Origin of the sequence: Nesterenkonia aerolata (assembly GCF_031470965.1) — a bacterium.
Lineage (GTDB): Bacteria > Actinomycetota > Actinomycetes > Actinomycetales > Micrococcaceae > Nesterenkonia > Nesterenkonia aerolata.
In genome coordinates this window covers 1-57671 of record NZ_JAVKGR010000013.1, presented here as the reverse complement: position 1 = coordinate 57671, position 57671 = coordinate 1, and the positions used below count along the sequence as shown (strand labels likewise).

At 65.8% G+C, this 57671-nt stretch carries 53 protein-coding genes (1 of these 53 running past the window's edge); 25 read left to right on the top strand and 28 right to left on the bottom strand.

Going from position 1 to position 57671, the window contains the following annotated elements:
• The 3 genes from RIL96_RS10345 to RIL96_RS10335 all read right to left on the bottom strand — a co-directional run.
• On the bottom strand, positions 1-184 hold the beginning of the coding sequence (locus tag RIL96_RS10345) for an FAD-binding and (Fe-S)-binding domain-containing protein (protein WP_310548945.1). Its footprint begins 2675 nt before the window's first position; only the first 184 of its 2859 coding nucleotides appear in the window; its start codon is at positions 182-184; its stop codon lies beyond the left edge, outside the window.
• 105 nt (positions 185-289) lie between these two features.
• Positions 290-619, bottom strand: a complete 330-nt coding sequence (locus tag RIL96_RS10340) for a putative quinol monooxygenase (protein WP_310548944.1) — start codon at positions 617-619, stop codon at positions 290-292.
• A gap of 157 nt (positions 620-776) precedes the next feature.
• On the bottom strand, positions 777-1544 hold the full coding sequence (locus tag RIL96_RS10335) for an IclR family transcriptional regulator (RefSeq protein WP_310548943.1): 768 nt from the start codon (positions 1542-1544) through the stop codon (positions 777-779).
• A 177-nt stretch (positions 1545-1721) separates the two neighbouring features.
• Here RIL96_RS10335 and RIL96_RS10330 point away from each other — a divergent pair, with 177 nt between their 5' ends.
• From RIL96_RS10330 to RIL96_RS10280, 11 genes are all read left to right on the top strand, one after another.
• Complete coding sequence (locus tag RIL96_RS10330) at positions 1722-2294, top strand: hypothetical protein (protein WP_310548942.1); 573 nt, start codon at positions 1722-1724, stop codon at positions 2292-2294.
• On the top strand, positions 2294-3904 hold the full coding sequence (locus RIL96_RS10325; protein ID WP_310548941.1) for a GMC family oxidoreductase: 1611 nt from the start codon (positions 2294-2296) through the stop codon (positions 3902-3904). The genes RIL96_RS10330 and RIL96_RS10325 overlap by 1 nt, the downstream gene beginning before the upstream one ends.
• 99 nt (positions 3905-4003) lie before the next feature.
• Positions 4004-5593, top strand: coding sequence for an N-acyl-D-amino-acid deacylase family protein (locus tag RIL96_RS10320; RefSeq protein ID WP_310548940.1), 1590 nt, complete (start codon positions 4004-4006; stop codon positions 5591-5593).
• Positions 5594-5630: 37 nt separating this feature from the next.
• Positions 5631-5972 carry a DUF997 family protein gene (locus RIL96_RS10315; RefSeq protein ID WP_310548939.1) on the top strand — a complete coding sequence of 114 codons (342 nt, stop codon included), beginning with the start codon at positions 5631-5633 and terminating at the stop codon, positions 5970-5972.
• Positions 5972-7486 carry a sodium/pantothenate symporter gene (gene panF, locus RIL96_RS10310; RefSeq protein ID WP_310548938.1) on the top strand — a complete coding sequence of 505 codons (1515 nt, stop codon included), beginning with the start codon at positions 5972-5974 and terminating at the stop codon, positions 7484-7486. The genes RIL96_RS10315 and panF overlap by 1 nt, the downstream gene beginning before the upstream one ends.
• A gap of 281 nt (positions 7487-7767) precedes the next feature.
• On the top strand, positions 7768-8940 hold the full coding sequence (locus RIL96_RS10305; protein ID WP_310548937.1) for an NAD(P)-dependent malic enzyme: 1173 nt from the start codon (positions 7768-7770) through the stop codon (positions 8938-8940).
• A 286-nt stretch (positions 8941-9226) separates the two neighbouring features.
• On the top strand, positions 9227-10180 hold the full coding sequence (locus RIL96_RS10300; RefSeq protein WP_310548936.1) for a Bug family tripartite tricarboxylate transporter substrate binding protein: 954 nt from the start codon (positions 9227-9229) through the stop codon (positions 10178-10180).
• Positions 10177-10662 carry a tripartite tricarboxylate transporter TctB family protein gene (locus RIL96_RS10295; RefSeq protein ID WP_310548935.1) on the top strand — a complete coding sequence of 162 codons (486 nt, stop codon included), beginning with the start codon at positions 10177-10179 and terminating at the stop codon, positions 10660-10662. The genes RIL96_RS10300 and RIL96_RS10295 overlap by 4 nt, the downstream gene beginning before the upstream one ends.
• Positions 10659-12185, top strand: coding sequence for a tripartite tricarboxylate transporter permease (locus RIL96_RS10290; RefSeq protein WP_310548934.1), 1527 nt, complete (start codon positions 10659-10661; stop codon positions 12183-12185). The genes RIL96_RS10295 and RIL96_RS10290 overlap by 4 nt, the downstream gene beginning before the upstream one ends.
• Positions 12182-14050: a sugar phosphate isomerase/epimerase and 4-hydroxyphenylpyruvate domain-containing protein gene (locus tag RIL96_RS10285; protein WP_310548933.1), complete on the top strand. Its 1869-nt coding sequence runs from the start codon at positions 12182-12184 to the stop codon at positions 14048-14050. The genes RIL96_RS10290 and RIL96_RS10285 overlap by 4 nt, the downstream gene beginning before the upstream one ends.
• Before the next feature lie 80 nt (positions 14051-14130).
• Entirely contained in the window at positions 14131-15111 is a 981-nt protein-coding gene (locus RIL96_RS10280) for a zinc-dependent alcohol dehydrogenase (protein WP_310548932.1), read from the top strand.
• A gap of 41 nt (positions 15112-15152) precedes the next feature.
• Here RIL96_RS10280 and RIL96_RS10275 read toward each other — a convergent pair whose 3' ends face one another.
• The 6 genes from RIL96_RS10275 to RIL96_RS10250 all read right to left on the bottom strand — a co-directional run bounded on the left by RIL96_RS10275 (position 15153) and on the right by RIL96_RS10250 (position 19988).
• Positions 15153-15383, bottom strand: coding sequence for a hypothetical protein (locus RIL96_RS10275; protein ID WP_310548931.1), 231 nt, complete (start codon positions 15381-15383; stop codon positions 15153-15155).
• A gap of 155 nt (positions 15384-15538) precedes the next feature.
• Positions 15539-16288: a Fic family protein gene (locus RIL96_RS10270; protein WP_310548930.1), complete on the bottom strand. Its 750-nt coding sequence runs from the start codon at positions 16286-16288 to the stop codon at positions 15539-15541.
• 186 nt (positions 16289-16474) lie between these two features.
• Positions 16475-17299: an IclR family transcriptional regulator domain-containing protein gene (locus tag RIL96_RS10265; RefSeq protein WP_310548929.1), complete on the bottom strand. Its 825-nt coding sequence runs from the start codon at positions 17297-17299 to the stop codon at positions 16475-16477.
• Positions 17300-17349: 50 nt separating this feature from the next.
• Positions 17350-18039: a CoA-transferase gene (locus RIL96_RS10260; protein ID WP_310548928.1), complete on the bottom strand. Its 690-nt coding sequence runs from the start codon at positions 18037-18039 to the stop codon at positions 17350-17352.
• A gap of 11 nt (positions 18040-18050) precedes the next feature.
• Positions 18051-18734 (bottom strand): 3-oxoacid CoA-transferase subunit A, encoded by a 684-nt coding sequence (locus RIL96_RS10255; RefSeq protein WP_310548927.1) that lies wholly within the window; start codon positions 18732-18734, stop codon positions 18051-18053.
• A gap of 63 nt (positions 18735-18797) precedes the next feature.
• Positions 18798-19988 (bottom strand): thiolase family protein, encoded by a 1191-nt coding sequence (locus RIL96_RS10250; RefSeq protein WP_310548926.1) that lies wholly within the window; start codon positions 19986-19988, stop codon positions 18798-18800.
• A gap of 218 nt (positions 19989-20206) precedes the next feature.
• Here RIL96_RS10250 and RIL96_RS10245 point away from each other — a divergent pair, with 218 nt between their 5' ends.
• The 3 genes from RIL96_RS10245 (at position 20207) to RIL96_RS10235 (ending at position 24055) form a co-directional block, all read left to right on the top strand.
• A complete protein-coding gene (locus tag RIL96_RS10245; RefSeq protein WP_310548925.1) occupies positions 20207-21916 on the top strand; it encodes an FAD-dependent oxidoreductase in 1710 nt (569 codons plus the stop codon).
• Positions 21913-22752: a sugar phosphate isomerase/epimerase family protein gene (locus RIL96_RS10240; protein WP_310548924.1), complete on the top strand. Its 840-nt coding sequence runs from the start codon at positions 21913-21915 to the stop codon at positions 22750-22752. The genes RIL96_RS10245 and RIL96_RS10240 overlap by 4 nt, the downstream gene beginning before the upstream one ends.
• Before the next feature lie 199 nt (positions 22753-22951).
• Complete coding sequence (locus RIL96_RS10235) at positions 22952-24055, top strand: N-acetylglucosamine-6-phosphate deacetylase (protein WP_310548923.1); 1104 nt, start codon at positions 22952-22954, stop codon at positions 24053-24055.
• 84 nt (positions 24056-24139) lie between these two features.
• Here the strand turns inward: RIL96_RS10235 and RIL96_RS10230 are convergent, their stop codons facing one another.
• Complete coding sequence (locus RIL96_RS10230; RefSeq protein ID WP_310548922.1) at positions 24140-25285, bottom strand: ABC transporter ATP-binding protein; 1146 nt, start codon at positions 25283-25285, stop codon at positions 24140-24142.
• A 365-nt stretch (positions 25286-25650) separates the two neighbouring features.
• On the opposite strand from RIL96_RS10230, the gene RIL96_RS10225 reads away from it, so the two are divergent.
• From RIL96_RS10225 to RIL96_RS10190, 8 genes are all read left to right on the top strand, one after another.
• Positions 25651-26874 carry an ABC transporter substrate-binding protein gene (locus RIL96_RS10225; RefSeq protein ID WP_310548921.1) on the top strand — a complete coding sequence of 408 codons (1224 nt, stop codon included), beginning with the start codon at positions 25651-25653 and terminating at the stop codon, positions 26872-26874.
• Positions 26875-27095: 221 nt separating this feature from the next.
• The gene (locus RIL96_RS10220) at positions 27096-28010 is read left to right on the top strand and encodes a carbohydrate ABC transporter permease (RefSeq protein ID WP_310548920.1); all 915 of its coding nucleotides are present in this window, start codon (positions 27096-27098) and stop codon (positions 28008-28010) included.
• Positions 28010-28936 (top strand): carbohydrate ABC transporter permease, encoded by a 927-nt coding sequence (locus RIL96_RS10215; protein ID WP_310548919.1) that lies wholly within the window; start codon positions 28010-28012, stop codon positions 28934-28936. Before RIL96_RS10220 ends, RIL96_RS10215 begins: the two co-directional genes overlap by 1 nt.
• Positions 28937-28938: 2 nt before the next feature.
• The gene (locus RIL96_RS10210) at positions 28939-29937 is read left to right on the top strand and encodes an ROK family protein (protein ID WP_310548918.1); all 999 of its coding nucleotides are present in this window, start codon (positions 28939-28941) and stop codon (positions 29935-29937) included.
• Positions 29934-30719: a DeoR/GlpR family DNA-binding transcription regulator gene (locus tag RIL96_RS10205; protein WP_310548917.1), complete on the top strand. Its 786-nt coding sequence runs from the start codon at positions 29934-29936 to the stop codon at positions 30717-30719. The genes RIL96_RS10210 and RIL96_RS10205 overlap by 4 nt, the downstream gene beginning before the upstream one ends.
• A gap of 50 nt (positions 30720-30769) precedes the next feature.
• Positions 30770-31660, top strand: a complete 891-nt coding sequence (locus RIL96_RS10200; RefSeq protein WP_310548916.1) for an SIS domain-containing protein — start codon at positions 30770-30772, stop codon at positions 31658-31660.
• Positions 31660-32628 carry a 1-phosphofructokinase family hexose kinase gene (locus RIL96_RS10195; protein WP_310548915.1) on the top strand — a complete coding sequence of 323 codons (969 nt, stop codon included), beginning with the start codon at positions 31660-31662 and terminating at the stop codon, positions 32626-32628. Before RIL96_RS10200 ends, RIL96_RS10195 begins: the two co-directional genes overlap by 1 nt.
• Entirely contained in the window at positions 32628-33473 is an 846-nt protein-coding gene (locus RIL96_RS10190; RefSeq protein WP_310548914.1) for a class II fructose-bisphosphate aldolase, read from the top strand. Before RIL96_RS10195 ends, RIL96_RS10190 begins: the two co-directional genes overlap by 1 nt.
• Here the strand turns inward: RIL96_RS10190 and RIL96_RS10185 are convergent, their stop codons facing one another.
• From RIL96_RS10185 to RIL96_RS10145, 9 genes are all read right to left on the bottom strand, one after another.
• Positions 33474-34016 (bottom strand): PTS sugar transporter subunit IIA, encoded by a 543-nt coding sequence (locus tag RIL96_RS10185; protein WP_310548913.1) that lies wholly within the window; start codon positions 34014-34016, stop codon positions 33474-33476.
• Between the two features lie 269 nt (positions 34017-34285).
• Positions 34286-34699: a 4-carboxymuconolactone decarboxylase gene (pcaC, locus tag RIL96_RS10180; protein WP_310548912.1), complete on the bottom strand. Its 414-nt coding sequence runs from the start codon at positions 34697-34699 to the stop codon at positions 34286-34288.
• Entirely contained in the window at positions 34692-35528 is an 837-nt protein-coding gene (locus RIL96_RS10175; protein ID WP_310548911.1) for an alpha/beta fold hydrolase, read from the bottom strand. The genes pcaC and RIL96_RS10175 overlap by 8 nt, the downstream gene beginning before the upstream one ends.
• Positions 35525-36928 (bottom strand): lyase family protein, encoded by a 1404-nt coding sequence (locus RIL96_RS10170; protein ID WP_310548910.1) that lies wholly within the window; start codon positions 36926-36928, stop codon positions 35525-35527. The genes RIL96_RS10175 and RIL96_RS10170 overlap by 4 nt, the downstream gene beginning before the upstream one ends.
• 4 nt (positions 36929-36932) lie before the next feature.
• A complete protein-coding gene (pcaG, locus tag RIL96_RS10165; protein ID WP_310548909.1) occupies positions 36933-37562 on the bottom strand; it encodes a protocatechuate 3,4-dioxygenase subunit alpha in 630 nt (209 codons plus the stop codon).
• A 4-nt stretch (positions 37563-37566) separates the two neighbouring features.
• On the bottom strand, positions 37567-38376 hold the full coding sequence (pcaH, locus tag RIL96_RS10160) for a protocatechuate 3,4-dioxygenase subunit beta (protein ID WP_310548908.1): 810 nt from the start codon (positions 38374-38376) through the stop codon (positions 37567-37569).
• A gap of 105 nt (positions 38377-38481) precedes the next feature.
• Complete coding sequence (locus RIL96_RS10155; protein WP_310548907.1) at positions 38482-39222, bottom strand: IclR family transcriptional regulator; 741 nt, start codon at positions 39220-39222, stop codon at positions 38482-38484.
• 97 nt (positions 39223-39319) lie between these two features.
• On the bottom strand, positions 39320-41476 hold the full coding sequence (pabB, locus tag RIL96_RS10150) for an aminodeoxychorismate synthase component I (RefSeq protein ID WP_310548906.1): 2157 nt from the start codon (positions 41474-41476) through the stop codon (positions 39320-39322).
• Positions 41457-42311 (bottom strand): aminotransferase class IV, encoded by an 855-nt coding sequence (locus tag RIL96_RS10145; protein WP_310548905.1) that lies wholly within the window; start codon positions 42309-42311, stop codon positions 41457-41459. The genes pabB and RIL96_RS10145 overlap by 20 nt, the downstream gene beginning before the upstream one ends.
• A gap of 108 nt (positions 42312-42419) precedes the next feature.
• Here RIL96_RS10145 and dsdA point away from each other — a divergent pair, with 108 nt between their 5' ends.
• Entirely contained in the window at positions 42420-43778 is a 1359-nt protein-coding gene (dsdA, locus tag RIL96_RS10140) for a D-serine ammonia-lyase (protein ID WP_310548904.1), read from the top strand.
• 48 nt (positions 43779-43826) lie between these two features.
• Here the strand turns inward: dsdA and RIL96_RS10135 are convergent, their stop codons facing one another.
• The 9 genes from RIL96_RS10135 to RIL96_RS10095 all read right to left on the bottom strand — a co-directional run bounded on the left by RIL96_RS10135 (position 43827) and on the right by RIL96_RS10095 (position 55001).
• The gene (locus RIL96_RS10135; protein ID WP_310548903.1) at positions 43827-45809 is read right to left on the bottom strand and encodes an exo-alpha-sialidase; all 1983 of its coding nucleotides are present in this window, start codon (positions 45807-45809) and stop codon (positions 43827-43829) included.
• A 137-nt stretch (positions 45810-45946) separates the two neighbouring features.
• A complete protein-coding gene (locus RIL96_RS10130) occupies positions 45947-46696 on the bottom strand; it encodes a glucosamine-6-phosphate deaminase (RefSeq protein ID WP_310548902.1) in 750 nt (249 codons plus the stop codon).
• A 38-nt stretch (positions 46697-46734) separates the two neighbouring features.
• Complete coding sequence (locus RIL96_RS10125) at positions 46735-47433, bottom strand: N-acetylmannosamine-6-phosphate 2-epimerase (protein ID WP_310548901.1); 699 nt, start codon at positions 47431-47433, stop codon at positions 46735-46737.
• Entirely contained in the window at positions 47430-48503 is a 1074-nt protein-coding gene (locus tag RIL96_RS10120) for an ROK family protein (RefSeq protein WP_310548900.1), read from the bottom strand. Before RIL96_RS10120 ends, RIL96_RS10125 begins: the two co-directional genes overlap by 4 nt.
• Positions 48500-49426 (bottom strand): dihydrodipicolinate synthase family protein, encoded by a 927-nt coding sequence (locus RIL96_RS10115; protein WP_310548899.1) that lies wholly within the window; start codon positions 49424-49426, stop codon positions 48500-48502. The genes RIL96_RS10120 and RIL96_RS10115 overlap by 4 nt, the downstream gene beginning before the upstream one ends.
• Positions 49427-49452: 26 nt before the next feature.
• On the bottom strand, positions 49453-50262 hold the full coding sequence (locus RIL96_RS10110) for an ABC transporter ATP-binding protein (RefSeq protein WP_310548898.1): 810 nt from the start codon (positions 50260-50262) through the stop codon (positions 49453-49455).
• Positions 50259-52262 (bottom strand): dipeptide/oligopeptide/nickel ABC transporter permease/ATP-binding protein, encoded by a 2004-nt coding sequence (locus RIL96_RS10105; RefSeq protein ID WP_310548897.1) that lies wholly within the window; start codon positions 52260-52262, stop codon positions 50259-50261. The genes RIL96_RS10110 and RIL96_RS10105 overlap by 4 nt, the downstream gene beginning before the upstream one ends.
• Before the next feature lie 8 nt (positions 52263-52270).
• Positions 52271-53227, bottom strand: a complete 957-nt coding sequence (locus RIL96_RS10100) for an ABC transporter permease (RefSeq protein WP_310548896.1) — start codon at positions 53225-53227, stop codon at positions 52271-52273.
• A gap of 118 nt (positions 53228-53345) precedes the next feature.
• Positions 53346-55001 (bottom strand): ABC transporter substrate-binding protein, encoded by a 1656-nt coding sequence (locus RIL96_RS10095; protein ID WP_310548895.1) that lies wholly within the window; start codon positions 54999-55001, stop codon positions 53346-53348.
• Positions 55002-55078: 77 nt separating this feature from the next.
• Here RIL96_RS10095 and RIL96_RS10090 point away from each other — a divergent pair, with 77 nt between their 5' ends.
• Together RIL96_RS10090 and RIL96_RS10085 are read left to right on the top strand one after the other, a co-directional pair.
• The gene (locus RIL96_RS10090) at positions 55079-55843 is read left to right on the top strand and encodes a FadR/GntR family transcriptional regulator (RefSeq protein WP_310548894.1); all 765 of its coding nucleotides are present in this window, start codon (positions 55079-55081) and stop codon (positions 55841-55843) included.
• A 1429-nt stretch (positions 55844-57272) separates the two neighbouring features.
• Complete coding sequence (locus RIL96_RS10085) at positions 57273-57632, top strand: GNAT family N-acetyltransferase (RefSeq protein WP_310548893.1); 360 nt, start codon at positions 57273-57275, stop codon at positions 57630-57632.
• Positions 57633-57671: the final 39 nt, after the last annotated feature.

Genomic DNA, 57671 nt, shown 5'->3' with positions numbered 1-57671 from the left:
CCTCAGTGATACTGCGCGGCGTGGCGATGATCTCCGGGGTGAACAGATAGTGGGAGGCATCGGGTGCATAGCGGATGCGGTCTGCGGATCGACGGGTCGCCACCGGGCCGCCCGCCCGTTGCGGGTCCATCAGATCCTCCAGGCCGGAGGTGGTCAAAGCGGCGGGTGCGGCGAGCTGAGGCATGACGTCTCCCGTGACTGGGTGCAGGTCCGGTGGCCCAGGGTGCGACCTGAGTGTGTCGAGAGTAACAGTCGGCAGGTGGCGGTGAGTGAATACGTCGAACCTGACTCAGGACACCGTCATCTCTCCCATGGCATCCCATCCGTCACCGTCGATCTGCCGGGAGATGATCTTCGGCGTCGCGGCCAAGGCACGGTGCATGGGTCCATCATCGGCGGTGGCCGCGCGGAAATGCGCGGAGTTCACGTGTGGCTCGGCGCCTTCGTCATCGAAGGCCTCGACGAGTACGTATTCGTTCGGGTCCTCGAGGCTGCGGGACCATTCGAACCATTTATTGCCGGGTTCGGCGCGTGTGGCCTCGGTGAAGCTCCGGGTGATCTCCGGCCATTCTTCGGCGTACTCGGGCTTCACGGGAAACTTGACGACGATGAAGATCATGGCTGCTCCTTGAGGTCTGAGATGAGCTTTGAGGTGTGAGACCGGCTTGATACGTGAGGCAGGTGTGCCGGTGCTGCGGGAGGGATGAGCTGGTCTCGCACCAGCGTCGCCTACCAGGACGCGCAGATGAACCGCGCTTCTCGTGTCACGAGAATCGTCAGCTGAGCGGCATGCCTCCCGAGCGCAGGTATCGCGAGCATCGTCCGGCATAGTCCCGCAGCGTGGATTCGATGCTGCGACGACGGCCTGCGGCCTGCTCCGCCGGCATGCTGATCGCCACTGCGCCGACGCCGAGTCCGCGACTGTCGTAGACCGGTACCGCCGCGCAGGTCTGATGTGCCAGGAACTCCTCATGTTCCCAGGCGATTCCTCGCAGGGAGACCTCGCAGAGGTGTTCGTCGAGAACGGCGGGATCGGTGGTGGTGTGTGCGGTCAGCCGTGGCATGCCTCGTGCTGTGAGGTATGAGCTCCGGTGCTCTGGTTCCATCCCGGCCAGCAAGATCTTCCCGAAGGCTGTGGCGTGGGCGGCCTCGTGGAATCCGAAGCGCAGAGGCTGGAGCCGGGGGTGGCGTTCGCAGTCGGAGAGGTGGATCAGGATGATGTCGGAGCCCCGGTAGACGGCGAAATAGGCGGCTGCTTCGATGCGTTGGTGAAGTTCGTCGACGGCTCGTCGAATAGCTGTGGGGGCGGTGACCTGGTCGCGGAATGCCAGGCCCAGATCGAAGCACTTGGGCCCCAGTTCATAGACGCCGTTGCCGCGTAGATGGACGACGTAGTTGTTCGCCACCAGGTCTCCCAGCAGTCGGTAGACCGACGGCAGGGGGATCTCCAGTCGTTCTGCGATTTCGCGTGCTGTGGCCGTGCCCGAGGCGGCGACGACCTCCAGCACACCGAAGGTGCGCCTGACCACGGCAATGCTCGACATCGATGGGCCTCATTCCTCTCATAACGGGACCTCAGTGAGCTGGGTGTTCTCGTATCACGAGAATCAGCCTAGTTCAGAGTGTCAGAGATCACATAACGTCGTGGATGCGACCTCCGCGCCGGACCTGCGAGCCGGAGCTACGAGTCTGTGATGCAGCCTGATCTGAGGAGCCTGACGATGGTTTTTCCCGCGAAATATCCCTCATTGAATGCCGTCGAGATGACCGATGAGGCGCGTCAGACTCTGCTGCGGGTGCTGCGCGTCGCCTTCCCTCATGACTGCGTACCGGATGGACCTTACGAACGCACAGCGGACAGGATTCTGGAAGAGGCTGAGAGTGAGACCTGGTTCCGTGTGGCGCTGACCCAGGGGCTGCTGTCTCTGAACCAGCTCGCCGACGGAGACTTTCGCTCCCTTGATGACAAGGCCGCCCTGCGGGTGCTGCGGCGCGTGGAGGGGACCGAGTTCTTCGGTTTCGTCCGCCGGACCACCGTACTCAATCTCTATGACGACCACGAAGTGTGGGCAGCCCTGGGATATGAAGGGCCCTCCTTCGATCAGGGCGGTTACATCACCCGTGGATTCGATGACCTCGACTGGCTGCCCGACCCGCGTATTGAGTACCCGGATGAGCCGCTTCCCGAGATGGGACCCGGCGGCGGGGGCGCCCCGCCGGTGCCTGCAGCCTCGACCGACTCGACCAACCAGCCCGGGGCCACCAGCGCCGATATGGAAGAGGTGAAGAAGTGATGCCCAGGTCATCTGAGAATCACACTCCCGGTGGCAGCATCACCGGTTTCTCCGTGGATCAGGCCGAGGAGGCCGTGGTCATCATCGGCTCCGGTGCCGGGGGAGGAACGCTGGCCTATGAGCTCACAGCTGCCGGTATTCCCGTAGTCGTCTTAGAGGCCGGCCCGTATCTGACAGGCGATGACTACGTCAATGATGAATGGGAGGCCTTCAATCAGATGGCCTGGCTGGATCCGCGCACCACTTCCGGTTCCTGGCGGATCACTCGTGACTTCCCGAATCTCCCGGCCTGGATCGTCAAGGCGGTAGGAGGGACGACGACCCACTGGTCCGGGGCCACCCCGCGGTTCAAAGCGCACGAGTTCAAGGCGCGCAGCGCCTACGGACGGATCGAAGGCGCGAATCTCATCGACTGGCCGATCTCGTTGGAGGACATCGCCCCGTTCTACGATCGTGCCGAAAAAGCGATGGGGTCGACCCATGTCCACGGGCGCCCACCGCTGCCGGCGAACAACAACTATAAGGTCTTCGCTAACGGTGCCGAACGGGTGGGCTACCGCTTCTATGCCACCGGGCCCTACGCGACCAATGCTGAGGAGTATGACGGCCGGCCCGCCTCCATACAGGACGGGTTCAACTTCCAGGGAGACAAGAACGGCTCCAAGTGGTCCACGTTGGTCCGTGAGATCCCTCGGGCAGAGGAGACCGGGCTGCTGGACCTGCGTGTGGAGTCGCAGGCCGTGCAGATCACCCACGATGCCTCCGGGAAGGTCGATGCCGTCCTCTACCTGGACAAAGACGGGAATCTCCATCGACAGGCGGCGAAGATCGTCTGTGTGGCAGGAAACGCCATTGAGACGGCACGGCTGCTGCTGCTCTCCGGAACTCCGACATTCCCCGAGGGCCTGGCGAATTCCTCCGGCCACGTCGGACGAAACTATATGCGGCACCTGACCGGCACCGTCTGGGGCTATTTTGACCAGCCGGTGCGGATGTACCGCGGGGAGACGATGGCTGGAGTCATCGCTGATGAGTCAGTACATGACCCGGACCGCGGTTTCGCCGGTGGCTACTACATGGAGACCATTGCGTTGGGCCCCGCGTTCATGGCGGCATTCGGCGAGCCCGGTTCCTGGGGTCCGGAGTTCACCAAGATGATTGACCAGTATCTGCACACCGCCGGGATGTGGATCGTCGGTGAAGATATGCCGCAGGAGTCCAACCGTGTCGCATTGAACACCACAGTCAAGGATCAGAACGGGCTGCCGGTTCCCAACGTGCACTATGACGACCACCCCAATGACATCGCTATGCGCGAGCACGGCTACCAGGCGGGGGAGAAGGTCTACGAGGCGGTCGGTGCCACAGGCACCCACCGCACTCCGCCGTACCCGTCCACGCACAACCTGGGGACTGCTCGGATGAGTGAACGGGCGGAGGACGGTGTCGTCGATCGTTGGGGCCGTGCTCATGATGTGCCCAACCTGTTCATCTCTGACGGCTCTGTCTTCACCACCGGGGCGGCGGCCAATCCGACGCTGACCATCGTCGCACTGGCTATCCGCCAGGCCGAGTACATCATCGAGGAACTGCGGACACAGCGTCTCTGAGTGTGCAGACCGGGCTGCCGCGGCGTCATACGGCGTGTGTCGCGCAGACCCGTGCCCTGATCTTGCTACTGTGCTATCCAGCTGAGGGAGAGGGGCGCGATGGACAGCACAGTGCTGCGGGGTGCCGCGGTCGTCGACGGCACCGGCAGGCCTGCCGAACCCGCCGATGTGCTGATCTCCGGGGACCGGATCGCCGCGATCGCCGGGCCGGGGTCCATCCCCACAGACGGGGTCTCCCGGGTGCTCGATCTCAGCGGCCTGACGGTGATGCCGGGGTTCATCGACTCTCATGCCCACTCGGACAATGCCGCGCTGCTGGACTACACGGACGCCTCCAAGACCGCACAGGGCGTGACCACCGAGATCAACGGCAACTGCGGCTTCACCCTGGCCCCTCGCGCCGCCGAGAACATCGAGGGTTTCCAGTCGCTGGTCCGGCGGATTTTTCCGGAGCACGACTGGTGCTGGTCCACGTATCCGCAGTTCCTCGAGCACATCGCTGAGGCTGGGCTTCCCACGAATTTCGCCAGTCTGATCGGCCACAACACGCTGCGCATTGCCGCGATGGGCTTAGAAGAACGTCCGCCCTCATTACAGGAACGCCACATCATGCGACGAGAGCTCGACGAGGCGCTCGCCGCCGGCGCCGTCGGCCTGTCCACCGGGCTGGTCTACCCGCCCGGGGTGTACAGCCGGACGCAGGAGATCGTGGAATTGGCCTCTGCGCTGCCGGCCACTGCGGTCTACGCGAGTCATATGCGCAATGAAGGCCAGCACCTCAGGCGCAGCATCGACGAGACGCTCAGCGTCGCCGAGCAGGCAGGCGTTCGGTGCCACCTGTCCCATCTGAAGGTGGCGGACCGTCGTCAGTGGGGTGCGATGGCCGAGGTCGTCGAGGGCCTGCACCACCACCGTGCTGCCGGTGTGCACATCACCCAGGACGTCTACCCCTACACGGCGGCGAGCACGATGCTCACCGCGCTGCTGCCTCCGTGGATGCATGCCGGGGGTACCCGGCCTCTGCTGGAGCGTCTGCGCTCGGCCGGCTGCCGGGAGCAGATCCGGGCGCAGATCGCTGACCCCACCGCCGACTTCGAGAATTACGCGTTGGCCGCCGGCTGGGAGAACATCGTGGTCTCCAGTTCCGGCACTCAACGCTACGACGGCGCCTCGCTGGCGCAGATCGCGCACCTGCGTGGGCAGGATCCCGTCGATGCGCTGGCGGACCTGCTGATCGAGGAGGAACTGCGGGCCACGATGATCATGCACATCATGGCCGAAGAGGACCTGCAGCGGGCGCTGGCCGACCCGCAGACGATGATCGGCAGCGACGGCCTGCCACAGGGCACCGGCGGACGCCCCCATCCGCGGGCCTTCGGCTCCTTCACCAGGGTCCTCGATGTCTATGTGCGCCAGCGGGGGCTGCTCGAGCTGGAGGAGGCAGTGCGTCGGATGACCTCGCTGGTCGCGGACACCTTCTGCCTGCCGGGCCGGGGTCGCGTCAGAGAGGGCCACTTCGCCGATCTCGTCGCTGTGGACCTTGAGGGGCTGGAAGACCGTGCCACCTACGCGGAGCCCCAGGCACCGCCGCGGGGCATCGAACATGTATGGCTCAACGGAGAACCAGTGGTCGACTCCGGTCGACCGACTCGACGGCGAGCAGGACGTGTGCTCCGCGCTAGGCACTGACACCACGGAGAGGATCATGATGAGCAGACCAGAGACCATGAGCAGTAGGCGGTGGTCAGAGGAGTCGGAAGACTTCGAACATGACCCCCGGTACCGAGTCTCCCTGAGGGAGACATGGATATGCATCGGCTATTGGGCGGCGTTCACCGGGATCGCCATCGCCATCGCCTGGGGTCTCGGCTCCGGGGTCGACGGGGCTGAACAGGACTTCGTCATGGGATTCCCGGCGTGGTTCTTCTACAGCGGCATCGCCTTCGTCGGAGTGGCCAGCTTCATCGCCCCGTACCTGATGGTGCGTTTCCTCTTCCGCGATATCAGCCTCGAGCCTGAGGACGACGGACTCGCGGGTCACTCAGCCCAGCAGAGGGGTGAGCGTTGATGCGGTGGGACATCGCACTGCCGATCATCATCCTGCTGGCTCTGATGATCCCCATTGCGCTCTATTCGCTCCGACGGACGAAGCAGCAGGCCTCAGCCTCGGGCGGGTATTACATCGGCGGCCGCTCGCTGGGGCCGATCATCCTGATCTTCACCGTCATCGCCTCCGCGGCCAGTTCGGGGACGTTCCTCGGGGCGCCCGGCCTGGCCTTCGCGGAAGGATACGGCTGGATCTGGGGTGCGCTGATGCAGGTCCCGGCGGCGATCCTCGCCCTGGGGCTGGTGGGCAAGAAGTTCGCCATCGTCGGGCGGAAGCTGAACCTGATCACCTTCACCGACTTCTTCAAGGAACGCTATGAGTCTCGGGCGGTCACCCTGGTGACTGCGATCTGCATGGTGGTCTTCCTGGTCGCCTATATGGTGGCTCAGTTCGTCGGCGGTGCCCGGGTGCTGGAGGCGATCACCGGTATCCCGTTCTGGATTCTGGTGATCGTCTTCGCGCTCATCGTCGCGCTCTACACCTCGATCGGCGGGTTCCTCGCCGCAGCCTTCACCGACGCGGCACAGGGCATCATCATGCTGCTGGGCGGAGTGGCGCTGTGGATCCTCGTGCTGACCACTGTCGGCGGGTTCGCCGGGATGGAGCGGGAGAGCCGGACAGTGGACCCGGAGCTGCTCGTGCTGCCCGGCGCCAGCGGCTTCGACCTGCCGATGATGTTCTCCTACGCCGTCATGTTCGGCTTCCTGCTGGCCTGCCTACCGCATATCGTCGTCCGGGCGATGTCGTACCGGGATTCGAAGAGCCTGCACCGGGCGCTGTACATCGGTCCGGCGATCTTCATGCTCTTCACCATCGGCTTCGGCGCGATGGGCGTGGTCGGCAAGGCGCTGTACCCGGAGGCGCCGGTGGCGGATCTGGTGATTCCGCACATGATCATCGAGCATCTGCCCGGGCCGCTGGCCGGAGCGGTGCTGGCTGCACCCCTGGCGGCGGTGATGTCCACCGTGGACTCCATGATCCTCGTGGTCTCCGGAGCGATCGTCCGGGATCTGTGGAAGGAGTTCATCAAACCGGAGATGACGGACAGGCAGGAGTACCGGGCCGGGACCTTCGTCAGCCTCGGCATCGGCATCATCGTGCTGCTGCTGTCCCTGCAGCCGCCGGACTTCCTGCAGTTCATCATCAACTTCGCCATCGGTGGTCTGGAGGCCGGGCTCTTCGTCCCGCTCATCCTGGGGCTGTATTGGAAGCGCGGCAATGCGCTGGGTGCTCTGCTCTCCATCTCCGGCGGGATGGTCTACTACCTGCTGGCATCGGAGTTCTTCGATGTCCTGGCCTTCGGGATGATGCCGGTGCTGCCGGCGGCGATCTTCGCGCTGGGGATGTATCTGCTGGGCAGTTATTTCGGTCCGGCGCCGAGCCGTCAGGTGTTGGTGAAGTTCTGGGGGACGCAGCGCGCCATCGAACGTGAGATCGGCTACGGGCTGGGGGATCAGCGCACGCCGACGGCGTGAGCACAGCGGCGAGTGCCGCCGCGAGTGTCGCCGTGAAGCGGCCGGGATGATCTCATCACCTGAGTTCCTCGGACATCCGAGCTTCTCAGGTGATGAGACGTTTCCGCTGAACTGTGGACTCTCTCCGGCGGATCCCGCAGAGTAGGGTCTCATCGGTCCGAACACCCCCTGGGCCCCTGCGACGATGCGGCATCCGACGATCTCGGTCTGCGCGCAGCGTGCGGATCCGTCCGCGTGACACCGGCAATGACGCCGACGACACTTCACAGGAGCTGCAACAGATGAACATCGAAAACCCCCATGCCCCGATCACCGACGACGAGGTCTTCCGCGAACACGAGGGCGGCAAGCTCTCGGTGGAGAGTACGCGGCCGCTGAACTCTCAGCGGGACCTGTCCATCGCCTACACCCCCGGTGTGGCGAAGGTCTCCCGGGCCATCGCGGATGACCCCGGGCTTCACTCCAGCCACACCTGGGCGGACCGGCTGGTCGTCGTCCTCTCCGACGGTTCCGCCGTGCTCGGCCTCGGTGATATCGGCCCGGCGGCCTCTCTGCCCGTGATGGAGGGCAAGTCCGTGCTCTTCCGTGAGTTCGGCGGCCTGAACTCGATCCCGCTGGTGATCAACACCCGGGACATCGACGAGATCGTGGAGACCATGGTCCGACTGCGGCCCTCCTTCGGTGCGGTGAACCTCGAAGACGTCGGTGCGCCGCGCTGCTTCGAGCTGGAGGCCAAGCTCAAGGAAGCCCTCGACTGCCCGGTCATGCATGACGACCAGCACGGCACCGCCGTCGTGGTGTTGGCCGCGCTGATCAATGCTGCCCGGCTGACCGGCCGGGAGCTGGCAGGGCTGCGCGTGGTGATCGCCGGCGCCGGAGCTGCCGGCATCGCGGTGACCGAGATCCTGGAGCAGTCCGGGGTGAGTGACATCGTCATCACTGACTCCAAGGGCGTCATCCACACCGGCCGGGAGGACCTGACCGGCGTGAAGGCTGAGGTGGCCCCGCGGACCAATCCGCGCGGGGTGACCGGCGGCATCGAGGACGCTCTGGAAGGAGCTGACGTCTTCGTGGGGGTCTCCTCCTCGAAGGTGCCGGAGGAGGCGATCTCGCGCATGGCTGAGAACGCGATCATCTTCGCCCTGTCCAACCCGGACCCGGAGGTCATGCCCGACGTCGCCGGACGCCATGCCGCCGTGGTTGCCACCGGCCGCTCTGACTTTCCGAACCAGATCAACAACGTGCTGGCCTTCCCCGGCATCTTCCGCGGTGCGCTGGATGCCGGCGCCCGGGAGATCACCGCTCAGATGAAGGTGGCCGCGGCTGAGGCCATCGCCGAAGTGGTGGGCACTGCGGCGGAGGCTGACTACATCGTGCCCTCGGCGCTGGACCCGCGAGTCGCCGAGGCAGTGGCCGACGCGGTGCGGCGCACCGCCCAGGAGCAGGAGGTCTGAGGGGCGGGGCTGATGCCGGCCTGACTGGCACCGACCAAGCGCTGCTCATCCACTGATCAGCTGCCCGACGGGGGCGGCGGCTCGAGAGGCCGCCGCCCCTTTCAGTGCGTTGGTGTACCTAGAAGTGGGCGCCTTGTATTGCATGACCGGCGTCACATCTGTAGATTATGGTCGTCAAGCGAACATGCATTCGCTGAGCGAACGTTCTAGATGGAGAGATTCCGAGGCCGCGATGTCAGGACCACAGACCTATCCCCGGTGGTTACGCCGCAGGGTGGGCTACCGCGTGCCGCAGACCGTCGCTGCCTCCGCTGCAGCCGCCGTGCTCCTGACCGCATGTGTAGACGGCGGTGATCCCCAGAGCGAGGGTACGAATCAGATCAACCTCGTCGTCCCCTTCGCCCCCGGCGGTTCGGCCGACGGCACTGCACGGCAACTTGCCACCGAGGCCGAGCAGACCTGCGGCAAGGACGTCGTTGTGCGAAACGAGACCGGCGGTTCCGGCACCGTCGGTTTCCAGTCCGTCGCCTCAGCACCGGCAGACGGGACGACCATCGGCGTCGCCGCCATCGAGCTCTCCATCCTGCCCCACCTCGGTGTCTCACCCATCGAACCGGCAGATGTGCGGGGCATCATGCAGTACAGCGAACAGCCTGTGGCCTTCGGAGTGCCGGAAGACTCCGACATCGAAAACGTCGACGAATTGTTGACCACTGATGAGGACATCACCGTGGCCAGCTCGGGCACCGGTTCGATCTACCACATCGGGTTCGCCGGGGCCGCTCAGGCCGCCGAACAGCCGAACCTGCGCAACGTGCCCTACTCCGGTGCGGCGACGGCCGTGCAGGCAACCCTCGGTGAGGAGACCGATATGGTGACTGTAGGTGCCGCTGAGATGGCCCCCTACGTCGAGGACGGACAGCTGCGCCCGCTTGCCGTCGCAGGTGACGAGCAGGTCGACATCCTTCCCGAGACCCCTACGCTCGAGGAAGTCGGGCTGGACTGGACGAGCTACGCGATTCTGGGGCTCTTCGCTCCTCAAAACACCCCTGACGATGTCATCGGCGAGCTGAATGAATGTCTTGACGAGGCGCGTCGCTCCGACTCGTTCTCCAGCTACATGGACACGCTGGGCTTCACCCAGGAGTACAAGGACGCCGAGGAGTTCGATGCCTTCCTCCAGGAGGAGTATGAGCGCTACGGTGACGTCGTCGAGCAGGCAGGATTGGGAGAGCAGTGAAGAGCGGAGATACCGAACGGACCTCGGCGGCGTCGCTGCTGAGTGATCGGATCATCGCCGCCGTGATGGTGGTGCTGGGTGTAGTCCTGCTGATTCTCGCCTTCGGCTTTCCGGAGCCGGGTCAGCCTGAGGACCCAGGGACGGGGGCTCTGCCACAGCTGATCGGATTCGCTCTGGTCGTCCTCGGGGTGATGCTGCTCTTCAACGCCGAACGCCATGTGATCGCCCCTGAGCCCGGATCCCGCCTACGGACTGCACTCATGGTTCTGGCGGGTCTTGGTTACACCCTCCTGCTGGGACCGTTAGGTTTCGTCCTCGCCACAGTGCTTTTCATGGTCGTGGGAATGCTGATCATGGGAATCGGCAGAGTGGTCCGCCTCATCGCGGTGCCCATCGTCGTCGCTCTGGCTGTCTACTACCTGTTCACCGCTGCGCTGGGGGTCTACCTGCCCCCTGGCCTCATCGAGGGAGTCCTGCCATGACCGAATGGATGGACGGTCTGAACGCCGTCGCTGATGTGCAGGTGCTGCTCATGCTCGTGTTGGGCGTGCTCGTCGGCATCGTCGTCGGTGCCCTGCCCGGCATCTCTGCCACTGTTGGTGTGGCCCTGCTGCTGCCCTTCACCTTTGCCTTAGAACCGCTGGCAGGGATGGTTCTGCTGCTGGGTATCTACGGTGGTGCCGTCTATGCGGGCTCCATCCCGGCGATCCTGATCCGCGCACCCGGTACCCCTGCCTCGGCGGCGACGGTCGCCGACGGCCACGCGATGACCCAGCAGGGAAAGGGTGTCCAAGCGCTGAAGATCTCCGTACTGGCCTCCTGTATCGGTGGTCTGGTCGGCGTGGTGCTTCTGGCGTTCTTCTCCCCGTTCATCGCCGAATTCGCCCTCGGGTTCGGATCGGCCGCCAACTTCATGCTTGCGCTGTTCGCCCTGACGATCATCGCCTCAGTCTCTGAGGGCCGCATGGTGAAGGGGCTCATTTCCGGTTTTCTCGGGCTGGGGCTGGCAATGATCGGACTGGACACGATTCAAGGCTTCCCTCGGCTGACCTTTGACAGTGCAGACCTGCTCTCCGGAGTCTCGTTCATCCCGCTTATGATCGGTCTGTTCGCCGTCTCCGAGGCGTTCCTGCAGGTCGAACGGGTCGCGAAACTCGATCTGAAGATGCGTCCGGAGAAGTTCCGGGCGACACCGGCCTGGCTGCGGCGGATGACACCCTCGGGAACGCTCGGCTCTGGGATCGGCTTCGTGATCGGTGTGATCCCCGGCGTCGGCGGTGACATCAGCTCTTTCGTCGCCTACAACGAGTCAAAGCGGCTCACGAAAGACTCTTCGAAGTACGGGACGGGCGATCCGCGCGGCATCGCTGCGGCCGAATCGGCGAAGAACGCCGGCACGGCAGGTGCGATGGTGCCCACGCTGACCCTCGGCATTCCCGGTGACGTCACCTCTGCCGTGCTGATCGGAGCCTTGACTGTGCACGGACTCCAGCCGGGACCGAGTCTCTTCACCGGCAGCCCAGACCTCATCTACGGTGTGTTCATCGGCTTTGCCCTGGTCTACGTGGTGCTGTTCGTTCTGGGATGGTTCGGTACGACGTTCTGGGTCCGCCTAATCGAAGGGGTACCTGCTCGGATCCTCTGGCCAGCGGTGATCGTACTTGCTGTCGTCGGTTCCTACGCCGTGCGTTCCAGCGTCTTCGACGTGTTTGTGATGTTCGCCGCGGCCATCCTCGGCTACGTCATGACCAAAGGCGGCTACCCCCTGGCTCCGCTGATCATCGGAGTGATACTGGGCCCCATCGCCGAGAGCGGTTTCCGCCGTGCCATGATCATCCATGATGGGAGTCTGGTTTGGCTCCTTGAGCCGATCCCGCTGGTCCTGGGTGTGCTGACCCTGGCATCGATCGGTTTCGCGATCTGGCGTGCCCGCCGTCAGCCACCTCTGCTGGCGCAGACGGAGGAAGAGAAGATGCACGAACCTTCCAGGGAGGATGTTCGATGAATCCCTGCACCGGGATCGCTACCGTCTGCCTATCCGGCACTCTGCCGGATAAGCTGGCGGCGGCCGCCCATGCCGGATTCGACGGTGTCGAGCTTTTTGAGCCGGATCTTCTGGGCTCGCCTCTGAGTCCGATGCAGATCCGGGGACTTTGTGCCGAGCTCGGACTTACCATTGACCTGTACCAGCCGTTCCGGGACGTCGAAGGTGCCCCTGAGGGCCGGTTCGAGGCGACGCAGCGACGGGCCCGCCGGGTGTTCGCCACAATGGAGGAGCTGGGATGCGATCTGGTGCTCATCTGCTCCTCGGTGGCTGAGGACACCATCGACGACGACGAGCTCGCCGCGGCGCAGTTGCGCCAGCTGGCAGAGATCGCCGCTGACTACGGGGTGCGCATCGCCTATGAGGCACTGGCTTGGGGAGCCGCAGTCAACACATGGCAGCATTCCTGGGAGATCGTGCGCCGCGCCGACCATCCCAGCCTGGGGCTGTGCCTGGACAGTTTCCATGTGCTGTCCCGGTCCGATGATCTAGATGGCCTTGCGGAGGTGCCCGCGGAGAAGCTTTTCTTTCTGCAGCTCGCAGACGCCCCGCATCTTAACATGGACGTGCTGCAGTGGAGCCGCCATCATCGTCTGTTTCCCGGGCAGGGAGCGTTCGATCTGGTCACGTTCACCGGTGCGGTGTTGGCGGCAGGTTATAAGGGACCGCTGTCCCTGGAGGTGTTCAACGATGTCTTCCGGCAATCGCCTCCAGCGCTCACTGCCGTCGATGCCCATCGATCGCTGAGGGATCTCACTGCACGTATAGCACAGGATCCCTCTGGGGACGATACGGGAGAGAACCGACTCCCCGCAGCCCCGAGCCCTGCCGACTGCGCCTTCGTGGAGATCGAAGCCACTCCCAGCTCAGCACTGGGTCTGCGCACAGTGCTGCGGGCTTTAGGTTTCGTCCATCGTTCCGATCACCGCTCCAAACCGGTAGAGCTGTGGGACCAGGGAAGTGCCTGTCTGCTCATCAATGTCACCACCTGCAGCGACAGATCACACCCCTTCACGCGGGTGGCCGCCCTCGGGTTGCACACTGAGAATCCCCAGGCGGCCGACGCCCGTGCCCGGGCGCTCAGCCTGGATCCGCTGCCGCGTGTGATCGGAGACGATGAGGCGGCAATGCCGGCCTATGCGATCCCCGACGGCACCGGACTGTTCCTGTGTCCTAGCGCAGAGGGCATGAGGAGCTGGACTGAGGACTTCGCCGCGCGTGATGAGATCGAGAAACCGCAGACCAACGTGGGGCTTACCCGGATAGACCATGTCAGCCTCACCCAGCCTTTCGACCGTTTCGACGAGTCGATCCTGCTGATGCGTTCCTTCCTCGGTGTGGCCAACGCGCAAGCGGTTGAGCATGCTGGCCCCTTCGGCCTGGTGCGGTCCCAGGAGCTGACCGTCTCCGGCGAGACTCTCGGTGTGGTGCTCAACGCCTCGGTGCTGCGGCGTGGCACCTGGTCACCCGGTGTCGTCTCTCCCCAGCACATCGCACTGCACACTGATGACGCCTTCGCGGCGGCGGAGGCACTGGCCCGATCCGGAGCACCGGTATTGGACATCCCGGCTAACCACTACGCGGATCTGCAGGCGCGCCTGGGGCTTGACGATGACTTCGTCGCCGCGCTCTCGGCTCGGAGCCTGCTCTATGAACGTGATGTCCAGGGTGGAGAATGCTTCCACCTGTTCACCCAGGTCGTCGGCTCGCAGGTGTACTTCGAGATCATCGAACGTCGCGGCGGCTACAAAGGTTACCCCACCGCCGACACCACGATCCGTATGGCCGCCCACGCGGCACAGCGGGCGTCCCTGCTCAGGACCTGACGGGCCGGTTCTCCCAGTCCCCAGACCTCACCTCCGAGACCCCCAGTCCAGAGATCCCACCATCCCCTCCAGGAGCCACGATGCGAGCGGCAGTGCTCACCGCCCCCGAAACCGTCGAGCTGACTACCGTGCCTGACCCTGTCCCCGACGTCGGTGAGGTGCTGGTCAGAATGCGCGCGGTGGGGCTCTGCGGTTCCGACCTGGGAGTCTGGTCCGGTGCGCGGGCGGTCCCTGAGATGCCGTGGATTATGGGGCACGAAGGAGGAGGTGAGGTGGTCGCCGTCGGTGTCGGCGTTGATCCTGGCCGGGTGGGCGAGCAGGTGGTCATCGAGCCGAACTATCCCTGTCTGGAGTGTGAGGCCTGCGCCTCCGGGACCACCTCGGTGTGTCCCCGTCGGGGGATCCTCGGAATGAATATGCCGGGACTGCTCGCTGAACTCGTAGCCGTCCCGGAGCAGTTCGTGCATTCGGTGACCGGAGTCGCGGCCTCTACAGAGGCCCTCGCGGTGATCGAGCCGACAGCAGTGGCGCGGGCCGCAACTGCGGTGTCCGAGGTGCCGTCAGGGGCAGATGTGCTGGTGACCGGGGCTGGTTCTCAAGGCCTGCTGGTGATTCAGCTGCTCGTTGCCGCCGGTGCGAAGCCATGGGTGATGGAGCTCGATATCGGAAGGCGGGCCCTGGCTCGGGAGCTTGGTGCCGTCGGCGTCGAGGACGCCTCGGCCCCTGCCAAGTTCAGCCATGTGATCGATGCCGTCGGCACCTCGGGATTGTGGCAGGTGATGCTGCCGAAGGTGGCCGCACCGGTGACCGTCACCGTGATCGGGATGAGTGAGGATCCTCTGCCGCTGACGACGAAGCAGATCACTCGTGGGCGGATGACCCTTCGTGGCACGATCATCTACGATCATCCGCACGACTTCGAGCAGGCAGTGGCCGCCGTAGGATCCGGCGAGATCGACCCCCAGGCGATCCTCACCGAGGCGACGCCCTTCTCGGAAGCCGGTGAGGCCTTTGCCTCGGCGTCCTCTGCGCGGGGAAAGACCTGGATCCGATTCGACTGATGCCTGCGTCGTTCCCTGACCTGCAAGAAGCCGGCTGCGTCTCAGATGGCCTCGCGCATGATCGCTGGGATGAAGCCCAGCTCCTCCAGCTGGGCGATCACAGCCAGCGCCATGGGCCCGGTGTCTAGCCTCAGTCGGTATGACCGGGGAGATTCGGGCAGTCGAGCGAGGAGGTTCCGGTCCACGAGTCGACGGATCAGTTGGCTGCGTGATGAGGCGGACCCTGGAAACGCCTCGGCGAGGTCACGGGCCTTGACGATGCCGTGCTTCACCACGGCACGCAGAGCTGCAGCCTCTGGTTCACTGAGCTGAGTGGAACAGACGATCGATGGTCGGCAGCAGCAGGAGGGATCGGACGAAGTTCGCCTGTCCCAGTGACTTGACACGGGCGAGGTCATCACGGAGTGCTCAGCAGCACGTACTCACATCATTGCACCAAGTCGTTGTCCTCTTGAGTGTTCGCTGCGGCCAGATGCGCATAGTAGCGGTTGTGGTCTGTTCCGAACACAGACGTCGGATTCAGCGCACGGAAGCTGGTCGTCTGAGCGAATCCCTGCTGGATCAGCACGACATAGGTGAGCAGCCGGGCCACCCGGCCGTTACCGTTCCCGAAAGGATGGATCCAGAGAAACCGGTGATGGGAGACAGCGGCCGCCACGAGGTTCAGGTTCCTGGGCCGTTCCGCATTGATGAAGTCTGCGAGGTCCCCCATAAGTGACGGAACCAGGTCCGGTCCGGGAGGAACATGTGTCGTGCCTGCCATCGTCACCGGCAGCGTGTGGTAGGTACCGGGTGTGCGGTCGCCGTCGGCATCGAGACCTTCGACGGCGATGCGATGAAGCTCCCGTATGAACATCTGAGTAAGCTGTGTACCAGGCTCCACGTGTTCGCCGATGAATGTCGAAGCCTTCTCTAGGTTGATGATCTCTTGCACAGCGTCCGAATGTTGGAGTCCGTCCGGCCGCTGCTTCTCTGCGACGACATCCAGGACGGTGGTGCGGTTGCCTTCGATGCGGGCGCTGGTCATGCTCATGACCAGTTGTAGCACCGGGTGGATCTGTCCGAGGATCTCGGGATCTGTATCCAGCATGGCTAGGTCGCCCCGAAGTCGTTCCAGTTCGAAGACTGCCACTGTCAGGAGAGAGTCGAACGGGAACCCGGGGATACGCAGCGTCATGTGCCTGAACTTTACTAATGACTCCAGCACTATTTAAGGTCGCTGGCCTCTGATCCTTTTGTTCTCAGTTTTTCGGGACACCCGGTGGAGTCCTGAGAATTGAGTGTGGCTCGCGGTGGAATTTAACCCAGTGGCGCATCGGCGCTGCGACGAAGATGTCGCCGCGCGTCGTCACATCCTGGCTCGTCACATCCCGGAGATCTGCCCGGTGCTCTGCTCCCACGCCACCACGGACCCGACGGCAGCTTCTGCGCATCGGCGCAGCGGGACCAGCACCCGCTCCAATGTGCCCTCGGCGGACTCCAGCCCCGCGGAGACCGAAACATTCATCGCCGCGATGATCCCACGTTCCGGGTGGTGCACCGGCACCGAGACTGAGCGCAGCCCGGCCTCCAGCTCCTGGTCGACCATCGCGTAGCCGGTCTTCTGGACTTCGGCGATCACTGCGCACAGCTCCTCGACGCCGGTGACGGTGGCCGGCGTCATGCGAGGGCGTTCGGAGCTCTCCAGCAGATTCCGCAGCGTCGGCTCCTCCATGTCGCTGAGCAGCACCCGCCCCATAGAGGTGGCGAAGGCGGGAAGCCGGGTGCCGACATCGAGATCCATGCGCATGATGCGGCGGGTGTGGGCGCGAGCGATATAGACGATCTCAGTGCCGACCAGCACCGAGGCCGAGCAGGATTCGTTGAGCTCGGCGGCCAGGGTGCGCAGGTGCGGCTGCAGAAGGTCCTTCAGTCCGTTGCCGGACCAGAAGCCCAGTCCCAAGCTCAGCACCTTCGGGGTGAGCGTGAATTCACGACCATCGGTGGTGGCATAGCCGAGATGGACCAGAGTGTGCAGCATCCGGCGGGCCGCGGCACGGGAGAGTCCGGTGCGGCGGGCGACCTCGGACAGGGTCATGCTGGCCTCGCCGGCGGCGAAAGCTTCCAGGACCTTCAGCCCGTTGGCCAGTGACCTGACAAAGTCCTCCTTGCCAGGTGTTGTCTCAGTCTCGACTCTCTGCTCATCCACACCCATGACACTACTCGTCTGCTGGGGGATCGTTTGCTCGGGTAGGGTACTCAGCCAGCGGATGCAGTGGCATCGACGACCTCGACCTCTAGCCGTTCGGCGATCTCCGCCGGGCTCAGTCCGTAGGCCTCGCGCAGGGTGACCACGGCGGCGCCGTCGTCGTCGGTGGAGAGCAGGAAGATACCGTGGTCGGTGTAGACCCGGGTCACACACCCCAGGCCGGTGGCCGGATAGGTCAGAGCGGGGACGATCTTCGGGCTGCCGTCCTTGGCGAACAGTGACATCATCACAAAGACATCCCTGGCACCGGTGGCCAGGTCCATGGCCCCGCCGACCGCCGGGATCGCATCGGGGGCGCCGGTGGACCAGTTGGCCAGATCCCCGGCGGCTGAGACCTGGAAGGCACCGAGCACGCACACGTCCAGGTGCCCGCCGCGCATCATGGCGAAGGAATCGGCGTGATGGAAATAGCTCGTCCCAGCGGTCTCGGTGACCGGGATCTTGCCGGCGTTGATGAGGTCGGCGTCGACGTCGTCGCCGTGGGCCTCGGGTCCCATCCCCAGCATCCCGTTCTCCGTGTGCAGGGTGACGCCTTGCTCCGGGTCCAGGTAGTCGGAGACCTTGGTCGGCTGACCGATCCCCAGATTCACGTATGCGCCCGGTGCGATATCGGCCGCGACCTTCTGGGCCAGCTGCTCCCGACCGAGAGTAGCGGTCTGCGCGGTGGTCTCAGTGCTCATCGGATACTCCTTCAGGCGTCTCGGCCGGCCGTCGGTTGGGGCAACACGGTGATCGTGTCCACATAGATGCCCGGAGTGATCACATGCTCGGGGTCCAGCTGACCGGCCTCGACCAGCTCCTCAACCTGCACCACAGTGGTCTGTGCCGCAGCGGCCATGACCGGGCCGAAGTTCCGCGCGGTCTTCCGGTAGACGAGGTTACCCACCGTATCGGCACGCAGCGCCTTGATCAGGGCGATATCACCGCGCAGCGGGTACTCGAGCACATAGTGCCGCCCGTCGATCTCCCTGGTCTCCTTGCCTTCGGCCAGCTGGGTGCCATATCCGGTGGGCGTGAAGAATGCGCCGATGCCGGCACCGGCGGCGCGCATCCGCTCAGCCAGATTGCCCTGCGGGACCAGTTCGAGCTCGATCTCACCGGCGCGGTAGGCCTCGTCGAAGTGCCAGGAATCCGACTGGCGGGGAAAGGAGCAAATGATCTTGCGCACCCGGCGCTCCTTGATCAACAGTGCCAGACCGGCGTCACCCTGACCGGCGTTGTTGTTGACGACGGTCAGATCCGTCGCCCCGGCGTCGAGCAGGGCGTCGATCAGCTCCATCGGCTGGCCCGCGTTGCCGAAGCCGCCCATCAGAACGGTGGCGCCGTCCCTGACGGAGGCCACGGCCTCGGCGGCGTTGTCTGCGATCTCAGTCATCAGTGCCTCTCTCCTCACAAGGGGATTCGTCGGCGGGATCCCTCCACAGGATCCCTCAGTGGATCAGCCGGTGGTGGTGTTCTCCAGGACGACGGCTAATCCCTGCCCGACGCCGATGCACAGCGCAGCCACACCCCAGCGGTGCCCGGAGGCACGCAGTCGGGCGGCCAGTGTGCCGATCAGCCGAGTGCCGGAGGCCCCGAGCGGATGGCCCAGTGCGACCGCGCCGCCCCAGGCGTTGACGATCTCCGCATCCACACCCCAGGCATCAGTGCAGGCCAGAGCTTGGGCGGAGAACGCCTCGTTGAGTTCGACCGCCTCGATGTCGTCCCAGGTGATGCCGGCCTTCGCGAGAGCCCGATCGGCGGCCTCCACCGGTGCGAAGCCGAAGTCCTGCGGGGAATTGGCCGCAGCACCCCAGCCGGCGAGACGTGCCAGAGGGTCCCGTCCGATGCGCTGCGCAGCGGCAGCTGAACCCAGCAGGGCGGCTGAGGCGCCGTCGTTCATGGAGGAGGCATTGCCGGCGGTGACAGTGCCGTTCTCGTGACGGAACACAGTGCGCAGTCCGGAGAGCTTCTCGGCGGTGACGCCGTCGCGGATGGTCTCATCGCGTGGCAGCTCAGCCCCCGGGATCTGGGTGATGAGCTCGTCGTAGCGCCCGTCCTCCCAGGCGGTGATGGCCAGTGCGTGGGAGCGTGCGGCGAAGGCGTCTTGGCGCTCGCGGGTGATGCCGTGCTTCTCGCGCAGCTGTTCAGTCGCCTCGCCCAGGGAGACCGTCCACTCAGCTGGCATGTGCTCGTTGATCAGCCGCCAACCCAGTGTGGTGTTGACCAGTTCCAGGTTCTGCATGGGGAAGGGGCGTTCCGTCTTGGGCAGCACCCACGGGGCGCGGGACATCGACTCCACCCCGCCGATGAGCATGACGTCGGCGTCGCCGACGGCGATCTGCCGGGCTCCCATGATCGTGGCATCCAGGGAGGAGCCGCAGAGGCGGTTGACCGTCGTCGCGGGGACGCTGACCGGATGGCCGCCGAGCAGCCAGGCCATACGGGCGACGTTGCGATTCTCCTCGCCTGCGCCGTTGGCATTGCCGAGGATGACCTCGTCCACAGTGGCGGGGTCGAGTCCGGGGGAGCGTTCCAGGGAGGCGGAGAGGACCTGGGCAGCCAGATCGTCGGGACGTACCCCGGAGAGTCCGCCGCCGACCTTGCCGAAAGGGGTGCGGACGGCGTCGTAGAGGTAGGTCTGTTCCACGGGCACCTCTCATGCTGTGTTCGCTATACGAACTGATGTTCGCTTGAAGTACACTGTACGTGACGTGTCCTGACGAGTGAAGCTCGTCACGCGCGTTCATCACACGGATTGATGAGTCATGCTCACCGGAGAGCACTGAAGTGGTGCCAGATCAAGCTGGTGTATGGCATAGAGCACGCCGGCGGGGTCTGGAGGCAGAGAGCGGAGGAGGGTCAGTGATGACCGAGGAGTTTGATGTCGTCGTGGTGGGTTCAGGGGCCGGGGGACTGTCTGCGGCTGTCGCAGCTGCTCACCGCGGGGCATCGGTGCTCGTCGCCGAGAAGGCGCACAGCTGCGGTGGGGCGACCGCGTGGTCCGGCGGATGGATGTGGACGCCGCGGCATCGTTTCGCCCGTGCCGCGGGTGTGGTCGAGGACATCGAGAAACCGCGTACTTACCTCCGTCATCGGCTCGGTGAGCAGTTCGACGAGGAGCAGGTCACGGCCTTCCTCGAAGGAGCTCCGGAGATGGTCGACTTTTTCGAGGAAGAGACTGCGCTGCAGTTCGTGCCTGGAGCCGGGATTGCTGACATCCACGGTGGAACTCCTGGGGCGGCTGAGGGGCACCGCCAGGTTGCGCCAAAGCCCGTACGGCTGACGAGTTTGGGCCGAGACGTCGCGCGGCTGCTACGTCGTCAGATGTATGAGACGAGCTTCTTGGGAATGGGCATCATGGCTGGTGAGGACCTCCAGGCATTCCTGCATTCCACACGTTCACCACGGGCCTTTCTGCACTGTGCGCGGCGCGTCAGCAGACACATCCTCGACCTCGCCATCCATCGGCGGGGGCAATTCCTGGTCAACGGTACGGCGCTGATCGGCCGTCTGCTGCGCTCGGCGCTTGACCTCGGGGTGGAGATCCGAGTCAACACTGCCGCAGTGGCGCTGGTCCAGGAGCGGGGAAGGGTCACTGGAATCCGACTTCAAGGGCCGGAGGACACTTCTGTCGTCACAGCTCGGCAGGCAGTTGTGCTGGCTTCCGGAGGTTTCGCCCATGATGCTGACATACGGCGCGAGACCTTCCACCGGAGCCCCGAACCCGGAGAACACCATCCCCTGCCGCCGGCGGGAAGCGCCTCCGGTGACGGCCTGCGTATGGCTACACATGCCGGTGCTGGACTCGATCAGGCGGTGGCCTCCGCCGCCGCCTACTGCCCGGTCTCCCTCATTTCCCTCCCCGGAGGACGGACCGGGGTGTTCCCCCACATCTTGGATCGGGGCAAGCCGGGTGTCATCGCCGTCTTGGCCGATGGCCGACGTTTCGTTAATGAAGCCGACGGCTACCACGACTACACCCTCGGCATGATCGAGGCGGTCCCGGAGGGCAGAGAGGTAGCCTCCTGGCTGATCGCTGACGCACAGTACATGAAGTACTACCCCCTGGGCATGGCCAAACCTGCTCCGGTGCCGAGCTGGCCGTACCTCCGCTCAGGCTACTTACGCCGTGGTGACACCCTCACCGAGCTGGCCGATGAGATCGGCGTTGATGCCGCCGGTCTGGAGGAGACTGTCGCTGAGTTCAACGCCGGAGCGGAGCGTGGGGTCGATGAATGGTTCGGCCGGGGGTCCACTCTCTTCAACCGGAACTCCGGAGATCTGGATAACCCCTGGCCGAACCCCACACTCGCGCCGCTGACCAAGGGGCCCTTCTACGCGGTCAAGGTCGTCCCCGGCAGCTTCGGCACGTTCGCCGGCATCACTTCCGATGCCCAGTCCCGCGTAGTGGGCGCGGATGAGACTCCCGTCGCCGGACTCTACGCCGTTGGGGCAGATCGCTCCTCGATCATGGGCGGGCACTATCCGTCCGGCGGCATCAACATCGGACCGGCTATGACGTTCGGATATCTGGTGGGCAAGCGGCTCGGCGAGGCTGCGGTGCAGAGCCGATGAGCCGGGTGACGTTGGGCCTCGCCGCACTGACGGTCCTGGACTGTGATCCGCTGGCCCAGATCGATCTCGCCGAACACCACGGATTCGACGCCATCGGTGTCCGGCTGACTCCGGCTTCACCCGGCACACCGGCTTACCCGCTCCATGAAGAGCGCGCCCGGTTGGATGCGGTGCGGCATCGGCTGGAGGACAGTCCTATTGAGGTCCTCGATGTAGAGATCCTTCGGCTCACACCGGATTTCAATCTCACCTCTGTGCGGACCTTCTTAGAGGCGTCGCAGTTGCTGGGAGCGCGCGCGGTGCTCGTGGCCGGCAACGATGCGCACCGTACGCGGCTGACGGACAATTACGCACTGCTGGCCCAGGCTTGCGCAGAGTACGGTCTGGTGGCTGCGCTTGAGCCGATGCCCTGGACCCAAGTGAAAAACGTCAGGGAGGCGCTGGAGGTGGTAGCTCTGGCCGACGGTGCAGCGGCTATGGCGCGCTCTGTCCTCGTCGATACGCTGCACGTTGCTCGATCCGAGACCACGCTGGAGGATATCGCAGCGATTCCCGCCGAATGGATCCACTACGCCCAGCTCAGTGATGGGTCGGTCCCGGCACCACGCGATGAGGGGGAGCTCATCAGGCAGGCTCGTGAGGAGCGGCAGGTACCGGGAGAAGGCGGCATCGGTGTGGCGGGGATCTTGGCTGCGTTGCCGCTGAACACGCCGATCAGTGTGGAACTGCCCAATGAGCAGCTGCGCCGCGCAGCAGGGACGGGGCCGTGGCTGGACAGGCTTGCCGCCGCCGCTCGCTCCGTCATCGATTCATGCGGAAAAACTCCCGGAGCTTGACAGTCTCTGTACGGCTCTGAATAGTCAACGGAGAGTCAGCACACCCGGTCACACCGTCCGTGGTGCCCGCAGAGTTTCCGTGAGAGAGGCAGTTATGGCGCAGACGCATCCGATCGTCGGAAACCCGCGGATCGGAGGGGTGTCTGAAGACGAGGGGGGCTCTGTCGCGCCGTCGCACTCACCTGGCTCTGCTTCTGCTGTGCTCGCCTCCGAGCTGATGCTCTTCCCGGACGGTCCGCTGCGCCCCGGATGGGTGCGCATCGAAGGCGGTGTTCTTACCGAGGTCGCAGAGAGCGCGCCACCGGCCGAGGCTGATGCCGTCGAGGGGATACTCGCCCCCGGGTTCGTTGATGTGCACTGCCACGGCGGGGCCGGTGCCGCCTTCGACGACGGCCCTGAAGCCGCCGAGACGGCCCGGCAGGTCCATCTCGCCCACGGGACCACGACTATGCTCGCCAGCCTGGTCTCCGATGACCCGGACCGGCTCCTTAACACTGTGCAGGCCCTGGTGCCGCTGGTCCACGACGGGCGGTTCGCCGGAGTGCACTTGGAAGGCCCCTGGCTCAGCCCTCAACGTGCTGGAGCCCATGATCCTGACCTGCTCAGCGCTCCCGGGGCACGCGAGCTGGAGATGCTGCTCGCTACAGGCGTCGTGGAGATGGTCACTCTGGCGCCTGAGCTGCCCGGCGGTATCGAGGCGATCCGCAGGATCGCCGACGCCGGCGCAGTGCCTGCCGTCGGGCATACTGACGCGACCTACGAACAGACCCGTGAGGCTCTGGCCGCCGGTGCACGGGCTGCGACGCACCTGTTCAACGGGATGCGCGGGCTGCAGCACCGTGAACCAGGACCGGCGGCAGCCATGATGGAGGACGGCGAGGCGCTGCTCGAACTCATCGCCGACGGCGTCCACGTGCACCCCGCGATGCTCAGCTGGGTCCATCGCAGCGCACCCGGCCGGTGCCTGCTGATCACCGATGCGATGTCCGCCACCGGCGGCTGCGACGGTGACTACCGGCTCGGACGGCTCGATGTGCGCGTCGAGGGCGGGGTGCCGCGCCTAGTGGACACCGGTTCCATCGCCGGCTCCACGTTGACGATGGACCGTGCCGTGCGGGTGGCCGTCACCGAGGCGGGGTTCAGCCGCGAAGACGCTCTGCGCGCAGCCTCCGCGGTCCCGGCCGCACTGCTGCGCCGTCAGGATGTCGGCCAGCTGACTCGAGGAGCCCGTGCAGACCTGATCGTGCTGGATCATCAGCTGCAGGTCAACCGAGTGCTGCGCGCAGGGACCGAGGTCAGCTGACCAGGGCTCTGCTGAACAGGACTCAGCTGAGCCGAACCGCTCTCGGCCACACCGCCGCCGTCGTGATAGCGGCTGCGGGAACCGTCACTCTTCGTCGTCCTGCAGGGCCTCGACATCCGCCAGCTGCGCATGAGGTGTGTGCTCGGGGATCTCTCCGTTGAGCCGCAGCCCGGTCTGCGTGTCGAAGACATGGACGTGCTCCATCGACGGTGCGATCCGCACCACCTCCCCCTTGGCCGGAGGGCGGCGGCCGTCCACGCGGGCGATCACCGGCTGCGCGGTCTCGATGCCCCGGGGAGTGCCGAAGATATAGGCATCGGCGCCCAGCTCCTCGCTGAGTTCGACCTCCATCTGCAGGCCGCCGGTCTCGACGAGGTCGAAATCCTCGGGCCGGATCCCCAGGGTCACGCGTGGTTCCGAGGTCTTCGACAGAATCCCCTCGGGAACGGGGAGCGCGTCCTCACCGAGGTAGACGTTGGTGCCGTCCTGGGCGACGGAGAACAGATTCATCGCCGGAGAGCCGATGAACCCGGCGACGAAGACATTGGCCGGCGAGGTGTAGAGGTTCCTTGGCGTGTCCACCTGCTGCAGGATGCCTTCTTTGAGCACGCAGACCCGATCGCCCATCGTCATCGCCTCAACCTGATCATGGGTGACATAGACCGTGGTCACGCCGAGCTTGCGGGTCAATGCCGCCAGCTGGGTGCGGGTCTGGACGCGCAGCTTGGCATCGAGTTTGGAGAGCGGCTCGTCCATCAGGAAGACCTTCGGTGAGCGGACGATGGCCCGGCCCATGGCCACGCGCTGCCGCTGACCTCCGGAGAGTGCTTTCGGTTTCCGGTCGAGGTACTCCTCGAGATCCAGAAGCTTCGCTGCCTGGCGGACTTTCTCCTGACGTTCCGTCTTGGGAATACCGGCCATCTTGAGTGCGAATCCCATATTGTCAGCCACTGTCATATGCGGGTAGAGCGCATAGTTCTGGAAGACCATCGCGATATCGCGGTCCTTGGGACTCATATCTGAGACGTCCTCACCGCCGATGAGGATGCGGCCCTCATTGGTGTCCTCGAGGCCGGCGAGCATCCGCAGCGCGGTGGACTTCCCGCAGCCCGAGGGGCCCACGAGGACGAGGAACTCCCCGTCAGCGATGGTGAGGTCCAACTGGTCGATCGCCGGCCGTGCACCTTCGGTGTAGATGCGGCTGGCTGATTCATAGGTCACCGATGCCATGTGATGTCTGTCCTTTTCACGGGCAGGTACGTGCCCGACGATCCGTTGTGAAATGGGGTGGTCAACAAGCGATATAGAAGTGATATCCGCCCGCACACCGCAATAGAGTGCGGGCGGGGCGTCACCGGTGCCGAGCGATTCTTTGCCGACCCATCAGCGCCTCATCTGATCAGAAATCCTGGGCATTGCAGCGCACAGAACCCATCACAGGTGAGGTGCCTCATGGGTATCAGCTCAGACGCTTGACACCTTGAGTGTGATCCATAATACTACCAGCACTGATTGCTTGTGAGTGATCTGGCGCTAAATCACTCAAAATGCGTCATGTGCTTATCACCCGCACTCACCGCGCCGAAGGAAGAGCCATGAATCGAACCACGAAGACTGCCACTGCACTCGTGGCTGCCAGTGCCCTGGGACTTGTCGCCTGCGGTAACGATGACGGAGGAGGTGATGACGGCGATGTCCAGCTGACCATGCTCGCGGCCAGCTATTCTGACCAGACCGGAGAGCTCTGGGAAGAGGTCATCAGCGGGTTCGAAGAGGACAACCCCGGTGTGACCATCGAGCTGGAGATGCAGTCCTGGGAGAACATCAACGACGTCATCACCACGCGCATCCAGGGCAACCAGGCCCCGGACATCCTCAGCATCGACGCCTTCGCCGACTACGCCGATGACGGGCTGCTCTACTCCGCCGACGAGATCCTCTCCGACGAGACCGTCGACGACTTCCAGGAGACCTTCGTCGAGAACGCCTCGATGGACGGCGAGCAGTACGGCTTCCCGCTGCTGGCCTCGGCCCGCGCCCTCTTCGTCAACGACGACCTGCTCGAGGAGGCCGGTGTAGAGGCTCCGAGCACCTGGGACGAGCTCTACGACGCCGCCGAAGCTGTCACCGAGGAGACTGACGCCTACGGCTACGGACTGCCGCTGGGCTCCGAGGAGGCCCAGGCTGAGGCAGGGCTCTGGTTCTTCGGCGCCGGCGGCGGCTACGGCGATGAGAACGAACTCACTGTGGACTCCCCGGAGAACATCGAGGCGGCGGAGTTCATGCAGAGCCTCGCCGAAGACGGTCTGACCCAGCCCGACGCCGGGGCCACCCAGCGCACTCCGATGCTGGATCAGTTCATCCAGGGTCAGTTCGGCATGGCGATGGGCCTGCCGCAGGTCATCGGCATGATCGAAGAGCGCAACCCGGACCTGAACTACTCGATCCACGACATCCCCACCCAGGACGGCGAACAGGTCACCCTCGGTGTGGCGGACCACCTGATGGCCTTCCGCAACGACGAGGACAAGGGTGAGGAGATCGGTGCCTTCATCGATCACTTCTACCAGCCCGAGAACTACGTCGAGTTCATCGACGCCGAAGGCTTCCTGCCCTCGACCGTCTCCGGTGCCGAACAGACCGAGAACGAGGACGTCGCTCCCTTCGCTGATCTGCTGCCCGAAGCGCAGTTCTACCCCTCGGTCAACCCGGCATGGGCTGACGCGCAAGCGGCGATCCAGGCGCAGATGGGCCGCATCGCCTCCGGCGATGACCCGGCGGATGTGTTGGCCGAGATCCAGGCCGAAGCCGGCGAATGACCTCGGTACATGACCTCAGGACATGATTTCGGTACATGACCTCGGCGGATCACACCGCTGACTGAGATCGGTGGCGGGGCCGGCGAATCCGCTGGCCCCGCCACCACCCCGAGGTCGGCCCAGGATTCCACCCGGGATTCCACCTGGAGTTCTAGCCGGAGCTCCACCCAGACCACGGCGCCATACATCAGCCACATATCAGGGGAACGACGAGGACACCTATGAGCAGCAAGACCACGCGTGCCACAGGCACCACGTGGACAGACACACTGCGTGCACTGCCCTGGATCGGCCCAGCCATCCTGCTCATCGCCACGATCGTGCTCTTCCCGGCCGTGCTCATGGCGTATAACTCCACCCGGGACATCTCCCGCGTCGGAGTCGACAGCGGCAGCCTCGGCCTGGAGAACTACCAGCAGCTGCTGGAGATGCCGGTGTTCACCGGGGTTGTGCTGCGCACGGTCATCTGGGTGACCGTGGTCGTCGCGGTGACGATGGTGATCTCCCTGGCCCTGGCCAATCTGCTGAACAAGGCCTTTCCGGGACGTCAGCTGCTGCGGATGATCGTCATCATCCCGTGGGCGTCATCGGTGATCATGACCACCACGGTGATCTACTACGGCCTGGAGCCCAACTACGGCATCATCCAACGCTTCTTCGCCGACCTCGGGTTCCTCTCCCAACCGGACTTCGGCTTCACCAAGACGATGCCGTGGGCGTTCATCGTCGCCATCGCGATCGCCGTCTTCGTCTCCCTGCCCTTCACCACCTACACGCTTCTGGCCGGACTGCAGGGCGTGGGCAAAGACGTGCTGGAGGCGGCCCGGCTCGACGGCGCCTCCGGATGGAAGACCTACTTCCACGTGATCCTGCCGCAGCTGAAACCGGCCCTGGCCGTGGCCACGATCATCAACATCATCAATGTGTACAACAACTTCCCCATCCTCTCGGTGATCACCGGCGCGCTCTCCGGCTACGGCGCTGACACCACCACCACCCTGATGTTCAAGATCCTGCGGAACATGGGCGATCCGGGGCTGGCCTCGGCGTTGTCAGTGGTGAACCTGTTCATCGTCATCGCGGTGATCGCCTGCTACATCAAGATCGTGAAGCCGATGAAGGGAGTCGACGAGTGATGACTCGCCCAGAGACGCGCCAGGCTCCCGCCGTCGCGAAGCGGACCACCGGTGGTGCCCGGGTGCGCCGTCGTTCGCGGTACCACGATTCCGGCCCCGGGACCCGTTCGAACATCCCGCTGCGCCTGGTCGCCGCTGTGATCGTCGCCGCGGTGTTCCTGGTGCCCTATATCGTGATGCTCATCGGGGCCTTCAAATCCCGCTCCGAGATCCTCCGCGTGCCGCCGACCTATATCCCGGAGCAGTGGCAGCCGGAGAACTTCCTGACCATGTGGGCCACGCCGGAGACCCCGCTGGCGATGAACCTGCTCTCCACAGTGGTCATCTCCCTGGGGGCTACGGTGCTGACCCTGCTGGTGGCGCTGCCCGCGGCCTATTACACCGCCCGGGTCCGCTTCCCCGGGCGCCTGGCGTTCCTCTTCCTGGTGCTGGTGACGCAGATGCTGCAGCCGGCGGTCCTCGTCGCCGGGCTCTTCCGCCAGTTCCTCTCCTGGGGGATCGATGACACCTGGCTGGCGATGATCCTGATCAACGCGGCCTTCAACATGGCCTTCGCCACCTGGATCATGCACGCGTTCTTCGCCTCGGTGCCCTATGAGGTGGACGAGGCCGCCCAGCTCGACGGGGCGAACCGGCTGCAGGTGCTGCTGCGGATCAACCTGCCGCTGGTGTGGCCGGGTATGGTGACGGCCATCATCTTCACCTTCGTCGCCTCGTGGAACGAATACGCCGCCTCCCTGGTGATCCTCAGCTCACCGGATAAGCAGCCGCTGCCGGTGGCGCTGACCCGGTTCATCGGCCAGTACGAATCCTCCTGGCAGTACGTCTTCGGCGTGTCCCTGGTGGCCATCATCCCCGTGGTGATCGTCTTCGCGCTGATCGAGAAGCGCCTGGTCTCCGGGCTGACCGCGGGAAGCGTCAAGTAACGGTGACGAAGTCCTCAACCGTTCCCGCCGTCGTGGCCTTCGACATCGGCGGCACCAGTGTGAAGTCTTTGACGGTGACCCGTGACGCCGTGCTCGACGTCCACAGCACACCGACCCGCGCAGACCAGGGGCCCGAGGCTGCACTGGAAGCCGTACTCGATGAGATCGACACTACTCTGGCGGCTCTCGGTGATGACTATGAGGCTGTCGGCGTCGGGGTGGCCTCCCCGGGGTTGGTCGATGAGACGAAGGGGCTGTCCCGGCATTCGGAGAACCTCGGGTGGCGGGATGTCCCGCTGAAAGCCCTGGTGCAGCAGCGCACCGGGCTTCCTGTGGGATTCGGCCATGATGTCCGGGCCGGAGGACTGGCCGAACGCTATCTCGGCGCCGGCCGTGGTGCCGCTCACCAGGCCTACCTGTCCCTGGGGACCGGGATCGCCTGCGCGCTGGTGCTTCAGGGCGTCTCGATCGTCGCCGACGGCTACTGCGGCGAAGTGGGCCACGGCGGCAGCGGTGCCAGCGGGGACGGTGAACCCTGTGCCTGTGGAGGCCGCGGCTGCGCGGAGACCTACGCCTCGGCGGCGGGCATGGTTCGCCGCTACCGTCGGCTCACCGGGCGCTCACTCTCCGGCGCCCGTGATCTGGTGGCCCTCGTCGATGCCGGTGATGAGGTGGCCCGTACCGTGTGGAATGAGGCCGTCGAGGCATTAGCCGGCATCACCAGTGACATCGTGCGCGTCACCGGGGTCTCCCGCGTGGTGGTCGGCGGTGGGCTCTCATTGGCCGGTGAGCGGCTGATCCAGGGGCTCGAGGCTGGCATAGCACAGCAGCTGACGATCCATCGGAGGCCGGAGATCGTGCCCGCGGCGCTGGCCGGTGTGTCCGGCTCCTGGGGGACGGCCCTGCTCGGATGGGCCGCGGCGGGATACGATCTCGACGACATCGCCGCCGGCTATCTCGAGAAGGGCCCATCGGCCCTGATCAGGGAGGTGAACCGATGAGGAAAGACGAACGACTCACCCAGATCCTGCAGGTCGTCGCCGATCACGGTGACGTATCCATCGCCTCTCTGGTCGACACTTTGGGGGCCTCGCCGGCGACGATCCGCCGGGACCTCGAGGAGTTGGCCGGACAACACCTGGTTCTGCGGACCCGCGGGGGAGCCCGGCCTGCCGACGTCGCCTATGAGCTGCCCTTCAAGTACAAGACCGCCCGGCAGGCTGACGAGAAGCAGCGGATCGCCGCCCATGCCGCCTCGCTGGTGCGCTGCGGCGAAGTGGTCGGCATCAACGGCGGTACGACCACTTCGTTGGTCGCCGAGCATCTGAGCACCCGGGATGATCTGCAGGGCCTCCCGGAGGGGGAGCGACCGGTGGTGGTGACCAATGCGTTGAACATCGCCAACCAGCTCTCCGTGCGCCCCCAGGTGCGAACTGTGGTCTGCGGGGGCACTGCGCGGGCGCTGTCCTATGAGCTGATCGGCCCGCTGGCGGTCCAGACTCTGGAGCAGCTGACCCTGGACACTGCGATCCTCGGTGCCAACGCGGTGCACCCGGAATACGGGGCGATGGCCCATCACGAGGGGGAGGCCGAGATCAGCCGACTCATGGCGCGGCTGGCACGGCGGGTGATCGTCGTCGCGGACTCCAGCAAACTCGGCCGCAGCGCCCTGGCGCGCTTCGTGGACCCACAGGACATCACCGTGCTGATCACCACCAGCGGGCCAGGCTCTGAGGCCGCCGACGAATATGCCGAGGCAGGTACTGAGGTGCACCGGGTGTGATGCCCGTGCCTCCTTCATGACGTGTGACCGACAAGAGAAAGTGGATATCAATGAGGAATTCGTTCATCGCCGCGGAGATCGCCAGCCAGCCCGAGGTGTGGCGGCAGGCTGCGCGTCTGGCCGAGGAGTCTGCCTCGGCGTTGCCGCAGTCGGGCCAGCGGGTCGCCGTCGTCGGCTGCGGCACCAGCTGGTTCATCGCGCAGGCCTATGCGGCGCGCCGTGAGGAGCTGGGGCACGGGGTGACCGATGCGTTCGCCGCCAGTGAGTATCCGCTTCAGCGTGACTATGACCTGGTGGTCGCGATCACTCGCTCTGGGACGACGACTGAAGTCCTGCAGCTGCTGGATACCCTGCGTGGCCGGCAGCGCACTCTGGCGATCATCGGCGATCCGGAGTCCCCCGGTACGACGGCGGCCGATGCGGTCATCACGCTGCCCTTCGCCGATGAGCAGTCTGTGGTGCAGACCCGCTTCGCCACCTCTGTGCTCACCCTGCTGCGGGCTGGGTTGGACGAGGACACGGAGCCGCTGGCCCAGGCTGCGGAGACGGTGGTGGGATGGCAGGTGCCCGAGCAGGTGCAGACCCGCTCGCAGTTCACCTTCCTGGGCCGGGGCCACGGGGTCGGGTTGGCCCACGAGGCGGCGCTGAAGATGCGTGAGGCGGCCATCGCCTGGGCGGAGTCCTACCCGACGATGGACTACCGGCACGGCCCGAAGGCGATCACCGATGAGAACTCGCTGGTGGTCTTCTTCGGTGAGCGGCCGGCGGGCATCGTCGCTGAGGTCGAGGAGCTCGGGGCGCTGACCGTGGCCTTCGACGAGGATCCGCAGCTGACCCTGGTGCGCTGCCATCTGCTCGCGGCCTCGCAGGCTGTGCTCAAGGGGCAGGACCCGGACAATCCCCGGCACCTGAGCCGCGCCATCGTCCTTGACGAGGGCTGATGGAGGCAGAGCAGGGTGCTGGCGGTGTGATCGTCACGGTGACGCCGAATCCGGCGTGGGATGTGACCTACCCGGTTGATGAGCTGCGGGTGGGTGAGTCGATCCGGGTCCGGGCACCGCTCGGCCGTGCCGGAGGCAAGGGCATCAACGTGGCCCGGGTGATTTGTGCTCTCGGGGGTCAGGCCCTGGCGGTGGCGCCTGTCCGGGGCAGCCGGGGGCAGCTTTTTGCTGACTCGCTGGCCGCTGACGAGGTGCCTGCCCGGCTGGTGCCGGTGCCTGGGGAGGTCCGCCAGTCGGTGGCGGTGGTCCCGGAGCGTGCAGCGACGCCGACGGGGGTGTCTCAGCGGGCTGAACCGACAGTGTTCAATGAGGCCGGTGAGCCGTTGGGACAGGACTCGTGGGCGGCATTGACCCTGGCTCTTCGTGAGGTGGTGGCGGATTCCCGTCCGCAGACGGTGGTGATCTCCGGCTCGATGCCGCCGGGCACCAGTGAGGAGCAGCTGCGAAGCCTGGTAGAGGCCGGCCGAGCAGAAGGTGCTCGCGTCCTGGTCGACACCTCCGGTGAGGCGTTGATCTGGGCGGCGCGTGCCGCGGCTGACCTGGTGAAACCCAATCGGACCGAAGCGATGGATGCCACGGGGGAGGACGGCGTCGAGGGTGCGGCCGCGGCACTGCGGCGGCTCGGGGCCGGAGCTGTGGTCATCACTGACGGCGGCAACGGGATGACGGCCTTCGACGGCGACGCCGTGTGGCGTGCCCGCCCGGCAGACGCCGTCTCCGGGAACCCGACCGGAGCTGGTGATGCAGCACTGGCCGCACTGGCCCTGAGCTGGGATCGGCAGTGGCCGGCGCGTCTGCGCCACGCGATCGCCGCCTCGGCTGCCGCCGTCGCCGAACCCGTGGCAGGCCAGGTCAATCCGGCCGCCGTCGCGGCCTATGAGAGTTCCGTCGATGTGGAGGAGATGTGATGTCCGTGAATGCTGTGGCCGAGCTGCTGCGCTCAGCGCGTGAGCACAGGCAGGCTGTCGGTGCGTTCAACGTCATCCAGATCGAACATGCTGAAGCCTATGCGGTCGCCGCCCGGCGGACCGGCTGCCCGATGGTCATGCAGGTCAGCCAGAATGCGGCCGCCTATCACGGCGGGCTGGAGCCGATCATCCGTGCCTGCCGAGCTGTGGCACAGGTCAGTGAGGTGCCGCTGGCCGTGCATCTCGACCACGCCGAGTCCCGGGAGCTGGTGTCCCAGGCCATCGGGCTGGGTGTGGACTCGGTGATGTTCGACGGCTCTGCGCTGCCCTATGAGCAGAATGTGGCCGAGACCGCGGAGGTCGTGGCCGAAGCGCATGCCGCCGGGGTGATGGTGGAGGCGGAGCTGGGCGAGATCGGCGGTAAAGACGGGGTTCATGCCCCAGGAGTGCGCACTGATCCGCGCGAGGCGGTGTCATTCGTCGAGGCCACGGGTGTGGATGCGCTGGCGGTGGCCGTGGGTTCGTCCCATGCGATGACGGAGCGGACCGCGGCCCTTGACCTGGAGCTCATCGGCAGACTGCGGGACCGCCTGGAAGTCCCGCTGGTGCTGCACGGTTCCTCCGGTGTGCCGGATGAGACGCTGCGGGCCGCGGTGGAGGCCGGGATGACGAAGATCAATATCTCCACTCATCTCAACCACGCGATGACTCGGCGGATCCGGCAGTACCTTCAGGAGAACCTTGCGGTGGTAGACCCGAGGAAATACATCGGTGCCGGCCGTGATGCGGTGACCGAGGAGGTCGTGCGGCTGTTGGAGGTCATCAGGGCCCGGCGTGTGCAGTGATCACCGGTGGAAGCGGAAGAGCCGCTGACCGGCGGCGATCTCGCCGTCGAGGACGTCGGTGACGGTGTCCTCAGTCTTCTCCAACGCGACGACGGGGATCACCGCTGACAGCCCGGCGGTGCGTACTGCGACCGGATCCCATTCGATGACGGGGGTGCCCGCCTCGACCTGGTCCCCTTCCTCCTTCAGGACGGTGAAGCCGTCCCCGCGGCGGGAGACGGTGTCGATGCCGAGGTGGACCAATACCGCCAAACGTGCCTCGTTGATCACCACGTAGGCATGCGGGTGGACCTTCAGGAGCTGGCCGGTGATCGGCGCCATCGCGTGCTGGGTGCCGTCGTAGGGCTCGACGGCGGCACCGGGACCGACCAGCCCGCCGGCGAAGAGCGGATCGGGCACCGTCTCCAGGGCGCGGACCGTGCCGGGGCAGGGGGTGAGGATGTCCATCAGTGGGTGACCTTCCCGGAGAGGCCGGGGATTCGGTGCACACTGCTTGGCGAAAGTGGTGTCATCATCGACTCCTGGGATGGCTGTGGTCTCCATCTCATCATGTCATCCGGCAGGTTCCGCCGCATCCGATCCTGCCGGCGGCAAGGGAGTCCAGGTGGTGGCTCCCTCGCCACTCGCCCCGTCACCCCGGTTGACTCTGGAGTTGGTGCCCTTTTGAGCGCGATTTTCCTCGCAAAAGGGCACCAACTCCAGAGTCAACGGGATGGTGTGGACGGGCTGGGAGGGTCAGGCTGAGGGCTGGACGGGAAGCGTGGGAGGAGATCGAGGCGAGCGCCGCGAGCAGCCGTCGACGGCGGCGATACTCAACGACCGTTGAGGTCATCGTCGAAGCTCTCACCCAGTTCCTCGGTAAGCACGCGCTGGCCGATGCCGAAGGCGACGTTCGCCGCGGGCACTGAGCAGTAGATTGCCGACTGCAGGAAGACCTCTTTGATCTCGGCCGGGGTCATCCCGTTGCGGAGGGCGGCTCTCACGTGCATCTCGAGCTCGTCCCAGTACCCACCGGCGATCATCGCGGTTAGGGTGATCGCTGAACGCGTGGTCCGGTCCAAGCCGGGCCGGGTCCAGATCGTCCCCCAGGCGTAGCGGGTGATCAGCTCCTGGAAGTCAGTGGTGAAGCCGGACTTCTTCGCCTCGGCCCGATCCACATGGGCATCAGAGAGGACCTCGCGGCGCACCCGCATCCCCTCATCGAACGTCCGGTCCTGCTCAGTCATCGAGGTACTCCTTCAGAAGATGTGCGACCTCCGCCGGCGCCTCGGCCGGAGCGAGATGGGCGACGTCGTCGAGCGTCACCGCCCTGCCCTCAGGCACCTGGGCTGCGATGAACTCCGCCTCCTCAGGCGGGCAGACAGTGCCCTGCCCACCCGCCACAGCCAACACCGGCCGGGCGGCATCTGACAGATGCTCCCGCAGGTCCACCTGGCCCAGGGCCCGGCAGATATGGGCGTAGGAGTGCCGATCCGCATACTGCAGGCTGCGCAGCAGGTTCGTCGCGATCTCGGCGTGCGAAGCCAGGAAACCAGGAGCGAACCACCGCTCGGCCGATCCGGCCACCATCGTCGGCGTCCCGGCACGCTCCACCAGGTCCGCACGCTGATGCCATGCCTCCGGAGTCCCGATGGCCGCCGCGGAACACAGCGTCACCACACGCCGGAACCGGGTGTCCGGGCGCAACGCCAGGATCAGAGACACCAGTCCCGTCACAGACACTCCGGCGACGTCAACAGACACCCCGGCTTCCCAGCCGTGCTCCGCGGCCAACTGGTCCACCATGGCCTCGACGCTGTCGGCCAGATCCTCCAGGCAGAACGGCTCGCTCGCCGGCGGCTGCTCACCGTGGCCCGGCAGGTCCCAGCCGATGACCAGGGATCCAGGATGCATCTCCCGCACAGTCGGCTCCCAGAGTGCGGTCACACTGGTGCCCAGCGAAGGGCCGACGACCAGCACGGGACCTTCAGGGTCAGCCAGCAGAGCCTCACCGCCGTGCAGCAGCACCGGTCTGAGAGCCGGAGGAGCCGGGTGCGCGTCAACGGCCTCGGTCATGTCCACATGCTCCGTATCTCCTGGAAGTCTGACACTGCGGCGTCCACGAACTCCCCGGCCCGGCCCAGATACTGAGCGGGATCCAGCAGATCGTCCAGGGACGCCCGTGCTGTGGCCCGAGCTGAGGACTGCGGGGCCTGATTCAGCTCCTCTTCGAGAAGCGTCCGCAGTGAAAGCCCCTCGCTGACGGAGGTTCGCACTGCCGCCTGCAGCGTCTCTCGGCCACCGGGCAGCACCTCGGGCAGATGCTGCATGAGCCGTTCACTCAACAACGCCTCACCCGCGCCGTCAAGCGTGGCGCGCATCCGCCCGGGGAAGACCTGCAGACCGGTCAAGAGCTCATCGGCGCGAGCGGCGGCACCGCCGGCAAGTCGCAGCAGCTCCGCCAGCGCCGGCCATTCGGCATGCCAGGCCCCATCGGGCCGTTCCTCCTGCGCCGCGGCGGCAGCACCGTAGAGCGTGGCCAGATGCCCGGGCGCAGCCTGGGCGGCTGAACGGATCAGCACTGACAGCACAGGGTTCTGCTTCTGCGGCATCGCCGAAGACCCACCCCGTCCCGCGCTGCTCGGCTCGGCGAGTTCGCCGACCTCGGGACGCTGCGCGAAGAGCACGTCACCGGCAACCTTCCCCAGGGCCGCGCAGACGCCCGCCAGAGCTGAGGCGACCTCGAGCATCGGCTGCCGCTGGGTGTGCCACGGACGGGCCGAGGACATCTTCAGCCGCCCGGCGAGCCGATCAGTCAGCTGCGCGGCTGCCTCCGGTCCGTGCCGGTCGGCCAGCGCCGCCTGGGTCCCGACCGCACCGCCCCACTGCAGCGGGAGCCCATCCACAGCACGGTGCAGGGCGCTCACCGCCTCACGCACACCGTCGAGCCATCCGGCCGCCCGCAGACCGAATGTTGTCGGTAAGGCATGACGGGTCAGGGAACGCGCCACGCACAGCGTGTTGCGGTGAGTCTGCGTGTGGGCGGCCAGGGCGTCACCGATCCGCACCGCCCGAGCCGTGATCCCCGCGACGACGGTGCGCACGATCAGATTCAGGGCAGTGTCGAGCACATCCTGGCTGGTGGCACCGCGATGCAGGGCCGCATCCGATTCACCCCGTGCGGCCAGAGCACGCCGGATCTCGGCCAGCAGCGGGATGACCGGATTGCCCCCGCCGACGCCGCCGGCAGCCAGCACGCCCGGGCCGATCAGCGCAGTATCGGGATCAGCCTGCTCATCACAGAGCCGGCGGATAGCCCGGGCGCTCGCCGTCGGCGCAAGATCCGCAGCGGCGAGGGTCTCGGCCCAAGCGGCCTCGACGTGGAGCAGGGCGTAGACGACCGCCTCGTCGGAGGTTGCGGTGGCGGCTTCGGTGTCCGCCCAGATCGGTGAGAGGAGTCCGTAATGTCCGGTCATACCCTCATCCTGTCACCGGGCCGGTGACCTGTGGAGTATTCGGGTACTGCAGGAACACAGTCTCCTGCCCGCCCTGCAGGTGAACGTCGAAGCGCAGATCGCCGTTGTGCTCCCGTGTCGCGATCAGCGTGCGACGACGCTCCTCCGGCAGGGAGCTCAGCAGTGGGTCCGCGGCCAGGGCCTCGGTATCCTCGGGTAGGTAGATGCGGGTGAACAGCCGGTCGAGCAGGCCTCGGGCGAACACGGTGAGCAGGATGAAGGGAGCCTTGCCCGCCGCAGTCGGGCCGGGGTTCACCGTGGTGAAGTGGTAGCGCCCGACGTTGTCCACCGGGGTGCGCCCCCAGCCGGTGAAGGTGTAGCCGTCGCGGATCAGTGAGCCGTGCTCGGCCGAGATCCTGCCCTGCTCGTCGGCCTGCCAGATCTCCAGCAGCGAATCGGGCACGGGGACGCCGTCGCCGTCGTAGACGGTGCCGTGGAGCCGGACGGCCTGCGGGTGGGAGCGGTCGACGAGTTTCTCCCCATCCGGGAAGGGCAGCGCGTAGCCGTAGAACGGCCCGATGGTCTGAGCTGGAGCCGGGGTCAGATCGGCCGGTGTTTGGGCGGCGGCGGTCTGGAGGGACGCGGGGGTGCTCATCGGATCAGTGCTCCTCGTCGCTGGCTGCGTCGGATTCGAACCAGGTGCGGTTGCTTCCTGAGAGGACGATGTCCCAGCGGTACCCGGTGTTCCATTCGTGTCGGGCCACCGAATGGTCGTAGGTGGCGACCAGCCGATCACGGGCTTTCTGATCGGTGATGGACTGGTAGATCGGGTCCAGGGCGAACAGCGGATCCCCCGGAAAGTACATCTGCGTGATCAGCCGCTGGGTGAAGTCAGTGCCGAAGAGGGAGAAGTGGATATGTGCTGGACGCCAGGCGTTGAAATGGTTCTTCCACGGGTACGGTGCCGGTTTGATGGTGGTGAAGGTGTACTCCCCGCCCGGGCCGGTGATGGCCCGGCCCACACCGGTGAAGTGAGGGTCGATCGGAGCCGGGTGCTGGTCACGCTTGTGGACGTAGCGCCCGGCAGCGTTGGCCTGCCAGATCTCCACCAGCTGATGACGGATCGGGCGGCCGTCGCCGTCGAGGATGCGCCCGGTGACCACGATCCGCTCGCCGATGGGCTCACCGCCGTGCTGGATGGTCAGGTCGGATTCGAGGGTGTGCACGTCGCGCTCGCCGAAGGCGGGGGAGTGCAGCTCGATCTCTTCCGGATCGGTGTGGTGCAGCGACTTCGTGGGGCTGCGCAGCAGGGAGGAGCGGTAGGGCGGGAAGTTCATCCGTGCGCTGGTTTCCTCAGCGCTGCCCTCGGCCTTGTCGTGTTCGTAGGCCTCGTGGATCTCGCGCATCTCTGCGTTGATCTCATCCTGTGAGGCCTTCGCGGCGTCGGGGTTGGTGTCTGGCTCGGCCATGGGCACTGGCCTCCTCGGGTGCGTCAGGGGTGCCGTGCGTTCCAGTCTGCGGAGTCGGATATGGCCTGCACCACAGAAGCACCGTTCAATGGTGCTGCTGGATGCTCAGCTGTCCTCGCGCAATGCCCGGCTGATGCCGTGTCCTGCAGTCTGCAGTGCCATCAGGAACTGGGGGATCTGCGGAGAATCCCGGGGCACGACGACGGTCAGCGCGGCCTCAGCATGACCGCTGCGGTCCACGATGGGGACTGAAAGCCCGGTGGTCTGGGCGTCGATCTCACCGCTAAGGCGGGCATAGCCCCGCGCACGGACCTCCTCGAGCTCCCGGGGCAGCTCCGGCCGTGCCCTCCGCGTGATGAGGCGGTGCTCGGCAAGCCAGGCCTGGGTCATCGTCGGCTCGGCGAAGGCCAGCAGTACGTGGCCCATCGAGGTCAGATGTACAGGCATCGTTCCCGCCACCTCAGCGGGATTCGCCGCCGCGCCATGCTGGGAGAGCCGTTCGACGATGAGGACATCGGTGCCGCTGAGCACGGCAAGCTGTGTGGTGTGCTGGACGACCGCATTGACGTCCTGCATGAACGGCAGCGCGGTCTGGCGCAGAGTCCGCGAGAGTCGGGAGCGCTGCGCAATCTCCCAGAGTAGCCGTCCTGGTTCCACGAGTCCGCCCGCCGAACGGGTCAGCAGGCCCTGCGCTGACATCTCCGCGATGAGGCGATACCCGGTGGTGCGGGGGAGACCCGCACGATCGGAGAGTTCGGAGGGCGTGAGCGCGGCCCTGCCGCGGAACCCTTCGAGCAGCCGGACGGCACGGCCGAGGACTGAATCGCCGCTCGGTGAGTTTGCCATGGGATCAGCCTAAGGGGCCTCCTCCCACTGAAGTTGACTCTGGAGTTGGTGCCCTTCTGAGCCTGATTTCGGCGTCAAAAGGGCACCAACTCCAGAGTCAGCGGGGAAGGGCGGTGCGGAGCTTGGTGATCATTTCGTCGAACTCGGCAGCTGGGTCGGAGTCCAGGACCACCGCACCTCCTGCTCCGACGCGGATCTCCCCGTCGTGGATGACAGCAGTCCGGATGACGATGTTGAGATCACATGCCCCGTCGGCGCTGAAGTAGCCGATCGCCCCCGAATAGGGTCCCCGCGCCCGCTGCTCGAGATCCTCGATGATCCGCATCGTGCGCAGCTTCGGAGCTCCCGTCATGGACCCGCCGGGGAAGCACGCGCGCACCGCGTCCACGGCATCGATGTCCTGGCGCAGACGGCCCCGCACAGTGGAGACGAGCTGATGCACAGTGGCGTAGGACTCCACCGCCATGAACTCCGGGACCTCCACTGAGCCGACCTCGCACACCCTCCCGAGGTCATTGCGCAGCAGGTCCACGATCATCAGGTTCTCCGCCCACGTCTTCGATGAGGTGCGCAGCTCTTCGGCGGCTTCGGCGTCCGCCTGCGGATCAGTCGAGCGCGGCGCCGTCCCCTTGATCGGCTTGGATTCGGCGGTGCCGTATGCGTCGATCTTCAGAAACCGCTCCGGGGAGGAGCACAGCAGCTGCGTCTCGCCCAGCCGCAGAAACGCCGCGTAGGGGGCCGGATTCTGCTGGCGCTGAGCCAGGTACACCGCCAGCGGATCGCCGTCGAACGGGTGGACGAACTCGTCGGTCAGGCAGATCTCATAGCTCTCCCCGGCATGCAGCTGCCGCAGGCAGGCCTCGACGTCCTCCAGATAGCCCGCGCGGTCCCGGCGGAGATGAGCCAGAGGGTCCACTGCGGCGGGCAGGGCCGGGGTCGGTCGAGTGCGGGGTGCGACCTCCGGGGTGCCCAGCAGCTGCTTGAGGTGTTGCGCCGTCTCACCCACCCATCGTTGCGCGTCGTCAAGGTCATTGGCATCCTCCGGTGAAGTGCTGACAGCCCACAGGTCCCCGGTCAGGTGATCGACGACGACGTACCGGGTCGCTGAGACGAGCACCGCGTCATGTGTCGCTGAGCGGTGGTGCGTGTCAGATCCGCATTCGGCGCGGAGCTCGTAGCTGAGATGGCCCACGTAGCCACCGACCATCTCGAACGGCAGAGCCGACGTCGTGCCGGGGCCTTCTATCGATCTCGCTCTCATCCTCGCGTCTGGTGAGCGCAGGCGCCGCTGTTCCAGGCGGCGAGGGAGCACATCGAAGATTGAGCCGGGTTCGCAGTACAGGCGCCCGCTCATCGGCTCGATCACCTCCACCTCGGGCGTCACCTGGGCGCCATCAGCAGCGGGAAGCCTGTACCGGAGCACCTCTCCGTGCGCACCGCCGGGCACACCCAGATAGGAGAACCGGGAGTAGCCCTCCACCACGCGGCTCGAATCCAACCAGAACGCCCAGGGATCATCCCCGCAGACGGCTTCGAAGATGCGCGCCGTGTCGGGGAGCTGCGAGGCTTTACCGGCGCGGGGAACGTGTGAGGTGACCACTGACCACGTGACCGGGGGCTCAGAGACGGCAGCCTGCCCGGAGGAGCCGGGCGGAGACGGCACAGACACAGCACCGGTCGGCTGAGCCAGCGTGCGGAAGTTCTCCAACAGCTGCTCCCCACCGGCAGAGGCCACGGACTCCGGGTGGAACTGCACCCCCCACCAGGGCCGCCGGGCATGATGGAACCCCATCACCACACCGTCTTCGGCCGTGGCATCGACGATCAGCTCATCCGGCACAGGACGCTGCAGGCAGTGTGAGTGATACCGCACCACAGCGAATCCCTGCGGCAGTCCGGCAAAGAGTCCCTGATCCGTATGGGAGACCGGGCTGATATGCCCGTGACGCGGCTGCGGCGCCGGGCCGACGTCGGCACCGGCGAGCAGCCCCAGCTCCTGATGCCCCAGACACACTCCGAGCACGGGCAGCGTGGTGGAGCCCAGCAGTTCAGGCACCCGCCCGACGTCGGCACCGTGCTGCGGCATCCCCGGCCCCGGGGAGAGCACCAGGGCGTCGAATCCTGCGAGGAACTCGTGGTTCAGGTGTGGATCGTCGTGGGTGATCACCACCGGTTCGACGCCGTAGACCCGGTAGATCAGCTGGTAGAGGTTGAACGTGTAGGAATCGTAGTGATCAATCAGGCAGGTGCGCACCAGATGCCCTCCATCGCTGATGCCACTGATGTGCCGCGGCACTCGGCGGTGCCACACTCGGCGCGGCATCGCCGATCCACCGGCTGACCGGCCGCACCCCGCGGGCGGCGTTCAGTGCCCAGATCTCCAGGCCGTCAAGCTCGGCGGGCCGGACGGACTCCTGCCGAACCGGAATCCCGGCCTGCTCAGCGAGAGCGACGAGCTGCTCCTGAGTGACCGACGGCAGACGAGGTAGTCTCCGCGCGGGCAGACACAGGGTGTCACCGCGCCACCACACCAGAGCGGAATGGTCAGTTTCGAGGACGTGGCCGTCGCCGTCGATGAGGACGGCGTCAGTGGCGCCGCGATCTGCGGCGAGCTCTCGCAGCTGAGAGTACAGCGGCTGGTCGGGACCCTTGTGGCGGGGATGCTTCGGCGCCGCCAGACCCGAGCCGCCCGACCAGAGGACGACGTCGCCGTTCTGCTCGGGTGCGGGGCGGATTCGCAGCACCAGCTGCGGCGTCCCTGCGGAGTTCTGGGTATCGCGGCGATGCGCTTCGATGCGCGGCCACCAGCTCCCCGTGTGGGGGAGGGCATCGCGTACTTCCGCGAGGAAACCGTGCAGGGCAGCGGGACGGGCATCGGGGAACAGCGCCCGCACCCCGTGAGCGAAGCGCTGCTCGTGACGTGCGAGGGCGACGGCGGCGCCGTCGAGGACCAGCCAGGAATCGAACACCTGTGGGGCGGATGACGGTACGGGATCCTGTGCCGGGTCTTGCGTCGAAGCCTGTGCTGGGGGCGCCGGCGAGAGCCCGCCGTCATCGGTCCAGGCGTAGACGCGGTGCAGTTCGGTCACGGCAATGTCCTCATCGGTGCGGGGGCGATCCCAGAGTACTGCTCGTCACAGTACCGGTTGTCCCAGCACCGGTCGTCAGGGGCAAAAGAGTGTGGCATGGTCAGAGCCGTGAGCACCAGTATGAATGCCGGGATGGATACCAGTGGGGCGACGAGGGAGGCCCTGACTGCCCGACTCGCGCGGACGCAGCCGACTGTATGGTTCCCCGCTGAGACCGCGCCGTCAGACCTCGATCCGCAGATCATCGACGTCGCAGAGGCGAGGTTCCGGTGGTTCGCGCCGCTGCTGGAACAGCTGTTTCCCGAGACCGGACGCACCGGCGGAGTGCTGGAGAGTCCCGTGGAGAAGTTCCCCGCCCTGCACTGCGCCCTGACAGAGGATGTAGCCCTGACAGAGGATGTCGAGGGTGCGGCCATCCCGCCGAATCTCTGGGTCAAGCGCGACGATCTGCTGCCGATCTCCGGATCAGTGAAGTCCCGCGGCGGTATCCATGAAGTGTTGGCTGCTGCCGAACGGATCGTGTCCGAGGCCGGGCTGATGGGCCAGGACGCCGTCGAGACATTCCGCAGCGAGCCGGTGGCTCAGCTGCTGGGCACCCACCGCATCGTCGTCGGTTCTACCGGCAACTTGGGCCTGTCGATCGGGCTGACCGCGCGGGCATTGGGGCTGGCAGTCACCGTGCATATGTCCACTGACGCCAAAGCGTGGAAGAAGCAGCGGCTGCGTGAGGTCGGTGCGGACGTGGTTGAGCATGCGGGCAACTTCACTGCGGCGATGGCTGAAGGCCGGCAGCAGGCTGAGGCAGACCCGCAGGCGCATTTCGTCGATGATGAGCGCTCGCTGGATCTGTTCGCCGGGTATGCGGTGGCCGGACGGCGCCTGGCAGGACAGCTGCAGGCGCTCTCGATGCCGCTCAGTGCTGAGCATCCGCTGTTCGTGTACCTGCCCTGCGGCGTCGGTGGGGCGCCCGGCGGGGTGACGTTCGGGTTGAAGCAGGAGTTCGGGGAGGCGGTGCGGTGCTTCTTCGTCGAGCCCACTCATGCGCCCTCGGTGATGCTGGGGCGGCTGACCGGCCGTGATGAGGGGATCGCCGTCGATGAGATCGGCCTGGACGGGCGGACCCTCGCCGATGGTCTTGCCGTGCCGAGGCCCTCTGAACTGGTTGGCCGTCACATGGGTGGGCTGATCGATGGGTTCGTCACGGTCAGTGATGAGTCCCTGGTGGGGATGACGGCGCGCGCCCATCACGCTGAAGGAGCGCGGCTGGAGCCCTCGGCCTGTGCCGGGCTGGTGGCCGCCTCGATGGTGGGGCAGGCCCTCGACGATGACGGCGCATCGCGGCCCGGGCTGACCAGAGATGCTTATGACCGAGCCACTCATATCGCGTGGCTCACCGGCGGTTCTATGGTCCCCGACGCCGAACACCACGCGATTATCCGGAACGCCTGCGGAATCCGTGCCTTATAGCATTCGGATTCCGCAGGCAGTTCGGATAAACGTGCGGTGGTGGTGGGGTCAGTCGGTGAGGGGGACCGGCGGCAGTGCGACGCTGATCTCCTGGAGCGGGTCGCCGTCTTCGCCGGCAGAGGTGGAGCTCCACGCGGTCTCCAGCTCCAGCACACCGGCGTCGATGTCCTCCTGCGTCAGCTCATAGCTCGCCGTGTCACAGTCATAGGAGCCGCCCGCATCCAGTGCCAGGTACCGGCAGTTGGGTGCACCGTCCCGCGGATCGAAGTCATCCAGCGGACCGGAGGGCACCACATCCACGGCTTCATCGGCGAAGCTGGTCACGGAGAAGTCGAACCGCAGCCTGTCACCGGCGGTGTAGCTGCCGGGCTCCCCAGGGTCCACATGCTCGACGTCGACGGCCAGCGAAGCCTCATCAGCAGGTGTGACCACCACGCTCAGGTACGCCTCAAAGCTCCCCTGCTCCGAGGTGAAGGTCACCGGCACGTCATGTGAGCCGGGCGCGGCACCCTCGGGCACCGTGAAGGCCACTGCGGCCTCCGCCTCAGACCCGGCCGGGACCTCGGCCACCTCCGCGGAACCGCCGCCCCAGCCGTCGGGCAGCTCCATCTCCAGCTGGCCCCCGGTGAGCGCCTCAGCCTCCTGGTTGCTCAGCTGCACGGCGGCCTCGGCCTCGGAGCCCGCCGAAGCGCGCACATCCTCAGCGCTCATTCCGGCGCAGAGCTCACCGAGCCAGGCCAGGCTGAAGTTGGCATAGCGGATACCGCCGTTGCCGCCCTCGGGCTCATAGAGCAGACCGATGGAGCCGTCGGCCTGGGTGACCAGCGTCGAGTAGGCCATCCCTCCGCGGGCGAACACGCGGGACGCCGGCCAGGTCTCGCCGTCGTCGCAGGACATACGGACCACCCCGTTGCTGCGCTCCGTCGAGCTCCCGGCGTTGGAGAACAGCAGCACCTGCGCCTCGTCGCTGCCCTCCGGGGCGTTGGGGAACGCCCGGATGATCGAGCCGTTGTTCGCCGGATCAGGCAGCTGCTCGTCGATGTACACCTCCCCGTAGGAGTGCCCGCCGTCCTCGGAGATCGCCACTTTGCGGTAGCCGGAGCGCTCCGAGTCCCGCGAATTGAGCATCACGCGGCCGTCGGAGAGTTCCACGGTCTTGTTCTCATCCATCCCGACGCCGACCGGTTCACCGGCCTGCCAGGTCTCCCCGTGATCATCGGAGTACACCGAGACCGCCCGGAAGGCGCCGTCGGAGTCCATGATCGTGTACTGCTGGATCAGCCGGCCGGCATGGGGCCCGTACTTCAGCTGGATTCCCTGCCCGGCGGCGGCGAAGCGCGAGGTCCACCCCTCATCCGGGGTGATGTCCTCGGTGATGGTCTCATCGGTCCAGGTGTGTCCGCCGTCGTCGGAGCGTGCCACCTGCGCGTGGATGATGTCCCGGCGGTCGGGGTCGGTGCCGGTGGCGCTGTCCCAGAATCCGGCGTCGTAGGACTTCACGTGGAAGGTGAAGATGCTGCCGGTCTGCCGGTCCACCAGGTAGCTGGGATCTGAATAGCCCTCGATGGGCTCCTCGGTGGACCCTTCGTTGATGATGGTCTGCTCCTGCCAGGTCTGGCCGCCGTCGGTGCTGCGGCGCTGCAGGATCGAGTTCGGAGCCGGCGAGTCAGCAGCGGTGGGCCGGCCGTCGTAGGAGGCGAGGAGATCGCCGTCGTTGGTCACCATCAGTGCGGGAATCCGGTAGTTGGGCCAGCCGTCCTCACCGTTGCTCGCCAGCTGCTGCTCTTCGAAGAACGGCTCCAGCCCACGTTCGACGTCGAAGTCCGTGCCCGCTGCACCTGCCTCCGCTGTACTCACCGCCGAGGCCCTCAGAGTTTCCTCAGGCTGGGTGTCGGGCTGGGCGTCCGGCTGGGCTTCGGGTTGGGCCAGTGCGCCGGGGGCCGTGGCGATCATCAGCGCGGCGGCCGGCAGCGCGATGGCGGCCTTCCATCCCGGTGGTGTGCTCCGCTGGCGGTGGCGTCGGTGACGCATGGGCGGTCAGTCCTTTCGGTGTGTCCGTCACAGCGCTCTCAGACATCACATGTCTGACAACTGATCTCACCCTAGGCGCTCTCTGATGTGATGTAAATAACATCACGGGAAAAGGCTGGCTCAGCTGCGGCCAGGTGTCACTGCTCGTCGAGCACTGATGCGGCGGCCTCATCGAGCAGAACGCTCACCCGGGGATGCCGTTGCAGCACGCTGGCCGGGCAGTCTGCGGTGACCGGGCCGTGCAGCATCGCCCGCACCGCTTCAGCCTTCTCCGCACCGACCGCGATCAGCACGATCTCCCGTGCCTCAAGGATCGTCGCCAACCCCTGAGTCATCGCATACTGCGGCACCTGGGAGAGGTCACCGTGGAAGAACCGCGCATTGGCCCGGCGGGTGGAGTCCTCCAGGGTGGTTAGGTGCGTCCGGGCATCGAAGCCCGTCCCCGGCTCGTTGAAGCCGATATGCCCGTTCGCCCCGAGTCCCAGCAGCTGCAGATCCACCCCACCGAGTGCGGTGATCCGCCCCTCGAAGTGCACCGCAGCAGTCTCCGGATCCACCGCGTCGGCATCGGGGACGTGCAGATCCTCCTCGCGCAGCCCGGTCCGCGCAGCGCCCACCAGCTCCCTGCGCAACACCGTGCGGTAGCGCTGTTCATGCGCCGCAGGCAGGCCCCGGTACTCATCCAGGGCCACCGCGGAGACCCCGTCCAGGGAGAACGTGCCCTCGCGGTGCTTCGCCCGCAGCAGCTCATACACCGCGCCGGGGCTCGAACCCGTGGCCACCCCCAACGTCGGGGAAGCCTCCGCGGCTGCCAGCGCCGCCTCGATACGATCTACAGCCGCGGCCGCAATCGCCGCCGGATCGGCGAACACGTCAACCAGGTTCATGGTGCCGCACCTATTTCCTTCGTCCGTCACAGTGCCCTTCATCGACGTCCCTCCTTCAGGCTCGCATGGAAACGCCTCGTCAGGGAGGTCGGATGCGTGATCGCGGTCCCGACGACGACGGCCCACGCGCCAGCCTCCAACGCCGCCGCCGCGTCCTCCGGGGTCCGAATCCTGCCCTCGGCGATCACCGGACGTTCCGGGTGGTCCTCGACGATCTGCGCCAGAAGCTCCAGGTCCGGCCCCTCGGTGGCCGGGCGATCGCCGGAGTAGCCGGCCAGAGTCGTCGAAAGGATGGCCACGTCGGCCGCCGCGGCGCGCTCCGCATCGGCGCGCGAGCCGCAGTCGGCCATGAGCACGGCGCCTTCATCATGCAGGGCTCGAGCAGTCTCGGCGACACTCAGCCCGTCGGGCCGCGGCCGGGCGGTGGCGTCCAAGGCCACGATGTCGGCACCGGCGGCGAGGCAGCTGCGGGCATGACGCAGCGTCGGAGTGATCACCACGCCCGAGTCTCCGTCCTTCCAGATCCCGATGACCGGCACCTGCACCTGCCCGACGATCGCGGAGATATCGGCCAGGCCCTGACAGCGGATCCCCGCCGCACCGCCGATCTCTGCCGCCTGGGCGATCTGGGCCATCGTCTCGGGATGACGCATCGGCTCACCCGGATACGCCTGACAGGAGACGATGAGCCCCCCGCGCAGCTTGGCAAGCAATTCTTCAGTCCGTGCGGCCGTCATCGGCGATCCCCTTCGTCGTCTTCGTCACCGTGCGCGTCGCTAGCCGTATCACTGAGCGTGTGATGGGGCGCGTGATGGGGCGTGTGAGTGAGTGTGCCACCGCCGTCTGCGAAGACGGCCGCACCGATCAGCGGAGCCCCGGAGCCCAAGGCCCCGAGCCGGGGCTGCAGATCTGCCAGGGGGTCCATCACCGTGCCGGCGAACCCTTCTCGCAGGGCATCCCACCACAGCACGCCCGCCTCAGCCACAGAGCCGCTGACCACCACATGGGCTGGGTCCAGCAGGTGAGCGGCAGAGCCGAGGACCTCACCGAGTGCGCTCGCGGACTCGCGAATCACCGCCTGGGCGGTGTCCTGGCCGAGTGCGGCGAGCTCAGCGACATGCTGCCCGGTCTCAGCCGGCGGATCCCCGCGTCGCATCCGCTGCTTGTACCAGGCGGCGACGCCGGTGCCCGAGGCGATGGACTCGATATGGCCGGTACGTCCGCAGCTGCATTCGAGACCGGCCGCGGCGGTGTGGTTCATATGCCCCAGATGCCCGGCCATCGAGCGGGCGCCGAGCAGCAGCCGGGACTCGTCGATCAGCGCCCCACCCAGCCCGGTTCCCACTGCGGCCAGCAGCAGAGAGCCGGAGCCGGCGCCGAACCCGTGCGCCCATTCCCCATATCCATGGGCGTGGACGTCGTTGAGCACCCGCACCGGCAGGCCGAGCGCTTCACCCACCGCTGAGGCGAGGTCCGTCCCCGCCCACCCCGGCATCAGAGAAGTGGCTGAGGTGATGCGGCCGCGTACAGTATCGACCACACCGGCGCTGGCGATTCCCACCGCACTGAGCCCGGGGCCGTCGGGATTCTCAGCCGCGTGCTCCTCGGCGACGGCGAGCGCGAGCTCCACCACCCGCCGCAGCACCGCCGGGCCTCCCCGAGCTGCGGCTGTCGCCGTCGTGCGCACCGGGCCCAGCGCGGCACGCGCCTCGGGGGCATCGGAGAGGGTGACCGGGGCGGCGGCGATCTTCGTCCCCCCGATATCCACGGCCAGTATGCGCCGCGCGGCACCCCGAGGCTCGGTCACAGCAGCCCGGCCTCCTCCAGCACTGCCGCAATGGCCCGCACGTTCTCGCCCTCCAGGGCGGCGACAGGTTCGGTCATCGTATTGGTGCGGATCACACCCATCAGCTGCAGCGCCGTCTTGAAGGAACCCACACCAGCACCGTAACCGCTGACACCACTGGTCACCGCGACGATCCGCATGAGATCCGCCAGCTCATCCTGCAGCAGCCGGACGGTGTCCCAGTCGCCGGCCTGAGCGGCCCGCCACTGCTCCACGAACGGCTCCGGGGAGACATTCGCCAAGCCCGGCACCGCGCCGTCGGCCCCGGAGAGGTACGCACCGTCAACGACGACCTCATGGCCGGTCAGCAGCGCCAGCGGACGGCCCGCCGCCGCATTGGCACGGGCCAGCTGCCGGAAGGCGACATCATCGCCGGAGGAATCCTTCACGCCGTCGATGATGCCCTCGGAGCCCAGGCGTAGCAGCATCGCCGCCTCCAGTTTGGTGTGCACACACACCGGGATGTCATAGGCGAACAGCGGCAGATCCACACGCTCACGGATCACCCGGAAATGCCGCTCGACGACCTCCGGTCCGCCCAGCGCATAGAACGGGGCCGTGGCGACCAGCGCATCGACGCCCAGCTCCTGGGCCGTGCGCGCCTGAGCGACGACCCGCTCGGTCTGCGTGTCGATGACACCGGCGAAGACCGGCACACGCTCGTCGACGATCCGCATCCCCTCAGCCAGGATCTCCCGGCGGCGGGCATCGGTGGAGAACGCCGCCTCACCGGAGGAACCCAGCAGGAACAGACCGTCGACGCCGGCGTCGATCAGCCGCTCCAGCACTGCGGCGTAGGAGGCGACGTCGAGCTCACCGTCTGTGGTCAGGGGCGTGATGACCGGGGGGATGACCCCGCGGAAAGAGTCAGTGGGGGAAACCATCGTCCTAATGCTCCTGTCGATCGGGCTCACGGGTGCAGCAGCGACGGCGCCGCACCCAACAGCTTGCGTGTGTAGTCGTCCTGCGGGTCCTCCAGGACCTGCGCGGCGGGGCCTTCCTCCACCACCACGCCGTGGTTCATCACCGCGATCCGGTCCGAGACGTAGCGGACCGTCTGGATGTCATGGGAGATGAAGACCATCGCCAATCCCAGCTCCTGCTTCAGGTCCGTGAAGAGGTTGAGGATCTGGGCACGGACTGAGACGTCCAGTGCGGAGGTGGGCTCATCGGCGATGATCGCCGAGGGCTCCAAGGCCAGGGCGCGGGCGATGGCCACCCGCTGCCGCTGTCCGCCGGAGAGCTGAGCGGGCAGCGCATCCAGCGCCGAGGCCGGCAGCCCGACCATCTCGATGAGGGCCTCCACCTTCTCCTCGCGCTCCTCAGCCGTGCCGACCCGATGCACGCGCAGCGGATCCTTCAGCTGCTCGCGGATCGCCATGCGTGGGTTCAGCGCGGTGGAGGGATCCTGGAAGACCACGGAGACCAACCGGCCGATACGGCGTCGGTCGGCGGCCGAACGCCGGGTGACCTCGTGGCCCTGGAAGAAGATCTTCCCGCCGGTGGGCGGCTGCAGCCCGCACATCACATTGGCTGTGGTGGACTTCCCGCAGCCGGATTCGCCGACGATGCCCAGGGTTTCCCCGCGGCGCAGCTGCATGGTCACGCCCTGGACCGCGTGGACCTTATTCGGCCGGAACAGCGAACCGGTGCGTGAGGTGAACGTGACTTCGACGTCCTGCAGGTCGATGAGCGGGGTCTGATCCGATGCTGATGTCATCGTGAGCCTCCTGCTGTGTGCTCGCTGGCTGTGTGCTCAGTTGCGTGGGGGTGTTCGGGAAGTGCGGCGTAGAAGTGCTCGCTCTCGCCCACCTGTCTCCTCTGCGGGCGGATGTCGGCGCCGATCTCCGGATGGGAGGAACGTGGTGCGAACCGGTCACCGGAGGGGAAGTCCTTCGGCGAGGGCACCGTGCCGGGCACCTGGTGCAGCCGGCCTTCACCGGACTCGATGGAGAGCACCGAACCCAGCAGCCCGCGGGTGTACTCATGGACCGGATTGATCAGCAGCTCCTTCGTCGGAGCCTGCTCGACCACCTGCCCGGCATACATCACCGTCACCCGGTGGGCGACCTCCGCCACCAGGGCGAGGTCGTGGGAGACGAAGACCATGGCGAAGCCGAGGCGGTCGCGCAGCTCATTGAGCAGGTCGATCACCTGCCGCTGCACGGTGACGTCCAAGGCGGTGGTCGGCTCATCGGCGATGACCAGCTTCGGATCCCGGGTCAGTGCCATCGCGATCAGCACACGCTGACGCTGCCCGCCGGAGAGCTCATGCGGATAGGAGGCCAGGGTCCGCTGCGGATCCAGCCCGACCAGCTCCAGCAGCTCCTCCGCCGAGCGTGTCCCACCGCGGGAGGTCAGCTGTTTGAGCTGGGCGCGGATCAGCATCGACGGGTTCAGCGAGGACAGCGCATCCTGGTAGATTATCGCCATCTCGCGGCCCAGCAGCTCACGGCGCTCGGCCGCAGGCATGCTCAGCAGATTCCTGCCCTGGTAACGGACCTCCCCGCGGATCTCCGCCCGGGGGTCCAGCAGGCCCATGATCGCCAGGGAGGTGATGGACTTGCCGCAGCCGGATTCACCGACCAGTCCCATCGTCTCCCCGGGGCGCACAGAGAAGGAGACGTCGTCGACGACGTCCACTGCACCGTGACGGGGGAAACGGATCGAGAGGTTCTCCACCTCCAGTAGCGGCTCACCCTCGGTGATCGGGTCACGGCGGTCAGCACGCTGGGACTCGACCTCGGCCAGCCGGGCCAATCGTGCCTCCAGCTGCTCCTCCTGCTCGCGGTGCGCGGCCGCCGGGTCCAGCAGCAGACGGTCCGAGCTGCGCCGGCCGCTGACCTGCGTCTGCGGCGTGGCCGAGGAGGGGGTGGAGACCATGGCATCGGTGATGCCCTCGGAGAGGATGTTCAGGCACAGTACGGTGATCATGATCGCCAGACCCGGGTAGAGGGCCTGCCACCACCGCCCGGCCAGCACGCCGTTGCGCGCATCGGAGAGGATGTTGCCCCAGGTGGGAGTGGGTTCGCTGATACCGGCCTGGATGAAGGTCAGTGAGGCCTCGAACACGATGGCATCGGCCACCAGGATCGTGGCGAAGACCATCACCGGTGCCGCGGTGTTGCGGGTGACGTGCTTGATCAGGATCCACGGGGCACGCGCGCCGGAGACCAGTGCTGCGTTGACGTAGTCCTCCCCGTAGGCCGAGAGCACATTGGCTCGGACCACGCGGGTCAGCTGCGGCATGTAGAGGAACCCGATGGCGACGACGATGATCGTCAGGGAGTTGCCGAACACGGAGACGTACACCGCAGCCAGGGCGATGCCCGGGAAGGACATGATGATGTCCATGATGCGCATGATGGTCTCGGAGATCGGCTTCTTCGACACCGCGGCGACGGAGCCGAGGATCGCCCCGGAGAGCAGGGCCAAACCAGTGGCGCAGAGCCCGATGACCAGTGAATACCGGGCACCATAGATCATCCGGGAGAGGACGTCGCGGCCCTTCTCGTCGGTGCCGAAGATGTGGTCCCCGCCCGGGGGTTGCCGGGCGGAGAAGATCTCGATCGGGTCATGGGGCGCGACCAGCGGGGCGAAGGCCGCCGCGAAGGCGACGACGGCCAGCACCACCAGGGAGATCTTCGATCCCCAGGGCATGCGGCGGAATCCGCGCAGCCGTCCGGCGTTCTGCAGCTTCTCTGTCAGGTGAGGTCTCATAGTGAAGGTCACACCGCCCGGATTCTCGGGTTGATGAGCAGGTACAGCAGGTCGACGATGATGTTGATGACGATGAACGCCAAGGCGACGACGAGCACCACGCCCTGCACCAGGGTCGGGTAGTTCTGCTGGACACCCTGCAGGATGGTCATACCCATACCGGGCATGTTGAAGATGACTTCGATGACGACGGCACCGCCCATCAGGTAGCCGATGCGCAGCCCGACCACGGTCACCGGGGTGATCAGGGCGTTACGCAGCACGTTGCGGGCGATGACCACCGGTTTGGGGATGCCCGCACCCAGAGCGGTGCGCACGTAGTCCTTGTCCAGCTCCTCGACCATCGAGGTCCGCACGATGCGGATCAGCGAACCGGCCACCGGTACGGCGAGGGCGAAGGCGGGCAGCATCATCCGGTCGATATAGCCCCCAGGGTCTTCGAAGAAGCCCGGCAGCTCACCGGAGGCGGGGAACATCCCCAGGTTCGCGGAGAACAGCAGGATCAGCAGCACCGCCAGCCAGAAGGAGGGGGTGGCCAGGAAGACGATGGAGATGATGCGGATCGCCTGGTCGGGCCAGCCGTCGCGGAACAGTGCGGCGAGGACGCCCAGCGGCAGGGCGATGATGATCGAGAGGAACAGGCCGATGAAGGTCAGCTCCAGGGTCACCGGGAAGGCCTCGGCCACGCGGGTGGCCACGGAGGCCTGGTTGCTGCCGTAGGTGCCCAGATCACCTTGGATCATGCCGGCGAGGAAGGCGCCGAACTGTACGAGCCACGGGTCGTTGAGGCCCTGGGCTTCGCGGTAGGCCTCGAGGGCCTCGGGGCTGGCTCCTTCGCCGAGCGCCTGATAGGCGGGGTCGATGTTCGAGAAGGACATCAGGAAGAACACGAGGAACGTGACTCCCAGGACCATCACCGGTAGCGCGATCAGACGTCGACCGATGAGTCTGAGGATGTTGTTCATGGACTGCTCCGCTGCGGACGGGGTGGGTGAGACGGCGGACGTGGCTCAGATCGGCCGGGTCAGCGGATTCTGGGGATGCCTCAGATCCTCGCTGGCCCGGCCGACTGGAGCGGTGGGGTCACTCCTCCTCGGAGTCGTCCTCGGTGTCCTCCTCGGTGTCATTGCCGGTGTCGTCGGCACTGTCGCTGTCGTCGGCGTCCTCGCCGTCGCCGGCTTCGCCCTCGTCCTCGGAGGCCGTCTCCAGGAAGCTCAGGCCGGTGGTGCCGATGGGGGAGAAGCCCTCGAGGGTCTCGGAGTCGTAGCCGGTGATGACCTCGCGGTGGAACAGCGGGTAGATCGGCACCTCTTCGGAGACCAGGTCGAAGGCGTCGTTCCACAGCTGCTGCTGCTCGTCCTCGTCGGCTTCGACGGCCTCGTCGAGGATCTCGTGGAGGTCGTCGAAGGCCTCGGACTCTGCCCACTGCGAGCGCGAGGAGGTCCAGATGTTGTCGCCGTACCACCAGTTCATCAGCAGGTCCGGGTCGGAGCCGAAGATGGAGGGGTCTCCCGGTGCCAGCGCGACGTCGTAGGTCGGGTCGTCGACGTCGGTGTGGTTGGCGTACAGCGAGGCTGAGGCCTCCTCCTGCAGGCTGACGTCGACGCCGATCTCCTGGAGGTCGTTCATGATCTGCGGGGCGAGATCCGTGATCCACGGGTGATCAGTGGTCAGCAGGGTGATGGAGAGGTCCTCGACGCCGGCCTCCTCGAGCAGGCGCTCGGCCTCCTCGGGGTCGTGGTCGTAGACCGTGGAGGCCTCGTTGTAGTTCGGGTGATCCTCCGGCAGGAAGGAAGTGGCGGGGCTGGCGGTGCCGTCGAGCGCGTTGTCGATGAGCTGTTCGGTGTTCACCGCGTAGAAGAACGCCTGGCGGACCTGCGGGTCGTCGAAGGGCTCCTGGCCGGTGTTGAACATCAGGAACGGCAGGTTGAAGCCCTGGACGGATTCGATCTCTGCGCCGGCGCCGGTGACGATCTCGGTCATGTCCTGCGGTACGGACTCCACGGCCTGCACGGTGCCCTCCTGCAGGGCGGTGATGCGGGCGGTGTCGTCCAGGATGATCTGGAACTCCATGGAACCGGCCTCGGCGGGGCGGTTGCCGGTGTACTCCTCGTTGGGGCTGAACTCGATGGAGTCCTGGCTGATGGAGTCGTACTTCCAGGGGCCGGAGCCGATGGGCTGGGCGGTCAGGTCCTCGTCAGTGGCGTCCTCGGGGACGATCTTGACCAGCGGCAGACGCTCCTTGATCAGCGTGAAGGGGTGGTTCAGCGAGATGGTGACGGTCTGCTCGTCCTCGGCGGTGACCTCGTCGATGAAGTCCAGCATCGGGGCGTAGATGTTCTCTGGGTCCATCGTCCGTTCGAAGGAGGCGACGACGTCGTCGGCGGTGACCGGAGTGCCGTCGGAGAAGGCGGCGTCCTCGCGGAGAGTGACCTGATATTCGGTCTCGGAGATCTCCTCGAGCTCCTCGTCCGCGGCGAGGGCGGCGTAGGGCTCGGCGTTGGTCATGTCCAGCTCGTAGAGACCTTCCACCACGTGCCAGTTCGCGCTGTGGGCGAGGGCAGAGGTGGTGGAGGAGGGGTGGTAGTTGTCGGTCTCGTAGGCCATCGCCGCGGTGATGTGGGTGTCCTCGTCAGCGGCGTCGCCGTTGTCGCCGGCGGAGCCGCCGCAGGCGGAGAGCGCCAGGGCGGTGAGGGACAGTCCGGTGATGGTCTTCAGCCCAGCGGTGCGGGTGTGCATGGGGTGGTTCCTCTCGGAGGCGAGTGATGCCTGTTCAGTTGTCTGACATCTGACATCAGATGGAGTAGCATCAATATATGACCTCAGACAGACTCTCGCAAGAGCTCGGCATGTTGGCCGCTGTGAATCTGAAGATCGATGAGCGCCTGACGAGCATCGACATGATCAATCGCTCGGCGGCGACGACGGATGCGATCAAGTCATACATCCTGCGTGAGGGGCTGCAGCCGGGGGATGCGCTGCCCACTGAGGCCACGCTGTGCAAGGATCTCGGTGTCTCGCGCTCTTCGGTGCGGGAGGCGCTGCGGAAGCTGGAGGCGCTGGACATCGTCGAGGTCAAACAGGGGCGCGGGAGCTTCGTCGGGCAGATGTCGTTGACGCCGCTGGTGCAGACTCTGGTGCTGCGGTCATCACTGCAGCAGGCGTCGAATCAGAAGTCTCTGGCCGAGGTGGTCAAGGTCAGGCTGTACTTGGACTTGGGCCTGGCTGATGAGATCACCGCGACGATGGCCGGCACGAAGAACCCGGATCTGCGCGAGCTGGTGCAGGGGATGGAAGCCAAGGCGCGGGCGGGGGAGCGGTTCCTGGAGGAGGACATCGCTTTCCACAACGGTCTGCTGGATCGTGTGGAGGGCACGCTGGTGCAGCAGATGACCTCTTCGATGTGGCTGGTCCACATGGCGGTGATCCCCGATCTCGACCCGGCCGGGGAGGATGGCCTGCTGCGCACTGCTGCGGCGCACGGAGCGATGCTCCAGGCAGCCGAAGACGGCGACGCGGAGGCCTACCGCGCCGCCGTGCGGGACCACTACGCCCACCTCCAAGAGCTGCTGGAAGGCTGAAGGGGTCCCGCCCCCACTGCCCGCACTGCAGATCGAGAATCCCTGGCTTTGTGAGTTCTCCCGCCGTATGTTCCACGGGATACCTCACAAAGCCAGGGATTCACGATCGGAGGGGGTGGGTCAGCGCTGGAGTGACCGGGTAGTTCCTGACGCCGGGAAAGATGAGTGAGGGGTATGGCCGCTGGGCTATATTCCTACTTATAGTGGAACCGTAATAAATGTGTTTATTGCCGAACGGTTATTGGGGTCTGAGGAGGTTCCGGAGCATGCGAGATGTAGGAGTGCCTGCGTGAACGGCGCACAATACTTGGGGCATCCCGCATGATTCAACATCGACGACTCACGTCATTAGACCGCGTCTGCGCGACCACAGAGCCCATCACATCTACGAAGCTCTCAACATGAAGACTACTGTTGAGTTGGGTATGGGCGCGGCCAAGATTGAGGTAGCTCATGAGGGCGACCTGCACGCTCTCATCGTTGAGCGTTATGATCGACGGCCGTGCAGTAGCCCGTGGCTCGGTTGCACCAAGAAGATATATGCAGATGCTATCTCATCCCCGATTAGAAGTATCAGTCTCAAGTAGGGCCTAGTGCGGCTGGGATTGGTCACCTTCTTAATCAGTTTCGAGGAAAAGATTACAGATACTCCTGTGAAAAATTCTTCGAGGTGCTCGTCTGCTACGTATTCATAAGGCATCAGCCCTGCTGTACCTAAACTGCAGGAAGCCGGACTGAAGTTAGCCATGAAAATCGGTGGTGAGTGGAGCATGAGCAGAATCGAGACGAGACAATGGGGAAGTTATCTCCCCTCTCCGGTTAGATCCAGAAGAAGCTGCTTCATAGGCAGGGGAGATGGCAAGGAATTTGCCGACTGGTTAGGAAAATTCTATTAGAGATTTACGGATGACTTATTGGGCGAGAGGCAGCATGCATAGTAGAGCAGATCAGTACCTATCTTCAGGGCTGCTGGGCTTCCAGCATGAAACGCGACCCCAGCTCCATTCACCCAGCCGGTATGGCAAAGCTGCATGCCGGCTGGTAAGTCCGGAGCTTGATTGAGGCCGGGCGTGCTGAATCTCAGCGTGACTGTGTGTTCTTGAGAGTATTCATCGACTAGTTGACTCTCCAGTAGAAGGGGCTTGGTCTTAGCCGGTGGGATGTTGTTGATTTTGCTCCGACCTTATGGGGATAATTTATTAACCATTAATATATAATATGTATATTTTATAATGCTTCTATAGAGGCTCCCAGCGTTCTTAATTGGAGAGTATCCGCAGAAACTGAGGCGCTTAACGCATTCGAATGGAATACTATGCCAGCGTGGTCAGATCGAGACCCGGTTAATCCTCGCTGGTGCGGTGAATAGTCCATGTCGTGTTTGGCCCCGTCTTGGCGACTGCACTCACCTCCACGGTATCTTTGAGTGATGGATGTTGAGTCCGCGCAGATTCGTGACGCTGTAGTTGATGACGCGACGGGCATTGCGCGCGTTCATGTCGATAGCTGGCGTGAGACGTATTCGGGTGTGCTGGACGAGCGATTCTTTGACGAAGAGGCCTACCAGGGTCGCGTGACGATGTGGAACAGCTATCTCCGGCTTGATCCACGACCGGGGCGCATGGTCGTCGCCGTCCGGGAAGGGCAGATCATCGGCTTCGCCAACTCTGGCAAAGCTACGGGTCCTGACGCCGAGCATGGTTTCCCTGTCAGTAGGCCTTTGCATCTGTTCGCGATCTATCTGTTGGCAAGCGCACACGGGGCTGGTATCGGGGCCATTCGCGGTTGAGTGTGGAGGTGTCGTGAGTCAAGGGGCTCGCGCCCTTGT

Bases quoted from the DNA above. Each gene is read 5' to 3' on its own strand.
- RIL96_RS10340 (WP_310548944.1), bottom strand. From the start codon at position 619: ATGATCTTCATCGTCGTCAAGTTTCCCGTGAAGCCCGAGTACGCCGAA.
- RIL96_RS10335 (WP_310548943.1), bottom strand. From the start codon at position 1,544: ATGTCGAGCATTGCCGTGGTCAGGCGCACCTTCGGTGTGCTGGAGGTC.
- RIL96_RS10330 (WP_310548942.1), top strand. From the start codon at position 1,722: ATGGTTTTTCCCGCGAAATATCCCTCATTGAATGCCGTCGAGATGACC.
- RIL96_RS10325 (WP_310548941.1), top strand. From the start codon at position 2,294: ATGCCCAGGTCATCTGAGAATCACACTCCCGGTGGCAGCATCACCGGT.
- RIL96_RS10320 (WP_310548940.1), top strand. From the start codon at position 4,004: ATGGACAGCACAGTGCTGCGGGGTGCCGCGGTCGTCGACGGCACCGGC.
- RIL96_RS10315 (WP_310548939.1), top strand. From the start codon at position 5,631: ATGAGCAGTAGGCGGTGGTCAGAGGAGTCGGAAGACTTCGAACATGAC.
- panF (WP_310548938.1), top strand. From the start codon at position 5,972: ATGCGGTGGGACATCGCACTGCCGATCATCATCCTGCTGGCTCTGATG.
- RIL96_RS10305 (WP_310548937.1), top strand. From the start codon at position 7,768: ATGAACATCGAAAACCCCCATGCCCCGATCACCGACGACGAGGTCTTC.
- RIL96_RS10290 (WP_310548934.1), top strand. From the start codon at position 10,659: ATGACCGAATGGATGGACGGTCTGAACGCCGTCGCTGATGTGCAGGTG.
- RIL96_RS10285 (WP_310548933.1), top strand. From the start codon at position 12,182: ATGAATCCCTGCACCGGGATCGCTACCGTCTGCCTATCCGGCACTCTG.
- RIL96_RS10280 (WP_310548932.1), top strand. From the start codon at position 14,131: ATGCGAGCGGCAGTGCTCACCGCCCCCGAAACCGTCGAGCTGACTACC.
- RIL96_RS10270 (WP_310548930.1), bottom strand. From the start codon at position 16,288: ATGACGCTGCGTATCCCCGGGTTCCCGTTCGACTCTCTCCTGACAGTG.
- RIL96_RS10260 (WP_310548928.1), bottom strand. From the start codon at position 18,039: ATGAGCACTGAGACCACCGCGCAGACCGCTACTCTCGGTCGGGAGCAG.
- RIL96_RS10255 (WP_310548927.1), bottom strand. From the start codon at position 18,734: ATGACTGAGATCGCAGACAACGCCGCCGAGGCCGTGGCCTCCGTCAGG.
- RIL96_RS10245 (WP_310548925.1), top strand. From the start codon at position 20,207: ATGACCGAGGAGTTTGATGTCGTCGTGGTGGGTTCAGGGGCCGGGGGA.
- RIL96_RS10240 (WP_310548924.1), top strand. From the start codon at position 21,913: ATGAGCCGGGTGACGTTGGGCCTCGCCGCACTGACGGTCCTGGACTGT.
- RIL96_RS10230 (WP_310548922.1), bottom strand. From the start codon at position 25,285: ATGGCATCGGTGACCTATGAATCAGCCAGCCGCATCTACACCGAAGGT.
- RIL96_RS10225 (WP_310548921.1), top strand. From the start codon at position 25,651: ATGAATCGAACCACGAAGACTGCCACTGCACTCGTGGCTGCCAGTGCC.
- RIL96_RS10220 (WP_310548920.1), top strand. From the start codon at position 27,096: ATGAGCAGCAAGACCACGCGTGCCACAGGCACCACGTGGACAGACACA.
- RIL96_RS10215 (WP_310548919.1), top strand. From the start codon at position 28,010: ATGACTCGCCCAGAGACGCGCCAGGCTCCCGCCGTCGCGAAGCGGACC.
- RIL96_RS10205 (WP_310548917.1), top strand. From the start codon at position 29,934: ATGAGGAAAGACGAACGACTCACCCAGATCCTGCAGGTCGTCGCCGAT.
- RIL96_RS10200 (WP_310548916.1), top strand. From the start codon at position 30,770: ATGAGGAATTCGTTCATCGCCGCGGAGATCGCCAGCCAGCCCGAGGTG.
- RIL96_RS10195 (WP_310548915.1), top strand. From the start codon at position 31,660: ATGGAGGCAGAGCAGGGTGCTGGCGGTGTGATCGTCACGGTGACGCCG.
- RIL96_RS10190 (WP_310548914.1), top strand. From the start codon at position 32,628: ATGTCCGTGAATGCTGTGGCCGAGCTGCTGCGCTCAGCGCGTGAGCAC.
- RIL96_RS10185 (WP_310548913.1), bottom strand. From the start codon at position 34,016: ATGGAGACCACAGCCATCCCAGGAGTCGATGATGACACCACTTTCGCC.
- pcaC (WP_310548912.1), bottom strand. From the start codon at position 34,699: ATGACTGAGCAGGACCGGACGTTCGATGAGGGGATGCGGGTGCGCCGC.
- RIL96_RS10175 (WP_310548911.1), bottom strand. From the start codon at position 35,528: ATGACCGAGGCCGTTGACGCGCACCCGGCTCCTCCGGCTCTCAGACCG.
- RIL96_RS10170 (WP_310548910.1), bottom strand. From the start codon at position 36,928: ATGACCGGACATTACGGACTCCTCTCACCGATCTGGGCGGACACCGAA.
- pcaG (WP_310548909.1), bottom strand. From the start codon at position 37,562: ATGAGCACCCCCGCGTCCCTCCAGACCGCCGCCGCCCAAACACCGGCC.
- pcaH (WP_310548908.1), bottom strand. From the start codon at position 38,376: ATGGCCGAGCCAGACACCAACCCCGACGCCGCGAAGGCCTCACAGGAT.
- RIL96_RS10155 (WP_310548907.1), bottom strand. From the start codon at position 39,222: ATGGCAAACTCACCGAGCGGCGATTCAGTCCTCGGCCGTGCCGTCCGG.
- RIL96_RS10135 (WP_310548903.1), bottom strand. From the start codon at position 45,809: ATGCGTCACCGACGCCACCGCCAGCGGAGCACACCACCGGGATGGAAG.
- RIL96_RS10130 (WP_310548902.1), bottom strand. From the start codon at position 46,696: ATGAACCTGGTTGACGTGTTCGCCGATCCGGCGGCGATTGCGGCCGCG.
- RIL96_RS10125 (WP_310548901.1), bottom strand. From the start codon at position 47,433: ATGACGGCCGCACGGACTGAAGAATTGCTTGCCAAGCTGCGCGGGGGG.
- RIL96_RS10115 (WP_310548899.1), bottom strand. From the start codon at position 49,426: ATGGTTTCCCCCACTGACTCTTTCCGCGGGGTCATCCCCCCGGTCATC.
- RIL96_RS10110 (WP_310548898.1), bottom strand. From the start codon at position 50,262: ATGACATCAGCATCGGATCAGACCCCGCTCATCGACCTGCAGGACGTC.
- RIL96_RS10105 (WP_310548897.1), bottom strand. From the start codon at position 52,262: ATGAGACCTCACCTGACAGAGAAGCTGCAGAACGCCGGACGGCTGCGC.
- RIL96_RS10100 (WP_310548896.1), bottom strand. From the start codon at position 53,227: ATGAACAACATCCTCAGACTCATCGGTCGACGTCTGATCGCGCTACCG.
- RIL96_RS10095 (WP_310548895.1), bottom strand. From the start codon at position 55,001: ATGCACACCCGCACCGCTGGGCTGAAGACCATCACCGGACTGTCCCTC.
- RIL96_RS10090 (WP_310548894.1), top strand. From the start codon at position 55,079: ATGACCTCAGACAGACTCTCGCAAGAGCTCGGCATGTTGGCCGCTGTG.
- RIL96_RS10085 (WP_310548893.1), top strand. From the start codon at position 57,273: ATGGATGTTGAGTCCGCGCAGATTCGTGACGCTGTAGTTGATGACGCG.